Source organism: Aeromonas sp. L_1B5_3 (assembly GCF_963866575.1).
GTDB lineage: Bacteria > Pseudomonadota > Gammaproteobacteria > Enterobacterales > Aeromonadaceae > Aeromonas > Aeromonas jandaei.
This window is the reverse complement of sequence record NZ_CAWMDN010000024.1, coordinates 57,672-114,775: the sequence shown is the minus strand read 5'-3', so window position 1 is coordinate 114,775 and position 57,104 is coordinate 57,672. Positions and strand designations below refer to the sequence as shown.

At 60.4% G+C, this 57,104-nt stretch carries 54 protein-coding genes (2 of these 54 cut by a window edge); 29 read left to right on the top strand and 25 right to left on the bottom strand.

Annotation, left to right across the window (positions count from 1 at the left end; translation table 11 throughout):
• The 5 genes from truD to putP all read right to left on the bottom strand — a co-directional run.
• On the bottom strand, nt 1-800 hold the 5' portion of the coding sequence (gene truD / locus AACR93_RS02720) for a tRNA pseudouridine(13) synthase TruD (protein ID WP_043849956.1). It extends 259 nt beyond the left edge of the window; 800 of the gene's 1,059 nt are visible here — the first part of the coding sequence; it begins with the start codon at nt 798-800; the stop codon falls past the left edge of the window.
• Nucleotides 800-1,276, bottom strand: coding sequence for a 2-C-methyl-D-erythritol 2,4-cyclodiphosphate synthase (gene ispF, locus AACR93_RS02715; RefSeq protein WP_033113773.1), 477 nt, complete (start codon nt 1,274-1,276; stop codon nt 800-802). The genes truD and ispF overlap by 1 nt, the downstream gene beginning before the upstream one ends.
• Nucleotides 1,277-1,330: 54 nt before the next feature.
• On the bottom strand, nt 1,331-2,023 hold the full coding sequence (gene ispD, locus AACR93_RS02710; RefSeq protein WP_043849955.1) for a 2-C-methyl-D-erythritol 4-phosphate cytidylyltransferase: 693 nt from the start codon (nt 2,021-2,023) through the stop codon (nt 1,331-1,333).
• Nucleotides 2,016-2,333, bottom strand: coding sequence for a cell division protein FtsB (ftsB, locus tag AACR93_RS02705; RefSeq protein WP_041210187.1), 318 nt, complete (start codon nt 2,331-2,333; stop codon nt 2,016-2,018). Before ftsB ends, ispD begins: the two co-directional genes overlap by 8 nt.
• Before the next feature lie 207 nt (nt 2,334-2,540).
• Nucleotides 2,541-4,058, bottom strand: coding sequence for a sodium/proline symporter PutP (gene putP, locus AACR93_RS02700; RefSeq protein WP_041210188.1), 1,518 nt, complete (start codon nt 4,056-4,058; stop codon nt 2,541-2,543).
• A 323-nt stretch (nt 4,059-4,381) separates the two neighbouring features.
• Here putP and AACR93_RS02695 point away from each other — a divergent pair, with 323 nt between their 5' ends.
• Nucleotides 4,382-5,275, top strand: a complete 894-nt coding sequence (locus AACR93_RS02695; protein WP_043849954.1) for a VirK/YbjX family protein — start codon at nt 4,382-4,384, stop codon at nt 5,273-5,275.
• Nucleotides 5,276-5,353: 78 nt separating this feature from the next.
• Here AACR93_RS02695 and AACR93_RS02690 read toward each other — a convergent pair whose 3' ends face one another.
• The 8 genes from AACR93_RS02690 to AACR93_RS02655 form a co-directional block, all read right to left on the bottom strand.
• Nucleotides 5,354-6,280, bottom strand: a complete 927-nt coding sequence (locus AACR93_RS02690) for a L,D-transpeptidase family protein (protein WP_033113768.1) — start codon at nt 6,278-6,280, stop codon at nt 5,354-5,356.
• 186 nt (nt 6,281-6,466) lie between these two features.
• The gene (locus tag AACR93_RS02685) at nt 6,467-7,708 is read right to left on the bottom strand and encodes a mechanosensitive ion channel family protein (RefSeq protein WP_041210190.1); all 1,242 of its coding nucleotides are present in this window, start codon (nt 7,706-7,708) and stop codon (nt 6,467-6,469) included.
• Between the two features lie 132 nt (nt 7,709-7,840).
• The gene (locus tag AACR93_RS02680; protein WP_033113766.1) at nt 7,841-9,040 is read right to left on the bottom strand and encodes an acetate kinase; all 1,200 of its coding nucleotides are present in this window, start codon (nt 9,038-9,040) and stop codon (nt 7,841-7,843) included.
• 221 nt (nt 9,041-9,261) lie between these two features.
• The gene (locus tag AACR93_RS02675) at nt 9,262-9,732 is read right to left on the bottom strand and encodes a YhcH/YjgK/YiaL family protein (protein WP_043849953.1); all 471 of its coding nucleotides are present in this window, start codon (nt 9,730-9,732) and stop codon (nt 9,262-9,264) included.
• Between the two features lie 306 nt (nt 9,733-10,038).
• Nucleotides 10,039-11,145, bottom strand: a complete 1,107-nt coding sequence (locus AACR93_RS02670; protein ID WP_033113764.1) for a 1-acyl-sn-glycerol-3-phosphate acyltransferase — start codon at nt 11,143-11,145, stop codon at nt 10,039-10,041.
• A 130-nt stretch (nt 11,146-11,275) separates the two neighbouring features.
• Nucleotides 11,276-11,980: an aspartate/glutamate racemase family protein gene (locus AACR93_RS02665; protein WP_043849952.1), complete on the bottom strand. Its 705-nt coding sequence runs from the start codon at nt 11,978-11,980 to the stop codon at nt 11,276-11,278.
• A gap of 126 nt (nt 11,981-12,106) precedes the next feature.
• Entirely contained in the window at nt 12,107-12,697 is a 591-nt protein-coding gene (locus AACR93_RS02660; RefSeq protein WP_042030532.1) for a LysE family translocator, read from the bottom strand.
• Between the two features lie 118 nt (nt 12,698-12,815).
• Complete coding sequence (locus AACR93_RS02655) at nt 12,816-13,412, bottom strand: LysE family translocator (RefSeq protein WP_043849951.1); 597 nt, start codon at nt 13,410-13,412, stop codon at nt 12,816-12,818.
• A gap of 119 nt (nt 13,413-13,531) precedes the next feature.
• On the opposite strand from AACR93_RS02655, the gene AACR93_RS02650 reads away from it, so the two are divergent.
• The 3 genes from AACR93_RS02650 (at nt 13,532) to AACR93_RS02640 (ending at nt 17,200) form a co-directional block, all read left to right on the top strand.
• Nucleotides 13,532-14,908: an aminotransferase-like domain-containing protein gene (locus AACR93_RS02650; RefSeq protein ID WP_043849950.1), complete on the top strand. Its 1,377-nt coding sequence runs from the start codon at nt 13,532-13,534 to the stop codon at nt 14,906-14,908.
• A 39-nt stretch (nt 14,909-14,947) separates the two neighbouring features.
• Complete coding sequence (locus tag AACR93_RS02645; protein WP_043849949.1) at nt 14,948-15,409, top strand: hypothetical protein; 462 nt, start codon at nt 14,948-14,950, stop codon at nt 15,407-15,409.
• Between the two features lie 129 nt (nt 15,410-15,538).
• Entirely contained in the window at nt 15,539-17,200 is a 1,662-nt protein-coding gene (locus AACR93_RS02640; RefSeq protein WP_043849948.1) for a hypothetical protein, read from the top strand.
• A 101-nt stretch (nt 17,201-17,301) separates the two neighbouring features.
• Here the strand turns inward: AACR93_RS02640 and AACR93_RS02635 are convergent, their stop codons facing one another.
• Entirely contained in the window at nt 17,302-17,712 is a 411-nt protein-coding gene (locus AACR93_RS02635; RefSeq protein WP_033113757.1) for a CBS domain-containing protein, read from the bottom strand.
• Between the two features lie 154 nt (nt 17,713-17,866).
• Between AACR93_RS02635 and AACR93_RS02630 the strand changes: the two genes are divergently transcribed.
• From AACR93_RS02630 to AACR93_RS02595, 8 genes are all read left to right on the top strand, one after another.
• Complete coding sequence (locus tag AACR93_RS02630) at nt 17,867-19,777, top strand: ABC transporter ATP-binding protein (protein WP_043849947.1); 1,911 nt, start codon at nt 17,867-17,869, stop codon at nt 19,775-19,777.
• Nucleotides 19,770-20,231 (top strand): DUF2390 domain-containing protein, encoded by a 462-nt coding sequence (locus tag AACR93_RS02625; protein WP_043849946.1) that lies wholly within the window; start codon nt 19,770-19,772, stop codon nt 20,229-20,231. Before AACR93_RS02630 ends, AACR93_RS02625 begins: the two co-directional genes overlap by 8 nt.
• Nucleotides 20,225-21,079, top strand: a complete 855-nt coding sequence (locus AACR93_RS02620; protein ID WP_043849945.1) for a 23S rRNA (adenine(2030)-N(6))-methyltransferase RlmJ — start codon at nt 20,225-20,227, stop codon at nt 21,077-21,079. Before AACR93_RS02625 ends, AACR93_RS02620 begins: the two co-directional genes overlap by 7 nt.
• Nucleotides 21,080-21,802: 723 nt before the next feature.
• Complete coding sequence (locus AACR93_RS02615; protein ID WP_043849944.1) at nt 21,803-22,522, top strand: hypothetical protein; 720 nt, start codon at nt 21,803-21,805, stop codon at nt 22,520-22,522.
• Between the two features lie 406 nt (nt 22,523-22,928).
• Nucleotides 22,929-23,198, top strand: coding sequence for a hypothetical protein (locus AACR93_RS02610; protein WP_043849943.1), 270 nt, complete (start codon nt 22,929-22,931; stop codon nt 23,196-23,198).
• A gap of 70 nt (nt 23,199-23,268) precedes the next feature.
• Nucleotides 23,269-23,637, top strand: coding sequence for an SMI1/KNR4 family protein (locus AACR93_RS02605; RefSeq protein WP_082044055.1), 369 nt, complete (start codon nt 23,269-23,271; stop codon nt 23,635-23,637).
• Between the two features lie 352 nt (nt 23,638-23,989).
• A complete protein-coding gene (locus AACR93_RS02600; RefSeq protein WP_043849942.1) occupies nt 23,990-24,820 on the top strand; it encodes an alpha/beta fold hydrolase in 831 nt (276 codons plus the stop codon).
• A 174-nt stretch (nt 24,821-24,994) separates the two neighbouring features.
• Entirely contained in the window at nt 24,995-26,959 is a 1,965-nt protein-coding gene (locus AACR93_RS02595) for an LTA synthase family protein (RefSeq protein ID WP_043849941.1), read from the top strand.
• Between the two features lie 167 nt (nt 26,960-27,126).
• Here the strand turns inward: AACR93_RS02595 and AACR93_RS02590 are convergent, their stop codons facing one another.
• The 6 genes from AACR93_RS02590 to rlmD all read right to left on the bottom strand — a co-directional run bounded on the left by AACR93_RS02590 (nt 27,127) and on the right by rlmD (nt 36,204).
• The gene (locus tag AACR93_RS02590; RefSeq protein WP_043849940.1) at nt 27,127-28,269 is read right to left on the bottom strand and encodes a DUF3298 domain-containing protein; all 1,143 of its coding nucleotides are present in this window, start codon (nt 28,267-28,269) and stop codon (nt 27,127-27,129) included.
• 135 nt (nt 28,270-28,404) lie between these two features.
• Complete coding sequence (gene eno, locus AACR93_RS02585; RefSeq protein ID WP_005335583.1) at nt 28,405-29,706, bottom strand: phosphopyruvate hydratase; 1,302 nt, start codon at nt 29,704-29,706, stop codon at nt 28,405-28,407.
• Between the two features lie 89 nt (nt 29,707-29,795).
• Nucleotides 29,796-31,433, bottom strand: a complete 1,638-nt coding sequence (pyrG, locus tag AACR93_RS02580) for a glutamine hydrolyzing CTP synthase (protein ID WP_043849939.1) — start codon at nt 31,431-31,433, stop codon at nt 29,796-29,798.
• A 141-nt stretch (nt 31,434-31,574) separates the two neighbouring features.
• Nucleotides 31,575-32,372 (bottom strand): nucleoside triphosphate pyrophosphohydrolase, encoded by a 798-nt coding sequence (mazG, locus tag AACR93_RS02575; protein ID WP_040068330.1) that lies wholly within the window; start codon nt 32,370-32,372, stop codon nt 31,575-31,577.
• Nucleotides 32,373-32,456: 84 nt separating this feature from the next.
• Nucleotides 32,457-34,670: a GTP diphosphokinase gene (gene relA / locus AACR93_RS02570; RefSeq protein ID WP_040068329.1), complete on the bottom strand. Its 2,214-nt coding sequence runs from the start codon at nt 34,668-34,670 to the stop codon at nt 32,457-32,459.
• A 211-nt stretch (nt 34,671-34,881) separates the two neighbouring features.
• Nucleotides 34,882-36,204 (bottom strand): 23S rRNA (uracil(1939)-C(5))-methyltransferase RlmD, encoded by a 1,323-nt coding sequence (gene rlmD / locus AACR93_RS02565; RefSeq protein ID WP_043849938.1) that lies wholly within the window; start codon nt 36,202-36,204, stop codon nt 34,882-34,884.
• A 76-nt stretch (nt 36,205-36,280) separates the two neighbouring features.
• Here rlmD and barA point away from each other — a divergent pair, with 76 nt between their 5' ends.
• The 7 genes from barA (at nt 36,281) to galE (ending at nt 45,176) form a co-directional block, all read left to right on the top strand.
• Nucleotides 36,281-38,992, top strand: coding sequence for a two-component sensor histidine kinase BarA (gene barA / locus AACR93_RS02560; protein WP_043849937.1), 2,712 nt, complete (start codon nt 36,281-36,283; stop codon nt 38,990-38,992).
• Between the two features lie 96 nt (nt 38,993-39,088).
• Nucleotides 39,089-39,568: a YehS family protein gene (locus AACR93_RS02555; RefSeq protein WP_043849936.1), complete on the top strand. Its 480-nt coding sequence runs from the start codon at nt 39,089-39,091 to the stop codon at nt 39,566-39,568.
• A 30-nt stretch (nt 39,569-39,598) separates the two neighbouring features.
• On the top strand, nt 39,599-40,480 hold the full coding sequence (locus AACR93_RS02550) for an N-acetylmuramoyl-L-alanine amidase (RefSeq protein ID WP_082044054.1): 882 nt from the start codon (nt 39,599-39,601) through the stop codon (nt 40,478-40,480).
• A 153-nt stretch (nt 40,481-40,633) separates the two neighbouring features.
• On the top strand, nt 40,634-41,101 hold the full coding sequence (locus tag AACR93_RS02545; RefSeq protein WP_043849935.1) for a Dps family protein: 468 nt from the start codon (nt 40,634-40,636) through the stop codon (nt 41,099-41,101).
• 204 nt (nt 41,102-41,305) lie between these two features.
• Nucleotides 41,306-42,955: a hydroxylamine reductase gene (hcp, locus tag AACR93_RS02540; RefSeq protein ID WP_043849934.1), complete on the top strand. Its 1,650-nt coding sequence runs from the start codon at nt 41,306-41,308 to the stop codon at nt 42,953-42,955.
• Between the two features lie 111 nt (nt 42,956-43,066).
• Nucleotides 43,067-44,074, top strand: coding sequence for a hybrid-cluster NAD(P)-dependent oxidoreductase (locus AACR93_RS02535; protein ID WP_043849933.1), 1,008 nt, complete (start codon nt 43,067-43,069; stop codon nt 44,072-44,074).
• Between the two features lie 85 nt (nt 44,075-44,159).
• On the top strand, nt 44,160-45,176 hold the full coding sequence (gene galE / locus AACR93_RS02530; protein WP_043849932.1) for a UDP-glucose 4-epimerase GalE: 1,017 nt from the start codon (nt 44,160-44,162) through the stop codon (nt 45,174-45,176).
• A gap of 63 nt (nt 45,177-45,239) precedes the next feature.
• Here the strand turns inward: galE and AACR93_RS02525 are convergent, their stop codons facing one another.
• Nucleotides 45,240-45,941: a phosphatase PAP2 family protein gene (locus AACR93_RS02525; protein ID WP_043849931.1), complete on the bottom strand. Its 702-nt coding sequence runs from the start codon at nt 45,939-45,941 to the stop codon at nt 45,240-45,242.
• A gap of 259 nt (nt 45,942-46,200) precedes the next feature.
• On the opposite strand from AACR93_RS02525, the gene mpl reads away from it, so the two are divergent.
• Both mpl and AACR93_RS02515 read left to right on the top strand, forming a co-directional pair.
• The gene (gene mpl / locus AACR93_RS02520) at nt 46,201-47,571 is read left to right on the top strand and encodes a UDP-N-acetylmuramate:L-alanyl-gamma-D-glutamyl-meso-diaminopimelate ligase (RefSeq protein WP_043849930.1); all 1,371 of its coding nucleotides are present in this window, start codon (nt 46,201-46,203) and stop codon (nt 47,569-47,571) included.
• Nucleotides 47,568-48,179, top strand: a complete 612-nt coding sequence (locus tag AACR93_RS02515) for a flavin prenyltransferase UbiX (RefSeq protein ID WP_043849929.1) — start codon at nt 47,568-47,570, stop codon at nt 48,177-48,179. The genes mpl and AACR93_RS02515 overlap by 4 nt, the downstream gene beginning before the upstream one ends.
• 68 nt (nt 48,180-48,247) lie before the next feature.
• Here the strand turns inward: AACR93_RS02515 and AACR93_RS02510 are convergent, their stop codons facing one another.
• Nucleotides 48,248-48,862: a TetR/AcrR family transcriptional regulator gene (locus AACR93_RS02510; RefSeq protein ID WP_043849928.1), complete on the bottom strand. Its 615-nt coding sequence runs from the start codon at nt 48,860-48,862 to the stop codon at nt 48,248-48,250.
• A gap of 201 nt (nt 48,863-49,063) precedes the next feature.
• On the opposite strand from AACR93_RS02510, the gene hpt reads away from it, so the two are divergent.
• From hpt to AACR93_RS02470, 8 genes are all read left to right on the top strand, one after another.
• Complete coding sequence (hpt, locus tag AACR93_RS02505) at nt 49,064-49,594, top strand: hypoxanthine phosphoribosyltransferase (RefSeq protein ID WP_005343302.1); 531 nt, start codon at nt 49,064-49,066, stop codon at nt 49,592-49,594.
• Nucleotides 49,595-49,702: 108 nt separating this feature from the next.
• The gene (locus tag AACR93_RS02500; RefSeq protein WP_043849927.1) at nt 49,703-50,620 is read left to right on the top strand and encodes an ABC transporter ATP-binding protein; all 918 of its coding nucleotides are present in this window, start codon (nt 49,703-49,705) and stop codon (nt 50,618-50,620) included.
• Complete coding sequence (locus AACR93_RS02495) at nt 50,617-51,390, top strand: ABC transporter permease (protein ID WP_033113075.1); 774 nt, start codon at nt 50,617-50,619, stop codon at nt 51,388-51,390. Before AACR93_RS02500 ends, AACR93_RS02495 begins: the two co-directional genes overlap by 4 nt.
• 226 nt (nt 51,391-51,616) lie before the next feature.
• Nucleotides 51,617-52,768 (top strand): double-cubane-cluster-containing anaerobic reductase, encoded by a 1,152-nt coding sequence (locus AACR93_RS02490; protein ID WP_043849926.1) that lies wholly within the window; start codon nt 51,617-51,619, stop codon nt 52,766-52,768.
• Nucleotides 52,769-52,777: 9 nt separating this feature from the next.
• Nucleotides 52,778-53,560, top strand: a complete 783-nt coding sequence (locus AACR93_RS02485) for an acyl-CoA dehydratase activase (RefSeq protein WP_043849925.1) — start codon at nt 52,778-52,780, stop codon at nt 53,558-53,560.
• Entirely contained in the window at nt 53,557-53,865 is a 309-nt protein-coding gene (locus AACR93_RS02480; RefSeq protein ID WP_043849924.1) for a DUF3343 domain-containing protein, read from the top strand. The genes AACR93_RS02485 and AACR93_RS02480 overlap by 4 nt, the downstream gene beginning before the upstream one ends.
• A 14-nt stretch (nt 53,866-53,879) precedes the next feature.
• Complete coding sequence (locus AACR93_RS02475; protein ID WP_043849923.1) at nt 53,880-54,299, top strand: MauE/DoxX family redox-associated membrane protein; 420 nt, start codon at nt 53,880-53,882, stop codon at nt 54,297-54,299.
• Between the two features lie 4 nt (nt 54,300-54,303).
• Nucleotides 54,304-54,831 carry a rhodanese-like domain-containing protein gene (locus AACR93_RS02470; protein ID WP_043849922.1) on the top strand — a complete coding sequence of 176 codons (528 nt, stop codon included), beginning with the start codon at nt 54,304-54,306 and terminating at the stop codon, nt 54,829-54,831.
• Between the two features lie 64 nt (nt 54,832-54,895).
• On the opposite strand, the gene AACR93_RS02465 is transcribed toward AACR93_RS02470, so the two are convergent.
• The 3 genes from AACR93_RS02465 to panC form a co-directional block, all read right to left on the bottom strand.
• Complete coding sequence (locus tag AACR93_RS02465; RefSeq protein WP_043849921.1) at nt 54,896-56,263, bottom strand: cation:dicarboxylate symporter family transporter; 1,368 nt, start codon at nt 56,261-56,263, stop codon at nt 54,896-54,898.
• A gap of 152 nt (nt 56,264-56,415) precedes the next feature.
• On the bottom strand, nt 56,416-56,766 hold the full coding sequence (locus tag AACR93_RS02460) for a putative quinol monooxygenase (protein ID WP_041210222.1): 351 nt from the start codon (nt 56,764-56,766) through the stop codon (nt 56,416-56,418).
• A 24-nt stretch (nt 56,767-56,790) separates the two neighbouring features.
• Nucleotides 56,791-57,104, bottom strand: the 3' portion of a protein-coding gene (gene panC, locus AACR93_RS02455; protein ID WP_043849920.1) for a pantoate--beta-alanine ligase. The gene runs 544 nt beyond the window's last position; only the last 314 of its 858 coding nucleotides appear in the window; its start codon lies off the right edge, out of view; its stop codon occupies nt 56,791-56,793.

Below are 57,104 nucleotides of genomic sequence, written 5' to 3'. Positions count from 1 at the left end.
GCGGCCCCCTGGCTGGCCAGCCGGCCACGGCCCCACTGGGGCGCGGTGAGCTGCACGTCGCCGGAGGCGAGACGCGCTTCCAGCTCGGGGGTCACGCTCTCTTCACTGAAGATGGAGTGGCTGCCCTTGAGCATCACGCAATCCCCGGCCAGCAGCTGATGGGCCAGCCCCTGCTCGATACGGGCGCTGACGATGGCATTGAACAGCATGCTGCGCGCGGCGGAGAGGTAGAGAGAGCGCTTGTTGCGATCCTTGATCCGCTTGCCGGCAAACATCGCCTTGGCCGCTTCCAGGTTGTTGCCTTCACGGCCGAAACGCTGCTCGCCGTAGTAGTTGGGCACGCCTTGGGTAGCGATAGCCTGCAGGCGGGACTCCAGCCCGTCGGCCTGCTCCAGACCGGTGAGGCGCAGAGTGAAGTGGTTGCCCTTGAGATAGCCAACCCGCAGCTTCTTGTTGTGGCGCTTCACCTCCAGGATCCGGATGCTGTCGCTCTCGATGACGGAGAGGTCCGGCTCGGCCTTGCCCGGCAGGTGAATGCCGAACCACTGCTCGGTCACTGCGTGGCGATCTTTCAGGCCCGCCCAGGTCACCGCATTGCGGTTGACCCCGGCCGCATCGGCCAGCAGGCCAGCCACCCAGGCGGTGTTCTCGCCGGTTTTACGCACCCGGACGAAGATGTGCTCACCCTCGCCACAGGGCACAAACCCGAGATCTTCGTTAACCACGAAGTCGGCGGCCTCGGCCTTGAGGATACCGCGGGCGGTGGGCGCACCGTGCAGGTAGGCAAGTTGTTCCAGCATTATTGTTTCACCAGTAAGACGACGGCTTCGGTGGCGATCCCTTCCTTGCGCCCCGTAAAGCCAAGCTGTTCGGTGGTGGTCGCCTTGACGTTCACCCGGTTCAAATCACATTGCAGATCGGCAGCCAGCACGGCGCACATGGCGTCGATGTGAGGCGCCATCTTGGGTGCCTGAGCGATGATGGTCACATCCAGATTGCCGATGGCATAACCTGCGCGCTGCACGCGGGCAAAGACATCCCGCAGCAGGATGCGGCTGTCGATGCCCTTGAATTCGGCAGCGGTATCGGGGAAATGGCGACCGATGTCACCGGCACCGATGGCGCCCAGCAGGGCATCGCTCACCGCGTGCAGCACCACGTCGCCATCGGAGTGGGCGATCAGTCCCTGCTCGTAGGGAACCGGCACCCCGCCCAGCATGCAGGGGCCAACCCCACCAAATTTGTGTACGTCAAAACCATGTCCAATCCGGATCATGCTCGCTCCTTGTTCGGCCTGTCTGTTCAGACCTCTTTGTTCTGATAGGTGGGCTTATGCCTGCTGGCTTAAAAACAGTCCCGCCAAAGAGAGATCCTCCGGCCGGGTCACCTTGATGTTGTCGGCACGCCCCTCCACCATCCGCACCACAAACCCGGCGCGCTCCATGGCGGAGGCCTCGTCGGTAATGGTGGCACCGAGCGCCAACCCCTCTTCCAGTGCCCGTCTGAGGGGGCCGGTGGGGAACATCTGCGGCGTCAGGGCATGCCAGAGCTGCTCGCGCTCGACGGTGGCAATGATATTGCCAGCCGCATCGGAGCGCTTCATGGTATCGCGCACCCGGCTGCCGAGGATGGCGCCACCGCTCGTCATGGCGGTGGCAATCAGGGCGTCGAGATCGCCGTGGGTCAGACAGGGGCGGGCCGCATCGTGCACCAGCACCCACTCCCCTTGCGCCACATGGAGGGCATTGAGGACGGAAAAGGCGCGCTCGGCGCCCCCCTCGACCCGCAGGATCCGCTCATCCTGCGCCACCGGGAGGGTGTCAAACCAGCGGTCATGGGGAGCCAGCGCCACGATCACCTGCCCGATGGCGGGGTGTGTAAGCAGCCGCTCCAGGGTGTGCTCGAGAATAGTCTTGCCCGCCAGTTGCAGATACTGCTTGGGGCACTCGGCCCCCATCCGGCTGCCAATGCCGGCGGCCGGCACGATCGCCGTCAGGGCTGGAATGCGGCTCGCATCAGTCATCGTAAGGGGCATCCGCTGGCACATTCTCTTTTTCTTTCTCTTTGGGGATGATCCGGTAGAAGGTCTCGCCCTGCTTGATGTAGCCCAGATCGTTGCGCGAAAGCTCCTCGATGGCCTCAAGGCCAGAGGTGAGATCATCGATCTCGCGATAAATCAGGTCGTTGCGATCCTTGAGGCTCTGGTTGTCCCGCTGCTGCTGCGAGATGGCCTCCGACAGACTCTGGTAGTCGGACAGCCCGTTCTTCCCCAGCCAGAAGTCATATTGCAGACCTCCCAGCAGGAGGATCAGGATCAGGGTGAATAGGCGCATGCTCTAGGTCTCCTTCAAGCGGCCTAGTGTCCCATATTCGGTGCAAAGACAAAAGAAAGCCAATACCCCGAAGGGGCCGGGCAAGCAGAAAAAAATGCCCAAAGGTGAGTCAGATAGCGCAAAACCCCGCCAAACCGGCGCAAGGATTGACCAGTGTGGTCAAGATGCGCCGGGGCGGGGTTGATTGTCAGAACAGAGGTGCGGCTATCAGTTGACGGCGACCGGTTCCCCTTCCAGCTCAGCCGGGGTGTTGTACTCCTCCTCAGCCTCGCGGAAACGCTCCAGCATGGTTTTTGAAGGCGCTTCTCCCAGCAGGCTGCCCGCTACAATCGCGATACAGGCAAACAGGAAGCCTGGGATGATTTCATACAACCCCAGCCAGCCGAACTGTTTCCAGACGATGACGGTGATGGCACCCACCAGCATGCCGGCCAGCGCGCCGTTGCGGGTCATTCGCGGCCAGAGCACGGAGAGCAGCACTACCGGGCCAAACGCGGCACCAAAACCGGCCCAGGCGTAACTCACCAGCCCGAGCACCCGGTTCTCCGGATTCATGGCAACGCTGATGGCGATCAGGGCGATGGCCAGCACCATCAGGCGCCCTACCCATACCAGCTCGCGCTGGGAGGCGTTCTTGCGCAGGAACGGCTTGTAGAGATCCTCGGTGATGGCGCTGGAGCAGACCAGCAGCTGGCAACTCAGGGTACTCATCACCGCCGCTAGAATGGCCGAGAGCAGCACGCCGGCAATCCAGGGGTTGAACAGGATCTTGGAGAGCTCGATAAAGACCCGCTCCGGGTTGCCGGTGACGCCGCCCGCCACTTCCGGGAAGCGGGCGAAGTAGGCTAGACCGAAGAAGCCGATGGCCACCGCGCCGCCCAGGCAGAAGATCATCCAGGTCATGCTGATGCGACGGGCATTGGCCATGGAGTGGTGGGAATCCGCCGCCATGAAGCGGGCCAGAATATGCGGCTGACCGAAGTAGCCGAGCCCCCACGCCATCAGGGAGATGATGGCGATTACATCCAGATTCTTGAACATGTCGAGGTTGCTGGCGCTCTTGGCGGCCACCTCGATCATGGCGCTGTCCACCCCGCCCACGGCGATGATGACAAAGACCGGGGTGAGGATCAGGGCGAAGATCATCAGGGTCGCCTGCACCGTATCGGTCCAGCTCACCGCGAGGAAACCGCCGAAAAAGGTGTAGGTGATGGTAGCGGCGGCACCGACCCAGAGGGCGGTGTTGTAATCCATGCCGAAGGTGCTCTCGAACAGGCGGGCACCGGCCACCACGCCGGAGGCGCAGTAGATGGTGAAGAAGAGCAGGATCACCAGTGCCGAAAGGATGCGCAGCACCTTGCTGTGATCTTCAAAGCGGTAGGTGAAGTAGTCCGGCAGGGTCAGGGCGTTGCGGTTCTTCTCGGTATGAACCCGCAGGCGGCCCGCCACCCAGCGCCAGTTGAGGTAGGCACCGATGACCAGACCGATGGCGATCCAGCTCTCGGAGATGCCGCTGATGAAGATGGCGCCGGGCAAGCCCATCAGCAACCATCCACTCATGTCGGAGGCGCCGGCGGAGAGGGCGGTGACCCAGCTCCCCATCCGGCGGCCGCCAAGGATGTAGTCGTCAAAGTTGCGGGTGGCGCGATAGGCAACAAAGCCGATCAGTACCATCCCGAGGATGTAAACCAGAAAGGTGATTAACATGGGTGTGCTGGCTGTCATGCAAAACTCCGTTTTATTTCATCTTTTACCCGCTCTGATGACGGGCTCGTCCCTAAAAACCGGCCTAGCTTAATCACCCATCCCTATCGGCTCAACCCCTTTATTAACAAACAGGAAACGCAATAAAAACCTTTGTGCAGCAAATCATCTCTACATCAAGGAGATAGAACCGAATTTCCTTTTCCGTCCGGACGAGAGATCAGAGCACTTGCCCCTGCTATTGAGCGTTTTATCTTCACATTTTGTTACTATCGAGCTTTTTACATCCTCCTCGCCCCCTCCTACACTCGCCGCCCTGAATCCAACGAACCGGGGCCACGCCTATGTCCTCTCATCTGTCGCAACTGCGCACCCTCGCCCGCCGTCTCCATCCGGTAGAGGAGTCGGGCCATCTCATCAGACGGGCCAAATTCGTTGGCCGCCTCTGGCTGCATCCGGGTGCCCGTGCCCTCTATCGCCAACAGGAGACGCTGCCGCTGCTGGCGCAGGCGATCACCCGCTTCCCCGATATTCTGGAAAAGCCGATTCACCCTTATCGCCACAAGGGGCTGCGCAAGGGGCTCCGCGCCGAGCTCATCACAGCCCACTACCGGCAGCTGGCACTGGCCCTGCCCGAAGCGCAGCAGCAGGCGATCTACAGCCAGAGCGGCTTGCAGCTTGCCAGCTGGCAAAGCGACAAGCTTACCGCGCCGCTCACCCTGCAGCTCGATTACCAGACCCACATGGCCAAAGAGGGGGAGATGAGCCTGACCCTCAAGCTCGGCGAGTCGGCGCTCTACTTCATGGCGCTCAACCTGCGCTGCGAGCCGCAGCCCACGCTGGAGATCTGCTCGCTGCAAGGGGGCAAGGGGCTGAGCGAAGAGATCAAGCTGGTCACCAAGGCGTGCGGCGGCCTGCGTCCCATGTCGTTGCTGGTCTACATGGCGGCCGAGCTGGCTCGCGGTCTGGGGTGTGAAACCCTGCTCGGGATCCGCACTCAAAGCCACGTCTACCAGTGCAGCAAGCGCACCGCCAACCGGGTCAAGTTCGATCTGGATGGGCTGTGGGAAGAGCATCAGGGCAACGTCATGGATGAACTCTGGATGAGCTTGCCGCTGCAGATACCGCGCAAGACGCTGGAGGAGATCCCCTCCCGCAAACGGGCCAGCTACAAGGCACGCTACCAGATGCTCGATCAGCTCGCCGGAGAGCTCGCCGACAATCTGCGCCGTAGCTAATCCGGCCCCGTACAAGGCCAGAAAAGAGAAAGGGCGAACAGCACGCTGTTCGCCCTTTCTTGTGGCCGATTACCGGGATTAGCCGTTGATGGCGACCGGCATGCCGCTGCGCTGCTCCAGCGCCTGTTTGACCAGCTGGGAGTCGCTGTCGGCGTGGGCAATGAAGCGGGTGATGGCCGGGGTCATCGGCAGCGGTGCCGGCAGGCTGGAGTTGAACTCCTCCTCGCTGCGCGACAGCGGCTGATGTACTTCCAGATAGCGGCGGCCATCCGGCTCGACAGAGGCCTTGAGCGGCTGGTTGATGAACTGGACGCGAGTGCCTACCGGTACCTTCTTGAACAGGTACTCGATGTCATCGTTGCGCAGACGCACACAGCCGTGGCTCACCCGCAGGCCGATGCCGAACTGGGCGTTGGTACCATGGATGGCGTACATCTTGCCGATGTAGAGCGCAAACAGCCCCATGGGGTTGTCAGGGCCAGCCGGCCATACCGCAGGCAGGCTCTCGCCACGGGCGGCGTACTCGGCGTGCATCTTGGCAGTCGGTGTCCAGGTCGGGCCCGCTTTCTTGCGCTGCACGCTGGTCACCCAGTTCTCCGGGGTGTCGGTGCCCAGCTGGCCGATGCCGATGGGCAGCACTTCCACCACCTTCTTGCCTTTCGGGTAGTAGTAGAGGCGCATCTCGGCCACGTTCAGCACGATGCCTTCACGGGGCGCATCCGGCAGGATCAGCTGATGGGGGATCACCAGCTTCTCGCCGGTCTGCACCAGCAGGGGGTCAGCCTTGGGGTTGGCTTCGATCATGTTGGTCAGCCCCAGCTGGAATTTTGCGGCAATGGCCTCCAGCGGCTGGCCGTTCTCTTCGGCCGGGACCACGTATTCCAGATTTTCCCCCACCAGACGGCTGTTGGCCGCAGGCAGAGCATATTCAACAGCGAAAACCGGCGCAGCGGTCAGCAGCAGGCTGTAGCAGAGTGTTGCCACACTATTGCGAAGGAGCTTCATAACTTTCCCATGATAATGACTGAGTTGACATCTCTGGGCTGACAGCTGATCAGACGAGGATCAGGGGCGCGAAGAGAAGGCCGCCATTTTTCTCTTCTGCAAAGCAAATTTCAACTGACAAGTAGCGGCGGGTCGACGATTAATATCGCTTTTTTTATCCGCCGCCAGCCCCTGTCGGTCGCCCGCTTATCCCTTCTGCCAGGAGCGCATATCGTATCCAGTGGGAGATTGGTGCAACCGCAGATGAAATTGCTCGATGATGGCGAAAATGTGGTCGAAAATATCGGCCTGGATCCCTTCGTACTCGGCCCAGGCAGTGGTCGCGGTAAAGCAGTAGATCTCCAGCGGCAAGCCGTCAGAGGTCGGCGCCAGCTGACGCACCATCAGGGTCATATCCTTGCGAATGCCGGGATGGGCGCGCAGATAGGCATCCAGATAGGCGCGCAGGGTGCCGAGGTTGGTGAGGTGACGGCCATTGATGGGGCAGCTCAAGGCATCGCTCAACTGCTGGTTGTAACTGCTCAGCTCCTGCTCCTTGCGGGTGAGATAGGGCGCCAGCAACTGGGCCTGCTTGAGCTGCAACTGCTCGTCGGCCGTCATGAAGCGCACGCTGGTCATGTCGATATTGATGCTGCGCTTGATGCGCCGCCCGCCCGATTCGGTCATCCCCTGCCAGTTCTTGAAGGAGTCGGAGATGAGGGCATAGGTGGGAATAGTGGTGACCGTCTTGTCCCAGTTCGACACCTTGACCGTCGTAAGGCCGATATCGGTCACCTCACCATCGGCGCCATATTTGTCCATCTGCAGCCAGTCGCCAACGTTCAGCATCCGGTTGGCAGAGAGCTGGATCCCCGCCACCAGCCCGAGGATGGGGTCCTTGAATACCAGCATCAGCACCGCGGTCATGGCGCCCAGACCGCTGAACAGGAACAGCGGCGACTTGCCAAGCAGCAGGGCGATCATCAGGATGCCGACCAGAATGCTGCCCACCAGCTTGGCCCCCTGGAAGATGCCGCGCAAAGGCAGATCCCGCCACAGCCGGATGTTGCGGCTCACCGCCAGCACGCAGTCGAGCAGGGTAAAGAAGGAGAGCAGCAGGAAGAAGAGGATCCAGAGCTGGGCCGACATCTCGATAAGCTTCAGGCTATCGGAACTGCGCGGCAGCCAGATCTCGGCCTGACCGAGCAGCACGGCCCCCTGAAAGACGAAAGCAAGCCGGTAGAAGAGGCGCTGTTGCAACTGGGGTGGCAACCACACCTGCTTGGCCCTGCCGAGGATGCCCACCAGCCGCACCAGCAGAAAGCGGTGCAACATCATGTGCAATAGCAGCGAGGTGACGAGGATGAAAGCGAGCGCAATCACCAGCCCCATCATGCCGGTCACCTCAACCCCAAGCTCCGACAGCCAGTTAAAAAACGTCTCTTTCATTCCTCTCCCCCTATGCTGCAATGCCAAAACGTGGCCGTCAGGGTAACGCCCCGAGCCTCCAAGTCAAATAACGGGTCGCCACAAACGACAACGCCCGGCAAAAGCCGGGCGTTGTGATGAGACCGATTGGCGTTAGCCGACCAGACCCAGGGCATCGCGGGCGATGACCAGCTCTTCGTTGGTCGGGATCACCATGGCGCAACGGCTGTCGGCGGTAGTGATGCGGCCTTCGCCACCCAGTACGGCAGCGTTGTTCGCCTCTTTGTCCACCTTGAAGCCGAACAGGGCCAGACGCGCCAGCACCATCTCGCGCACCATGGCGGCGTTCTCACCGATACCACCGGTGAATACCACGGCGTCCAGACGACCGTCCATCGCAGCGGCGTAGGCGCCGACATACTTGGCCACGCGGTAGGTGAAGACATCCAGCGCACGCTTGGCACCAGCGTCGGTAGCGTAGTTGGTGGTGACATAGCGGCAGTCGCTGCTCGCTTCAGTCATCCCCAGCAGACCGGACTCACGGGTCAGGGTGTGGTTGATCTGCTCCACGCTGTAACCAAGCTGGTCGTGCATGAAGAAGACCACGGCCGGATCGATGTCGCCACAACGGGTGCCCATCGCCAGACCTTCCAGCGGAGTCAGACCCATGGAGGTGTCAACAGATTCGCCGTTCTTGATGGCGCAAACGGAAGCACCGTTGCCCAGGTGGCAGTTGATGATGTTCAGTTCGTTCAGCGGCTTGCCCAGCTCTTTGGCCGCCTCTTCCGCGATGTAGCGGTGGGAGGTGCCGTGCGCGCCGTAACGACGGATGCCGTGCTCGCTGTAGAGCTTGTAAGGCAGCGCGTAGAGGTAGGCCTCCTGCGGCAGGGTCTGGTGGAACGCGGTGTCGAACACGGCCACGTTCTTGTCAGCCAGTTGCGGGAACACCTTGAGCGCAGCACGGATACCGATGAGGTGAGCCGGGTTGTGCAGCGGGGCGAACGGGATAGCGGCTTCGATGCCGGCGATCACGCTGTCATCGATGCGAACGGAACGGGAGAACTGCTCGCCACCGTGTACGATGCGATGGCCGATGGCCACCAGCTGACCGGCCAGAGACGGATCCTGCGGCAGGATGTGGCCCACGATGTGGTCGAGCGCTTCCTGGTGAGCGGCACCCGCTCCCAGCATGGCTTCGCCCTTGACCCCGTGGAGTTTCCATTTGATACGTGCATCATCCAGATTGAAGCATTCGGCCAGGCCGGACAGCATGTCCTCACCTGTTTCGGCGTCCATTACGGCAAATTTCAGGGAAGAGCTACCGCAGTTAAGGATCAGTACCAACTTGCTCATTTTCTACATCTTCCTGTGCTTCGGCTTTATGCCGACAGTGTCGTGTCATCCAAAAGAGGATGGGATTCCCCTGCCGGGGGCTTATGGTCGCAGGAGGGTGCGTCCAATTTTTCAATTCTTGCTCTTGAAAGAGTCATCGCAACTTGTGGTGCGTATCACTCGTCTCAATGCTTGCGAGTCTCGACGCATCAGCTGCGCAGGGCTCGCTTCAATGGGGATGCTCAGGCAATGGCCAGCAGATCCCGATGTACCTTGACCACCAGCTTCTTCACTTTGGCGGCCTGGTTGCGCGTACAGAGCGGGCGATGCAGTTCGCCCGGCCAGAAGATGGCGAAATCGCCCGGTTGCAGCGCCAGATAGGTAGTCTGCTCGTCATCGACAAACCAGAGGTCGGGATGGGGATGGTCAGCCCCTTCGTCTGCATACTCATGAGGCCCGACACCGATCCACTCTTCGCCTGCCAGCAGCAGCTGGATATCGAGATAGTCGCGGTGGAACTCGCCACGGCGATCCGCAGCCGGCTCGGTCATCTCCTCGCTCACCAGACAGAACAGCTTGAGGCCATCAATCTCGCTCTTGCCAAGGGGCGCCTCGCGCCACTGGGCAACGCTTTTGACTACCTCGACCATGATGCGATCCAGCGGGGCAGGCAGCGGCGTCCGCTGCAACGTGTTCAGGCTACCGGTGATCATGGTGCGAGCATCTTCCTGTTAGGTATATCTGCGCGGCATCTTTGCCGCCCAATGAAAAAGGACCTGTTACAGGTCCTTCGATAATGCCCCCGGCGATCCGTGCAGAGGGATTAGAGCTAATGCTCATATTCAGCATATTGGGGCACTGTTACACACTCATCCGGTGGTTGCCAAGAGCGTGAACCCCATTTTTCGGGTGATCGTACCAGCTGAAACCATATTATTCACCACCCTTTTGCCGGCGACTTTGACCAGACGCAAAAACGGGAGCATCTGCTCCCGTTTTTTTCACGCAACCGGTTTCATTCAAGCCTTGCCGGCGTTTTCCACTGGTTTGGCGTACATGGCTCGCCAAATCGCCTTGTGTTCTTCCGGCACCTCGGACTGACGGGTCAGAAAAGCCGCCTGCTCGATGGTGTTGGCCTTGCCGGAGACATCTGCCGCCAGATAGTTGCTCGGGAAGAGGCGGTAGCTGCTCCAGATCGCCTTGTCGATCAGAGCCGCCAGCTCGTCCGGATCGCTAAAGCCCTCGGTAATCGGCGCGCCAAAGGCAACGTGAACCCGCCCCTTCATGCCGACGATGCCGGCAACGATGCTCTCGATATCCTCGAACTCGCCCTTCTCGTAACTGCCGTTGACCGACTTCTCGTAGAGCTCGCGTGCCTTCGCCTTGTCGGTGGGATCCAACTCGTAGCTGATGCTGACCGGCACGATATTGAGGCTGCGCATGTAGTCGACGAAGTCGATCTTCTGCTTCTTGCCGTCGACGTAGAACATCTTGAGGATGGCCGGATCCGTCTTGTCATCGCCATTCTTGGCGCGCCCTTCCTTCTGGGCGATCCAGATGGAGTGGCCTTCATGCACCGACTGGCCGATGTAGGCGGAGAGCTCGCCGAGCGCCTTCATCATCTCCCGCGGTCCCTTGGCGGAGCGCTTGACGATAAAGCTCTTGTTGAGCTTCATCAGCTCGGTGGCGCAGGGTTTGCGCAGCAGGTTGTCGCCGATGGCGATGCGGACCGTGTCAAAACCGTGGGTATAGAGACCCCAGTTGACGAAGGCCGGATCCATGGCGATGTCCCTGTGGTTGGAGACGAACAGGTAGCCCTGCTCCTTCTTCAGATGCTCGATCCCGGAGAAGGTCACCCCCTTGGTGGAGGTGGCGATCATCCGGGACATATAGTTGGTCACCCCGACCTGCACCTGATGCACTGTGGTCACTTTTGACCACTTGTAGCGCAGCACCTGGCGGATCAGCGGGCGAATCGCCCAGCCCAGCCAGCTCATCAGGGAGCCAAAACGGTATTTGGCGATGGCACCGATAAATTCATCATCCTGGATCAGCCGTTCGATGGCCGCCGGCACTTCTTCATCGCGGTAAGGGCGAATGTCCGCGAATCTGTCAACTTCAGTCACAATGTCAGCCTTGCATGCTAGGAAACCGCAGCCAACCCGCGTTGGCCGGGGAAAATTCAGGGCGCAATTTTACACGCTTTTATGGCAAGGGGTATGAGACAAGCATGAATAGTGAGATCTGACCAGTTAATTAATCGGATGTCAGGGCCAGGGTGACGGCCGCCTCGGCATGAATGGCGGTGGTGTCGTAGAGCGGCACGGCCGCCTGCGCCTGCGCCTCCCCCACCAGCAGGGCAATCTCGGTGCAACCGAGGATCACCGCCTCGGCGCCGGCAGCAGCCAGCCCGGCGATAATTGCCAGATACTCGGCGCGCGATGCGTCACGGATCTCGCCCAGACAGAGCTCGTCATAGATGATGCGATGGATCCGCTCCCGCTCAGCCTCGGCAGGCACCAGCACCTCCAGCCCGAAGTGCGTCTGCAGCCGTCCCTTGTAGAAATCCTGCTCCATGGTAAAGCGGGTGCCGAGCAGGCCGACCCGTTTTATCCCGTCCGCTTGCAGGCGGCGCGCGGTGGCATCGGCGATATGGAGCAGCGGGATATCGATGGCGGCCTCAATCTCGGGCGCCACCTTGTGCATGGTGTTGGTGCCGATCAGCAAGAAATTGGCGCCGCCATCCTGCAGTTTGCGTGCTTCGGCCGCCAGCAGGCGGGCAGTGGCGGGCCAGTCACCGACATGCTGCAGCCGCTCTATCTCGGCAAAGTCGACGCTATTGATCAGCACCTGCGCCGAGTGCAGGCCACCGAGCTTGGCTCGCACCCCGCGGTTGAGCGCCTGATAGTAGCTGACAGTAGACTCCCAGCTCATGCCACCCAGTAGACCGATACATTTCATAACAGCTCCTTTCATCCCAAGGTAAGGCAGTGCCACGTCACCTTGCAGGCAAGGTCACGCGAGCGAGATAAAAAAGGCCCCGCAGGGCCAACAAGACAGCCGGTAAAGGCCTGGGTCAACCCCGGGCTAAATCCAGATCATCAGCACGCAGGCCGCCGTAGCGATCCCCATGCCGAGGTTAAAACGGCGCCAGCCCCGGGCGGTGCGGATAAGACGGCGCACCTGAGCGCCGAACAGTACCCAGAAAGCACCGGTATAGAGGCCGGTCACAAAGAAGATGGCGAGCACCCAGATGGCCGATGGCCAGTAGGCTTCTCCCGCCAAGGTGAAACCGCTGATGGCGGAGAGCGCCATCATCCACGCCTTGGGATTGAGCAGTTGCAGCATGGCCCCCTGATGGGCGGGAATGAGCGGCCGATTGCCTTCTGCCGGGCCGCTGGCGGTCGCCACCTTCCACGCCAGCCAGAGCAGGTAGGCCGAGCCGATCAGCTTGAGACCGTCGTGCAGCAGCGGCACCTTGTCAAAAATCACCCCGAGCCCCAGCGCCATGGCGAGGATCATCAGGTTGATCCCCCCGACCACCCCCACCAGCAGGGGCAGCGTGCGGCGAAATCCCTGCGCCGCCCCGGCGCTGGTGAGCAGCATATTGTTTGGCCCCGGCGTACCGCAGGTGACCAGTGCAAACCCCGCGAGGGGCAGTACCCAGTTCAGATCCATCTCAACCTCGTTCAGACCACATATCGGACTGCCTGCCAGACAATCCGTCAGATAAAGCAGCCCACCAATATGCAGAAGCGGCAGCCCGACCACAAGGAGAAAGCGGGTGGGAAAAGCCTCAATACCAGAGCATCACCACGCAGAGGGCAGTCAGCAGGCCGAGGGAGCCGTTGAGTCGACGCCAGCCCCGATCCGTGCTGATCCAGTTGCTCAGCTGATGGCCAAAGAGCACCCAGACAAAGCAGGTGGGCAGCGCCACCAGCGCAAACATGATCATCACTGCCAGCTGGCTGGGCCAGTAACCGGCACCGGTCAGACTGAACAGACTGATGGCGGAGATCCCCATCATCCATGCCTTGGGGTTGAGAAACTGGAAGCCCAACCCCTCCAGGAGGGTCAACGGCCGGGCGCGCCGCGCCGGATCGCTCGGGGCTCCTGCCACCGCGATGCGCCAGGCCAGCCAGAGCAGATAGAGGCTGCCGAAGATCTGCAAGCCGAGGCGCAGCAGAGGCCAGCGCTCGAACAGGGGATAGAGCCCCAGCGCCAGCACCAGTTGCAGCACAGGTTGCCCCAACGCTACGCCAAACAGGTGTGTCAGGGTGCGCCGCACGCCGAAGTTGGCACCGGAGGCCGTCAGCATCAAGTTATTGGGGCCGGGCGTGCCGCAGGTGAGCACGGCGAAGCCAAACAGGGTGGCATACCATTCGAACGTCATGAGCGACTCCTCTCTTGATGGGTTGATTGTATCGACACAATTAACCCTCAATGGTTGTTATTAGGTTGAAATTCACGCTATATTGCCCTCAAGTTTCGATCAATGGATTTATTGTCACCATGACAATCTGGACACCGGATCTCTCCGCCTTCGATGGCCCCCTCTACCTCAGACTGGCCAGCGCCATCGAGCAAGCCATTGTGGATGGCTCGCTGCCCGCCCAAACCCGTCTGCCCACCCACAGGGCGCTGGCGGACAAGCTGGGGGTCACGGTGGGTACAGTCACCCGCGCCTACAGCGAGGCGGAGCGGCGCGGGCTGGTCGCCGCCCGGGTCGGCCACGGCACCTGGGTTAAAGGAGCGAACACGGATCCCGCCAATCAGTGGGTGATCCGCACCGAGGAGGGGCCGCGCATCGAGTTGTGGCAAAACCTGCCGGTGCAGCTCGATCGGGCCGCCTTAATCCGCCCGCTGCTGGAAAACCTGAGTCAGGGGGATCTCAACCAGCTGCTTGGCTATGGCAAGGAGGCGGGCCAGCCGGATCAGCGCCAGCGCTTTATCGAGTGGCTGACAAGGCAGGGTATTGCGGCGCAAGAGGAGCGGCTGCTGTTCAGCCACGGCGCCCAGCACGGCATCATGCTGGCCATGCTGGCAACCGGCTGTGTCGGCGAGAGTCTGATGTGCGAGGGGCTCAGCTATCCGGGCATGCTGGGCAATGCCCGCCAGTTGAAGAATCAGGTCATCGGTCTTGCCATGGATGAGGAGGGGCTACTGCCCGATGCGCTGGATGCGGCCTGCCGCAGCCGGCGTGCCAGAGTGCTCTACCTCACCCCTACCCTGCAAAACCCCACCACCGCCATCATGTCGCTGGAACGGCGCGAGGCCATCGTCGCCGTTGCCCGCCGGCACGACCTGCTGATCATCGAGGATGACGTCAACGGTCTGCTGCCGGAGCCCCATCAGGTGCCGCTGGTCAATCTGGCGCCGGAGCGGGTCATCTACCTCGGCAGTCTGGCCAAGATCGCCTGCGGCGGCATGCGGGTCGGCTTCGTGCTGGCGCCTGACCACCTCAAGCAGGGCTTCGCCCAGGCGATGCGCCTCTCCAGCTGGATGGTGAGCCCCCTGCTGGTCGAGCTGGCCTGCCAGCTGGTGAGCCAGCCGGGGATCGACCAGTTGATCCGCGAGCAGCGGCAAACTCTGGCACGTCGTGGCGAGCTGCTGCACCACCTGCTTCCCGGCGCCCGCTGGCAGCCGGGCAGCATGCACGCCTGGTTGCCGCTGCCCGAGCCGTGGCGCAGTCAGGAGTTCGCCGCCGCAGCCGATGCCCTTGACGTCGGGGTGGCGAGCGGGGAACACTTCGCCGCCGGCCAGTTTGCCGCCCCGCAGGGGGTACGCCTGAGCCTGAGCCAGCCCGCCACCGATGCCCGCGTAGCCGAAGGGCTGGAGCGGCTGGCCCAGCTGCTGCGGGGCACGCCCCCCAGCAATCCCCTGCTATAGTCTGCCCTGCCAACCACAATGACCCGTCAAGGAGATGCCATGCCCCGCTTCAGAGCCACCCTGCTCGCCTCAACCCTGCTGCTGGGCGGGTGCGCCTCGCCAGCCCATCAACAGCTGGGGGTGGTCATCACGGGTCTGGAGGGGGAGCTGCAACGGCTGGAGGAGGAGTTGGCGGCCATGAACGGCCTCAACTATCAGAAGGCGATCGACGCGCCGCTCAGCTTGCGCCGCTATCTGAAAGCGCCATCCCCCACGCCGGAGGGACTGGTGCCGCTTCGCAGCCAGCTGCAGGATGGGCCGCAGCTCAGCTATGACTACCGGTTGCCAGCGGGGATGAGCACCCTGCCGCTGGATAATCCCTGTCAGCGCTACGAATTCGAGCTGCGCCACCTTGGCCACCTCGGGCAGCTCGAACTAAGCTGGCAAGGTGCCGGGGGAGAGGGGGAACGCATGATCAGGCAGACCGAGTGCAGCTTCCCGGCCAAGACCAGCGAGATGTGATAACTGCTCATCATGCCCCATCCCGCCCTCTGCTGACTACTGTCAACTTTTCATCCGCCCAAAACTGGGCCTATCTATCCCTTGGCTCTACCATGATCCATTCAAGGATTGGTAAAAAGGGAGTGTTGTATGGCGATATTGCTGCTTGATGAGGATCCTCTGCTGCGCAGCGCCATCATCCGGCAACTGACCGAACAGGGTGTGCTGGCCGAACATATTCACTACCACAACCACCCGGAACATGGGCACAACGGCCTGCTTGCCCTGCTCCAGCAACAACCTTTTGATGCCATCATCTGCCAGCAGGACAAGCAGCAGGGGCTTGAAGGGGCCCGCCTGCTCCACGAGGCGCACTACCTCGGCCTGCTGCAACCCGGTTGCGTCCTGCTGCTGCTCGATGCCGACGCCAGCGAGCAGGAGTTTCTCCCCTCGGATCTCTACTTCTCCCTCTATCTGCCGCTCCCCTTTATGACTGGTCAGCTCGACGAGGTGCTGCGCCAGCTGGTGCACCTGAGCTCACTCACCCCCTCCCTCAGCGCCCCCATCGCCCTGCGGGAGTGGCAGATCGCTACCGCCACCTGTGAAGACCTGCTGTTCCAGCCGGAACATCGGGAGCTCAACCCCTGGCTGGATCGACTCAAGGGGTATCTGCTGCTGCAATCCGACGATCAGATGGCAGCCGCCCAGCACTACGCCCTCTGCGCCAACGAATACCGCACCAACTGGCCCCGAGCCGGCCTCTTTTACGGCCTGCTCGGGCTGGGAAAACTGCAGAGCGCTCTCACCGATCTGCAGCGCCATCAGGATACCTTGCTGCTGGCCACCAAGCGGGAGCTGACGCTGGCCAGCCAGCTCCATCAACATCAGTGGCAAACCGCCTGGGGCACGCTGCAGGAGCTGCAAAAAATCCGCCCCCACCAGCCACGCTGGCACCAGCTGGCAATGCTGCTGGGATTGATCTTGCAGGATGAGGATAAGGTGCTGGAGCAGGTCCACAGCCTCAATCTGCGCTATTTCGGTGAGCTGCATCCCCGCCAGTCGCTGGAGAGCTTCATGCTGAGCGCGGCGCTGGCGGTACTGTGGCAGAGCCCGTCAGCCAACCGGATCCGCTCCCTGCTGCAGGAGTGGGTTCACCTCAAGCGCACCGTGACTCTGCAGGCGCACGAGTACGAGCTGCTGCAGGCGCTGAAACTGGGGCTGGAGTACCGCTTCGACGAGGCGTTGATCCTCATCTCGCACCATCAGCCGGATCAGGCAAGCACCAGTCATGTCACCCTGTTGCTCGGTTTTGCCGTCAGCCAGTTCTGCGGGCTGCCGCACCATGCGAGCCGCTACCTCACCCAGCTATCCGAATATCGCATCCGGGTCGCCCCCCATCCCCTCACCCGCCAGCTCTTTCACCATCTGGTGAGCGAGCTGGGAGTGCGCCTGACGGCCCGTGAACAGCGTCTCACCGAGCTGCGCCAGACCCGCCACCGGGCGATGCACCTTGGCGACCACCAGCTGGCACTGCAGGCGGGATTGCAACTGCAGGAGGAGTTTCCCGCCCTGCCCGGCGATGCCTGGCAACTGCTGGAGCTGCTGCAGCACAGCTGGCCCGCTGGCATGGCGGCGCCCAAGGTGGCGCTGGTGGTAGACCGGCTGGAGCGGCGCCTGCGCCATAGCCCCGCCTTTCTGGAGCAGCACGGGGAGCAGTATCGCCAGACTCTGAGCGAGATCCGCAGCCACCTGCAACCCAAGCTCTCCGGCAGCATGCCTGCGAGCAATGCCGGCAAGCCGCCGGCGTCATAAAGCCCAAGCGACCAGTGAGCCTCAACGAGAGAGGGGAGCCATGGCTCCCCTCTCTTATTCCGGTTATCACTTCCCGTTCGGCCCCGGGCGGGCGGGGCGATTCAGAGCCCGTCCGGCGTCAGCGCAACCCGCAGAAAATCCTTCCAGCTGATGATGCCGACCAGAGCCCCGTTTTCCAGCACCGGCAGGCAGGAGACATTCTTCTCCAGCATCAGCTGCACGCCCTCGCGCACGGTGAGTTGGGGGGCGATGGTGACGGGGTGGCGGCTCATGATCTGATGCGCACGTTTGGTGAGAGTTTCGGTATCGCGGGTCATCTCGGCCTCGGAGTCGAGATAGGGGCTGATGGCGCGAAACAGGTCGCGGTCGGAGATGACCCCCACCAGCTCCCCCTCCTCCAGCACCAGCAGATGGCGAAAGTGGGCCTGCTCGAAGATATCCTTGATGACGCTGAGCCGATCATCCATCGACACGGTGGCGACCCGGGTCGTCATAATATCCCTGATAAGCATGCTAACCTCCCGTAACCAAACTGGTTTCTCTGTTATGGCATGTTTTTGTCATACCAGCCATAGCGAGCCGCGCGCCAAAGTGCAAATCTGCGCCTTTTCACGTAAGATCCGCGCCAGTTTTTCTCCTCCATTTTTGAGCAAGCAGATCCCACCCATGATAGTTGCCAGTCAAATCGAACTGATCCGCGGCGGCCGCAAGCTGCTGGACAACGCCTCCGCCACCATTCACCCGGGCCACAAGGTGGGTCTGGTGGGCAAAAACGGCTGTGGCAAGTCCACCTTTTTTGCACTGGTACGGGGGGAGCTGGCCATCGACAGCGGCAGCTTCAGCCTGCCCGCCGGCTGGCAGATTGCGGGCGTGGCGCAGGAGACCCCGGCGCTCGACTGCTCCGCTCTCGACTACGTGATCGACGGCGACAAGGAGTTCCGCGCGCTGGAGGCCGAGCTCGCCCAAGCCGAGCAGGATGACAACGGCCTGCTGGTGGCCGAGCTGCACAGCAAGCTCGACACCATCGGCGCCTACAGCATCCGCGCCCGCGCCGCCGAGCTGCTGCACGGCCTCGGCTTTGCCGACGAGCAGCTCAGCTCGCCGGTACGCAGCTTCTCCGGTGGCTGGCGCATGCGCCTCAACCTCGCCCAGGCGCTGCTCTGCCGCTCTGATCTGCTGCTGCTCGATGAACCGACCAACCACCTGGATCTCGACGCCGTCATCTGGCTGGAGAAGTGGCTCAAGGGCTATCAGGGCACGCTGGTGCTGATCTCTCACGACCGCGATTTCCTCGATTCGGTCATCAGCCGCATCATTCATATCGAGAACGGCAAGCTCAACGAATACACCGGCGGCTACTCCGACTTCGAACTGCAACGCGCCGAACATCTGGCCCAGCAGCAGTCGATGTACGAGAAGCAGCAGCGCGAGATGGCCCACATGCAATCCTATGTGGACCGCTTCCGCTACAAGGCCTCCAAGGCCCGTCAGGCCCAGAGCCGCCTGAAAGCCATGGAGCGGATGGAGAAGATCCTGCCCGCCCACGCCGACTCCGAGTTCAGCTTCGAGTTTCGCGAGCCCTCGGCCCTGCCGACCCCGCTCATCGCCATGGAGAACCTCTCTGCCGGTTACGGCGACAAGGTGATCCTGGAGAAGATCAAACTCAATCTGGTACCGGGTTCGCGCATCGGTCTGCTCGGTCGCAACGGCGCCGGTAAATCGACCTTTATCAAGATGCTGGCGGGCTCCAACCCGCCGCTCTCCGGCAAGCTGGAAGTGAGCGCCGGGGTGAGCATCGGTTACTTTGCCCAGCATCAGCTGGAGACCCTGCGTCTCGACGACACCCCGCTCGATCATCTGGTGCGCCTCGCGCCGGACAAGACCGAGCAGGAGCTGCGCAACTATCTGGGCAGCTTTGGCTTTCACGGTGACAAGGCGCTGGACAAGGTGGCCCCCTTCTCCGGCGGTGAAAAGGCGCGGCTGGTGCTGGCGCTGATCACCTGGCAAAAGCCGAACCTCTTGCTGCTCGATGAACCGACCAACCACCTGGATCTGGAGATGCGCCACGCCCTGACCATGGCGCTGCAAGGCTTCGAAGGGGCCATGGTGGTGGTATCACACGATCGCCACCTGCTGCGCACCACCACCGACGACTTCTATCTGGTACACGGTGGCCGGGTCGAGCCGTTCGACGGCGATCTCGACGACTACCACAAGTGGCTTGGCGAGCAGGAGAAAGAGGCCAACGCCAAACCGGCCGATGGCCCCGTCTCCGCCAACTCGGCGGTAGCGCGCAAGGATCAGAAGCGGCGCGAGGCGGAGTTCCGCCAGCAGACCCGTCCGCTGCGCCAGAAGCTCGAAAAGCTCGAAGCGAGCATGGAGAAGCTGCAGGGCAAGCTGGCCGACATCGAGAGCCAGCTGGCCGATCCGGCCATCTACGAGGAGAGCGCCAAGCAGAAGCTCTCCGAGCTGCTCAAGTCCCAGGGCCCCATCAAGGAGGAGCTGGAGAACGTCGAGATGGAGTGGATGAGCCTCTCCGAAGAGCTGGAAACCATGGAGCAGGAATTCCTTGCGTGACGAAATGCTGATGGCCCCGGAGCGGGTCGCTGCCGATGAACTCCCCTCCCCGCGCGGCTTCTGGCAGTGGAGCGGCGAGGTGTACGGCGCCCGCAGTCATGACTGGCTCACCGTGCAGGAGCTGGGGGGCAACGTCAATCTGGCCCTGCTGCTGCATCGCCTCGATCAGCTCGGGATCCCGGTCGACCTGCTCGATCTGCAGCCCGCCCTGCTGCAAACCGAAGCCGTGCTGACCCCCTGGCGCGCCCTGCGCAAAAACGCCAAGGGGCGGCTCGGTGAATCCGAATATCAGGCCATGCTGGCCCACGAGCTGGAGCTGGAACGGCTCCAGCAGGGGGTGCTGCTGCAAACCCTGCGCAGCCTCACCCTGGTGCGCGGCAAGAGCCAGAATCTGTTGAACTATCTATCGCTACTGGGGGCCACGCAGGGCCCCCTCAGAGACCTAATATGCTGAGTTATCGCCACGCCTTTCACGCCGGCAACCACGCCGACGTGCTGAAACACACCGTTCAGGCCCTGATCATCGAATCCCTCAAGAAGAAGGAGAAACCCTTCATCGTGCTGGACACCCATGCCGGCGGCGGTCTCTACGACCTGCGCGGCGAGTGGTCGCAGAAGAAGGCGGAGTATGCCGACGGCATCGGCCGGCTGTGGGACGAGCACGGCCAGTGGCCCGCCATGGCCCCCTATTTCGCCGTTATCGACGAGATGAATAGCGATGGCCAGCTCCACTACTACCCCGGCTCACCGGAGCTGTCGCGCCGCCTCACCCGCGAGCAGGACAAGCTGGCGCTGATGGAGCTGCACAACAACGAAGTGGAAGATCTGCGCGCCAATATGGGTTACGACCCGCGCGTTGCCGTCCACCATAGGGACGGCTTCGAGGGACTGGTCGCCCTGCTGCCCCCCACCCCGCGCCGCGGGCTGGTGCTGATCGACCCGCCCTATGAGCTCAAAGAAGATTATTTCGCCGTGGTCGATACCCTTAAAAAAGCGCAGAAGCGCTGGGCCACCGGCATCTACGCCCTCTGGTACCCCATTCTGGGGGAAGAGGCGGACAAATCCCGCGACATGCTGCGTGCCATCAAGCGTGAAAACTTCGGCAACGTGCTGGTGGCCGAGCTGGAAGTGGCCGGTCAGACCAAGGATTGGGGCATGAACGGCTCAGGCATGCTGATCATCAGCCCGCCCTGGATGCTGGACGAGCAGATTGAAGCTTTCCTCAAACCGCTGTGTGCCAAGCTGGCGCAGGGCGCCGGCGCCCAGTACAAGGTCGAGTGGCTCAACAAGGTCGAAGAGTAAGCCCGCACCAACCCGCTCCGGTGCCCAGTCAAGGCGCCAGCGAGACGATCAGCCAAGCCGCTCACCGTGGCGGCATGGCCTACAAAGAGAAGCCCCGTTCAGGGGCTTCTTGTTTTTTACCCGCCAGCGCTTTTCCCCACCGACACGGCTACCCGCCAACACTTTTTATCCAGCAACACAGTGGCAGCACTTTCCACTCGCTGCGCCAACCGGTCGCGATTTATTAATTGCTTGATCTGGCTCAGAAAATCCCCGCATCGCCCTTTCCCTTGGCCAAGGGGCCGGTACTATAGCCAATTGGCAACACGAGCCTCGTCGGAGTCACCCCAAGAGCCATGCCAGCCACACCACGTTGGTTAAAAGCAGCAGACTGGAGGCTGTAATTCAGGGGCGGTAGCCATGCCGGATGGAATGGATAAGCGAACGTTGCCCACGACTGCCCAGTCAACATGGTGACAGCCTTATGCTGATTTCTGACCCGCTCACGCAGGCGTGCTTTGGCGGCGCTTGCCAAGAGTGCGCTGAGCACTGATTTTTCACACAGTAGTAACGGTGGCGCAAAAAGAGGAAGTCAAGCGAATACGCTCAGCATAAGAAGCAAACGGGTAACATTATGATTTAATGATTTTTTTACTTGGCGGCAGTGAAAATGTTACGGAGTTATATGGAATGCTCTGCTAACGGATTAATGCCGCCTTCCATCTAATCACAGTAAGGTCTAGCATGCATTACTGGAACAAGGCCAACTTCAAGGGCCTGAAAGAAATAGCCGAAGCATTGTGTCACAAGAGTGGCTATGAGGGCTACGCGCGCTACTGCCTCTTAAGAGAAAAAGGACTCAAGAAGGAGGCGCTTGTTGAATTGCGGTCGTTTATAGATCAGTCACGCATTCTTCCTGTTGATGAGCAGCGGGCTATGGCTAGCGAATTGGCTGAAATGCATTTCTATAACCGAGATATACATCAGTTCTTTCCGCAGCCAGCCGCAGCCTATGTCGGTGATGTACTTCAGAAGTGGTGTGATGAGAGCCCGAGATCCCCGGAGCCATATCGGTGGAGTGGTGTAGTTTGCGGCAACTCGGAGCTATTTGAGCGTGCTCTACGGGAAGATCCTGAGGATGAAATCTCGTTAAGCCGTCTTGTCCTGCAGGAATTGCAGAGCGTGGACTTTGCAACTCATCACCTTTCTGAGTCGGTATTTCTTGGCCCAGAGTCGGAAGCGGATGAGGCTTTGGCTAAGGCTGTGGCATACGCCATTCGGCTGCCGGTAAATGAGTTAAAGACCAGGCACATGGAAGAGATAGCGTATTACCGCAGCTTGCTGAGTGCTTGGCGTGAGTATCGGGGCGGCAGCAGGCAAAAGCCTTTCCCAGAATGGAGTGCCGAGCATGGGCATAAGTTTTCTTTCGGGTCTGTCGTCTACTACGGTGGGGGCCAGACCTAACAAGTCAATGCAGCCGACGCCGTGCCGGCGCGGCTGATTTCCAACGTTATAAAAATTGAAACATCGGAGCCCGTAGGTTCGAATAGCGCAGCGTATTCGGACAATCGCGAATATCCCCGCCAATACATCACCAAGGTTCGGAAGATCCCCTTTCGGGGCTTGTATCAGTCACCCTGATGCAACCCAAGGCTCGTCGGTGCCACTATAAGCTGGATTTATGGGTTTTCCGATAATGCCCCAACTTTTGCTTATAGTGGCTGTGGCCAGCCTGAAAGAGGTTACTTACCGGCCGCAGCCCGTAGACTCGAAAAGTCGCGAATAAAGCAATCACAATAGATATTCTGATAGCCCCCTGACTTACCCTCCACCAACGACAAAAGGGCTAATAATAGGCCATAAAGCACCTATGACAATTGAATCTATCGAAACTGAACTACTCAATGAACTGAGGGCAATAGATGATTACCTCAACAAAGACAGAGTAATATATAACGAAGTGCGCGGAGCCATAAATATAATAAAAAACAAAAACAAGTTTCATTACCATAAAATAAAACACAAGCTATTTATGGACTTCAGAATGATTGATGACCACCAAATAGATGACCCGCAACTTGATTTTCATCTGGATAGAGCTTATAAGCTTGCAGCATTCTTAGAAGATGTAATCATTTAATCCAACTTATCTTTCCAAAACTTATACGATACAACAGTCACCCCGACAATTAATGCTTTGGAATAGTTTCATGCAAAATAACCCATTTAGAATCCCGACAGATGATGAAATAGCTATTGCAGAGAGAAAACTAGGCATCACATTTCACAATGACTATCGATGCTTTTTAAAATCTGGTAGTGATGTCGCAAACGCAATTTTTGAAGCAGCAGTTATTCTGCCCGGCGCAGGCCGCCTTGATATTTTTGAAATGGCTAGAATAGCTTGGGAAATCATAGGTGTACCGAGGGATTTATTGCCTTTCATTGAAGATAATGGTGACTATTTCTGCATATCAAAAACAGGAGAAGTCATCTATTGGTCTCATAATGGAAGCTCTAATGAAAAATGGCCGAACATGTCTGCATGGCACAATCAAGTTTGTATAAATCTTGAGTGACCAAAAATGCTCGCAACCACCATCTCGATAGCAGAATTTACTGACACGGAGGCGGTTCTGTCATTCACTGATTAAGCCCGTAGGTTCGAATAGCAAAGCGTATTCGGACAATCGCGAATACCCCGCATCACATAAGCAGGGATCGGAAGATCCCCTTACGGGGTTGATATCGACCACCTTGGGGCAAACCAAGGCGCACCGATACCACTATAAGCTGGATTTATGGGTTTTCCGATAATGACCCAACTTTTGCTTATAGTGGCTAGCGCCAACCTGAAAGCGCCTACTTACCGGCCGCTGGGCGCTTGTCATATACTCTTCCGCTCCTACGACACGCCGGGGAGGCGTTGATATGCAGTCACAGACTCACACTTTTATCGTCAATGGCAGCGCGCAGCCCTGCCTGCAGGCGGGCAGCGGCGAACCGCTGCTGCTGATCCATGGCGCGCTGGCCAACCACACCCTCTGGCTCGAACATATCGAGCAGCTCTCGCAGCACTACACCGTCTATGCCCCCACCCTGCGCCACTTTGGCGAGGCGGGTAGAGAGGGGCCGTTTGGCCTTGAGACCCATGCCGGTGATCTGCTTGCCCTGCTGGAACAGTTGCCGTGCGGGCCAGTGCATCTGGCGGGCTGGTCATACGGGGCGGATGTCGCCCTGACCGCCGCCCTGATGGCGCCCGAGCGGTTTCGCTCCCTCTGTCTGGTGGAGCCGGGTTGCCCCGGCGCCCTCGATGAGCAGGGTCTTGCCGCCTTTATGGCCGATGCCGGCGCCATGTTCGGCCCGCTGTTTGCACAGGTGCAGGAGGGCAAGTTGCCACAGGCGGTCGCCAGTTTGATCGATGGCTCGGGTGGCCGCGGCGGCTATTTTGCCAGCCAGCCCGTCAAGTGGCAGCAGGCGCAGCTGGCCGAGGCCGCCAGCCTGCCCAAGCAGTTGAGCCAGAGCGAGCGCCCCGACTGGTCGCCAGCACGTCTTGCCACCCTGACCCTGCCCGCCTGCGTGATGCTGGGAGCGGCGACCCGCCCGCTGTTCGCGCTGGTCGGCGAGGCCCTTGCCGCGCAGCTGCCGCACTGCCAGCTCAAGCGGATCGAGGGGGCCAACCACCTCTACCCCATCGAGCAACCCGCCGCCTTTGCCAATACCTTGCAGGAGTGGCTGACCAGCCAATCCGCCGCCCGCTAGGTCGCCACCGGGAGGGGATGCGAGCGCACTTGGCTCTCGTATCTCCCCGGCAAAGGCGAACCTCTTCACACTTGTCACATCTGGTTACCATTGCGTGACAGTAATGCTTGTAAGCCGACAACTACATCCGTTATCAATAGCCGCTCGATGACTTCCTGAAACTCCGGATTGGCTATGTTCGCTCGCTTTCTGCTGTCGGGTCTGGCGCTGCTCGCGCTCCTGGCACTGCTGCTCAAATCCCTGCTGCTGTTCTGGTCGCCCGCCAGCTTTGCGGTGCTGACCACCACTCAACAACTTGAGGCGCTGTTGTGGGGCTTTCGCTTCGATCTGGCGGCGGCGGCCCTGCTGTGGGCGCCGGTTGCCCTGCTCTGCTGGCTGGCGGTGCGGCTCGGGCTGCGTCGCCTCTCCTGGCTCTGGTGGTGGGTTCCGGCCATGGTGCTGGCTGGGTTGCAGGTGGCCGACCTGATGTATTTCGCCAATTCGGGGCGCCATATTGGCTATGAGCTGGGGGAGGTGACCCGCGAGGCGGGCAGTCTGCTCACCACCGCCCTCAAGCAGTACCCGTTGCTGATGGTCGCAACCCTGGCCGGTGCGATGGCCAGCGCCCTGCTGTGCCGCCGCCAGCTGCGCCTGCCGGCGCGCATGACGCTGGCGAAGACCGAACTGCCACTGCTGCTCACCTTTGCCATCGCGGTGCTCTGCGTGCGCGGCTCCCTGACCGATCTGCCGATGAAGCCGGATCGCGCCTACGCCATCGGCAATCCCCAGCAGGCGCTGCTCGCCCTCAACCCCGTCTACGCCATGCTGGTCAGCAGCAGCTCCGCCGACGAGACCGGCGGCGGCACGCCGCTCTATCAGCAGCTGCCGCCACCCGCGGCGCAGCAGCTGGCGACGCTGGCCCAGCTCGATGGCCACGCCCCCTACCAACCGCCGCAGCGCAAGATGAACGTCATTCTGATGCTGTTGGAGAGCTGGCCTGCCGAGCTGATGCAGAGTTACAACCCGGCTGCGCCCAATGTCACTCCCCATCTGGATGCGCTGCACCGCGAGGGGCTGCGCACCGATGGTCTGATCGCCGGCGGCCGTCGCACGGTGGAGGGGGTCTTTACCGCGCTCTGCTCCTATCAAAATCCGCTGGAGGCGGGCATCCCCAATACGCCGCTGCAGGATCAGCACTACGAGTGCCTGCCCAAACTGTTGAGCGACGCCGGCTGGAGCACGGCGGTCTTTCAGGGGATGCACAAGGGGGAGACCGGGCAGCTGGCCCAGCTGCTGGGGACGCAGGCCTCTTACGGCAAGCTGGAGATGCCCGCCGCCGAGGTGGAGCAGAACAGCTGGGGCTATCAGGACCCGGATCTCTACCGCTTTATCCTGAGCAAGGCGCGCGCGGAGTCGCGCCCCTTCTTCTACATGGTGAACAACACTACCACTCACGATGACCAGCTGCCGCCGGGCGAGCCCTGGCTGTTTGGCGACCAGAGCAGCAACGAGCGGCAGATGAGCGTGCTGCACTATGCCGACAAGGCGCTCGGCCGCTTTATCGAGGAGTACCAGCAGGCCGACCTTGGCCCCACCCTGTTCGTCATCACCGCCGATCACACTGCCGGCGAGCGCAGCGGCCATATGGGGCGGTACTGGATCCCCTTCCTGATGTTTGCCACCGATGGCTCCATCGCCCCGCGCCATCAGCCGGGCATCGGCGCCCAGCAGGATATCGCCCCCACCATTCTCGACCTGCTGGGGGGCAAGGCGCCCTGGTTTACCGGCCACTCCCTGCTAAGCGAAGCGCCGCGCGGGGGCATCTATGCCGCCAGCGGCACCATAGGGCGGGTCTACGGCGAGCGGATCGTCGAGTACCCGATGCGCGAGCCGGACAAGCTCACCTGCTTTAACTGGAAGGTGGATCTGCAACTGCACCAGCCGCAGCCTTGCGACGACACGGCGGCCCGCGAGCGGGACTTCAGCTGGGCCACCACCTGGTATCAGCAGAACCTGCTGTTTGACGGCAAGTCGCGCGCCTATGGCCAGCTCGCGCCAACCAGCCTGCTTGCACCCCAGCTGGCCGAGCAGAGCGCTCCAGCTACCGCAACGACTGCGGGAGTTGAACCCCGCAGCAAGGCTGACCACGCCAAGAGCTGAGCACATCCCAAGCAAAAAGCCCGCTTCATGCGGGCTTCTTTGTATCTGTTGCCAGTCTGGCCGTTATTGACCCTGGCTAGCTGCGCTGCCAACTTCTGCCACGCTGGCAACGCCGACGAAAAACAGCCATAAAAAAATCCGGAGCCACAAGGGCTCCGGTCTCTTGCTCAAGGCAGTAGTTGCGGTACTCGCCCCGGATGCTGTTTGATAACCGACCAGGGCAGAAGGCTCCACTCGGTCAGTTCACAGTTACGCTCGACACGAGGAAATGAAGGGTCCAGCACTATCCCCTTCTCAGTCATATACCAAGAGGCATACTCCCAGACCGACGGATCTGCATAATTGCACCCTTCCGGATCTGGAACCATCTCGTTGGGATAAAGACGCTGGAACTCTTTTACAATCCAAGGCGCCAGAGACTTTGCCTTGTAATCAGATTCTGCTGGGTCGTATGACTTCTTATCGAACTTAACCGGAGCGCCGCTACCCACCCAGAGCAGGTCTTCGAGTGTCAGCACCTCTCCTGTGGCAACATTAATGTTCAATGGCGAATCACCAAAATCAGGGTGTGCACCGCCGCAAAAATAACCGGTAAAAATACTGGCGCTGAGCAAGTTCGGACTGATCAGATGGGGTGTAACCGTCTGGTCAAATTCCCCACCCATCGGGGAACTCATACACTGGAAATAACTGGCGACCTCGCTCCATTGACTATCTGCCAGCATATGATTGAGCTTCCCAAGCTGCTCCGCCGGTAGCCCTGATGTAATGCGAAAAAGCGTAATGTTGCTTTGCGGCTCTTGTAGCCATTGCAAGCCATAGCCCTGAAATAGCTCGCTCTTGTTCGTCTTGAGTGAGAGTCCATCAAGGCGCAAGAGTTCATAAGGATCGCGCTGACGCCAGCCGGCAAGTGCCGGATCCGGTATTTCAATGGCGCGGCCATCGACTACCGTCAATACGATGGAGAGCGGTTTTTTGCCGACCCATTCGCCACGCAGCCCATTACCGGACCGCTCGAGGCGCATGGCAACCTTTTCGGGTTCTGAGTTATCCCATCCTTCAGAGAGCAACAGACTCTTGCCCTCCCACTTGCCCGATAGGGGAATATCCCTTCGATACTTGCGGTAGAAATATCGCCCGCTGACCGTGCCATCTGACGATGCATCCAGGGTCATCACTACCGGCATCCGCCCTACTTTGCCCTGATACACCTCGCCAGCCTGCGCAGCCATGGCCAGCAGCAGACAACCCAACCCCAACAAAAACCTCGTTATCACGCTTATCTCCCCTATTGTGGCGACGACGTCCATCCTCACTCAGCCCATTCATCAGAACGACCCATTAAGTTCTCGCTCACCGAGAGGGCAAACTGTAGATGAAAAAAAACCGGAACCATACGGTTCCGGTTTTCATCATGCCAACGCAAGCGCTAGCAAAACAAGCAATTAAGCCTGGTTCTTAACTTCTTTCAGACCACGGAAAGGAGCTTTGGCACCCAGAGCTTCTTCGATACGGATCAGCTGGTTGTACTTGGCAACACGGTCAGAACGGCTCATGGAACCGGTCTTGATCTGGCCAGCAGCGGTACCAACAGCCAGGTCGGCGATGGTAGCGTCTTCGGTCTCACCGGAGCGGTGGGAGATGACGGCAGTGTAGCCAGCGTCTTTGGCCATCTTGATGGCAGCCAGAGTTTCGGTCAGGGAACCGATCTGGTTGAACTTGATCAGGATGGAGTTGGCGATGCCGTTGTCGATACCGCGCTTCAGGATCTTGGTGTTGGTTACGAACAGGTCGTCACCAACGATCTGGATTTTCTTGCCCAGTTCAGCAGTCTGGTAGGCGAAACCTTCCCAGTCAGATTCGTCCAGGCCATCTTCGATGGAGACGATCGGGAACTTGGTGGTCAGGTCAGCCAGGAAGTCGGAGAAACCGTTGGAGGTGAAGACACGACCTTCGCCTTTCAGGTTGTACTCTTTCTTCTCTGCGTCGTAGAACTCGGAAGCAGCGCAGTCCATAGCCAGGGTGATGTCGGTGCCCAGTTTGTAACCGGCAGCGGCAACGGCTTCAGCGATAACTTCCAGCGCTTCGGCGTTGGATTTCAGGTTCGGAGCGAAACCACCTTCGTCACCAACTGCAGTGTTGTAGCCCTTGGACTTCAGCACTTTGGCCAGGTTGTGGAACACTTCTGCGCCCATGCGAACGGCTTCTTTCAGGGTCTTGGCGCCAACCGGCTGGATCATGAACTCCTGGATGTCGACGTTGTTGTCGGCGTGCTCACCACCGTTGATGATGTTCATCATCGGCAGCGGCATGGAGTAAACACCCGGGGTGCCGTTCAGCTCGGCGATGTGGGCGTACAGCGGCATGCCTTTGGCAGCAGCGGCAGCTTTGGCGTTAGCCAGGGAAACAGCCAGGATGGCGTTGGCGCCGAACTTGGATTTGTTCTCGGTACCGTCGAGGTCGATCATGATCTGGTCAACGGTGGCCTGGTCCTTGGCATCTTTACCCAGCAGAGCTTGAGCGATCGGGCCGTTTACGGCTTCGATGGCTTTCAGCACGCCTTTACCCAGGAAACGGCTCTTGTCGCCGTCACGCAGTTCCAGCGCTTCGCGGGAACCGGTGGACGCGCCAGACGGAGCGGCTGCCATACCAACAAAACCACCTTCCAGGTGAACTTCGGCCTCAACGGTCGGGTTACCACGGGAGTCGATGATTTCACGACCGATCACTTTAACGATCTTGGACATGTGTATTTCCTCAGGTTTCGTAAAAAAACAACAAAAATATGCCAAAAAAAGCGGCTGTGGCACAGTGCCCCAACCGCATTTATTTTCAATTACTTCAAATTACGCTTCTGATACTCGCCTGCCGCCTTCACAAAACCGGCGAACAGGGCGTGGCCATCACGAGGAGTTGAGGTGAACTCCGGGTGGAACTGCGCGGCCACGAACCAGGGGTGATCCGGGATCTCGATGATTTCCACCAACTTCTTGTCAGCGGAGAGACCGGTCACTCTCAGGCCGGCTGCCTCGATCTGCGGCAGCAGCTTGTTGTTGACTTCGTAACGGTGACGGTGACGCTCGTAAATGGTCGGGCTGCCGTACATCTGACGCACCTTGGAATCTTCGACCAGGTGGCAGAGCTGGGAACCTAGACGCATGGTACCGCCCAGATCGGACTTCTCGGTACGGGTCTCGATGTTGCCCTCTTCATCCACCCACTCGGTGATGAGGCCGACAACCGGGTACGCGCAATCTTTCTTGAATTCGGAGGAGTGAGCCCCTTCCATGCCCGCGACGTTGCGAGCGAATTCGATCATGGCAACCTGCATGCCGAGGCAGATACCCAGGTAGGGGATCTTGTTCTCGCGGGCATACTGGGCAGCCAGAATTTTGCCTTCCACACCGCGCTCACCGAAGCCACCCGGCACCAGGATCGCGTCCAGACCTTCCAGCAGCTCGGAGCCACGGGTCTCGATATCCTGAGAGTCGATGTACTTGATGTTGACGGAGTGACGGGTCTTGAGACCACCGTGCTTGAGCGCCTCGTTGACGGACTTGTAGGCGTCCGGCAGGGAGACGTACTTGCCGACCATACCGATGGTCACTTCACCAGTCGGGTTGGCCTCTTCGTAGATAACCTGTTCCCACTCGGAGAGATCGGCTTCCTTGCACTCCAGACCGAAACGCTCGGTGAAGTAGGAGTCCAGGTTCTGGGATTTCAGCAGTGCCGGGATCTTGTAGATGGAGTCGACGTCTTTCATGGAGATGACGGCGCGCTCGGGCACGTTGCAGAACAGGGCAATCTTGGCGCGCTCGTTGGCCGGAATGGCACGGTCGGAGCGGCAGATCAACACATCCGGCTGGATACCGATGGAGAGCAGCTCTTTGACGGAGTGCTGGGTCGGCTTGGTCTTCACTTCACCGGCAGCGGCCAGGTAAGGAACCAGAGTCAGGTGCATGAACATGGCATTGTTGCGGCCCACTTCGGCAGCCAGCTGACGAATGGCTTCGAGGAACGGCAGGGACTCGATGTCACCTACGGTACCGCCCACTTCGACGATGGCAACCTGATGGCCTTCGGCACCGGCAATCACCCGCTCTTTGATGGCGTTGGTGATGTGCGGGATAACCTGAATGGTGGCGCCCAGATAGTCACCACGACGCTCTTTACGCAGTACGTCGGCGTAGATACGGCCGGTGGTAAAGTTGTTGCGACGGGTCATCTTGGTGCGGATGAAACGCTCGTAGTGACCCAAATCCAGATCGGTTTCGGCCCCGTCCTCGGTTACGAACACTTCACCATGCTGGGTCGGGCTCATGGTGCCCGGATCCACGTTGATGTAGGGGTCCAGTTTCATGATGGTCACATCCAGACCACGGGCTTCCAGAATGGCTGCCAGAGAAGCTGCGGCAATGCCTTTGCCGAGGGATGAAACAACGCCACCAGTAACAAAAATATATTTGGTCGTCATGCTGAACCTGAAAGAAGTTTAGGGAATTTTAAGGGGTGCTTCGGGGATGAAGCAGGACGGGGAAACAGTATACCAAAAACCCCTCTCCCAAACAATGAGCAAAAATCTATCAGGCTCCTTGCCGCCCCATCTTGCGCCAAATCAACTTTGCTCGGTTTCCTTTGCCTTGTCCCAGGCAGCATCAAGCTTTTCGAGGGTGCAATCGCTCATTTTCAGCCCTTCTGCGGCGATTATCTGCTCAACCTGACGAAAGCGACGCTCGAACTTGGCGTTGGCGCCCCGCAGCACCTGCTCGGGATCCTTGCCCAGATGGCGCACCAGATTGACGGTAGCAAACAGCAGGTCGCCGAGCTCGTCGCTCACCCGCGCCTCATCCACATCGACCATCAGCACCTCTTCCATCACCTCGTCGATCTCCTCGTGGATCTTGTCCACCACCGGCCCCAGGGTCTTCCAGTCAAAACCGACGGTGGCACAGCGTTTCTGGATCTTGGCGGCGCGGGTCAGGGCCGGCAGCGAGAGCGGGATATCGTCCAGCACGCTCTCTTTGTCGAGGGCCGCCCGCTCCTTTGCCTTTTCCGCCTCCCAGTTCGCTTTTACCGCCTGCTCGTTGGCAAGGTCGGCATCCGAGAAAACATGGGGGTGGCGGCGAATGAGTTTCTCGCTCACCGTATCGACGATATCGGCGAAGTCGAACAGCCCCTGCTCCTTGCCAAGCTGGGCGTAAAACACCACCTGAAACAGCAGGTCACCCAGCTCCCCTTTCAACCCCTGCCAATCTTCGGTCTCGATGGCATCGGCCACTTCGTAGGCCTCTTCCAGGGTGTGCGGCACTATGGTCTGGAAGTTCTGTTTCAGATCCCAGGGGCAGCCGTTTTGCGGATCGCGCAGGCGAGCCATGATGTCGAGCAGTTGGGGCAGATCGTAACGTTGGGACATGGGATATTCGCTTGTTGATTCGTACCGCAGGGGCAAAACAGTGACCGACCTGGCGGTCGGTCACAAGTTGGTTCTTGATGACAATCAGAGGCGCTTGGCGCTGATCACGTCATTGAGCTGACTGAGCTTGGCCAACGCCCTGTTGAAGGCGTTGATGTTGTAGATCTCCAGCTCCATGTCGATCTCGGCGGTCTGCTCGCGCACGTTGGAGCGTGAGCGTACCCCCATCACATTGATCTTCTCGTTGGCCAGCACGGTAGTGATATCGCGCAGCAGGCCGGAGCGATCATTGGAGATGATCCGGATGGTGAGGCTGTAGCCGCCGGAGTAGTTCTCGCCCCACACCGCATCGATCAGTCGTTCCGGGTTGCGCCGGGAGAGCTCTTTCAACTGCTCGCAATCTTCCCGGTGGATGGAGACGCCGCGCCCCATGGTGATGAAGCCCTGAATGGCATCGCCCGGGATCGGCTGACAGCAGCGGGCGATATGGGTCATCAGGTTGCCGACCCCTTCCACGACGATGTGATCCTTGGGCTTGTGGCGCATCGGCGCATTGGCCTTCTGCTCCAGCCTCTCCAGCAGGCGACGATCTTCCTCTTCCGCCGTCGGCTTGTTGTAGCAGGTGTCGAGATAGTTGAGCACCTGGTTGATGCGGATATCGCCGCTGCCGATACCGGCCAGCAGATCGTCGGTGCTCTCCAGATTGAAGCGGCGCAGCATGTTGCCCTTGTCGATCTTGGACATGCTAAGGTTGTGGCGATCCAGCTCCTTCTCGAACAGCTCGCGACCGGCAACGATATTCTTGTCCCGATCCAGCTTTCTGAACCAGGTCGCCACCTTGGCCCGCGCCCGGCTGGAGCGCAGGAAGCCGGCGTTGGGGTTCATCCAGTCGCGGCTCGGGTTCGGCTCCTTCTGGGTGATCACCTCCACCTGATCGCCGGTCTGAAGGGCGTAGGTGAACGGCACAATGCGGCCGTCAATCTTGGCACCGATGCAGCGGTGGCCGATCATGCTGTGCACGTGATAGGCGAAGTCGAGCGGGGTGGCGCCCGCCGGCAAGTCGATGACATCCCCTTTCGGGGTGAAGACATAGACCCTGTCCTCGAACACCTGACTGCGCAGGTCTTCCAGCAGGGAGCCGCTCTCGGAGAGATCCTCCTGCCAGGCGAGCAGCTTGCGCAGCCACTCGATCTTGTCTTCGAAGGTGTTGGCCTTGCCGCCAGCCTGCGGACCCTCCTTGTAGCGCCAGTGGGCAGCGACGCCGAGCTCGGCATCCTGATGCATCTGGTCGGTACGGATCTGGATCTCGACCGTCTTGCCCTCCGGCCCCACCACTACGGTGTGGATGGACTGGTAGCCGTTGGGTTTTGGGTTGGCGACGTAGTCGTCAAACTCGCGGGGAATGTGGTGGAAGTGAGTGTGAACGATGCCGAGCGCCGCATAGCAATCCTGCAGCCGCTTGGTTACCACCCGCACCGCACGCACGTCGAACAGCTCGTTGAATTCGAGGTGCTTCTTCTGCATCTTGCGCCAGATGCTGTAGATGTGTTTCGGCCGGCCGTAGACCTCGGCCTCGACCCCCGCCTCTTTCAGCGCATCGCGCAGGGAGCGCACAAACTCCTGAATGTAGCGCTCCCGATCGAGCCGCTTCTCATCCAGCTGTTTGGCGATCTGCTTGTAGGTTTCCGGGTGCAGGTAGCGGAAGGCGAGATCTTCAAGCTCCCACTTGAGCTGACCGATACCGAGCCGGTTGGCCAGCGGCGCATAGATGTTGGTGATCTCCTGGGCCATCAGCACCCGGGTCTCTTCATCCGCCTTTTTCGCTTCCCGCAGGCAGGCGATCCGCTCGGCCAGCTTGATGACCACGGCACGCACATCCTCGACCATGGCGAGCAACATGCGACGCACGTTGTCGACCTGCTCCGGCGAGGTTTCGCTACGATGGAGGGTCTGCAGGGAGCGGATGGCCTCCATCTCCAGTACCCCTTCCACCAGCTTGGCGATCTTGGGCCCAAAGTCCTCGTCCATCCGCTCCTGGCTGATGAGACCGGCTTCGACAAAGGGGTAGATGATGGCGGCCTTGAGGGTACCGAGATCCATGCTGAGCATCAGCAGGATGCCCACCATCTCGATGCCGCGCACCAGCAGCTTGCTGGTGAGGGCCTCGTCGCCCAACGTCAGGCAATACTGGTAGACGGTTCGCAACTGCTCCTTGTCACTGTCACTCAGGGTGAGCGAGCTGACCCACTCCTCCAAAGTGAAGTTGTCTTTCAAATGAATATCGCGAACCGCAACCATGGTATCAATCCTTTAAAGTGTTTGGCCGAAAGTAGTCACTTTCACCCCTTGTGAGATCGCCTCAAATGGGGATTTCCGGAGAGGGTTTCAAGGCATATTGTCAAAAAAGACAATAGGTCTCTCCGGCAGGCCCAGCCGAATTACGAGGGGCTAGGTTACCCCAATCACGTCTGCTCAAACAGCTTCAGTTCAGGTTGCTGATGAGCACTCGCTAGCCCCGCTCGAAGAGGGCCATGGACTCCAGATGACCGGTGTGGGGGAACATGTCGAGCATGCCCAACCGCACCAGTCGATAACCGCCCTTCACCAGCACCTGGCTATCGCGCGCCAGCGTCACCGGATTACAGGAGACGTAGACCACCCGCTTGGGTGAAAGTTTCACGACGTGCTCCATCACCTCCAGCGCACCTGGACGAGCCGGATCCAGCAGTACCAGATCGAACCCTTCCCGCGCCCAGGACATGCCGACGATATCGCCGCTCAAGTCCGCCTTGTAGAAACGGACGTTGCTGATGCCATTGCGACGGGCGTTCTCTTCGGCGCGCGCCACCATGGCCAGCTCACCTTCCACCCCCACCACTTCGCGGGCCTGACGGGCCAGCGGCAGGGTAAAGTTGCCGATGCCGCAGAAGAGATCGAGTACCTTGTCATCCTTGCCCGCCCCAAGCCATGAAAGCGCCTGATCGACCATCTGCTGGTTTACGGGGCCGTTGACCTGAATGAAGTCACCCGGAGCAAATGCAAGAGACAGGCCATCCAGCGAGTAAGAGGGTTCGAACTGCTGATGCAGCGGCACTATCTTGTCGTCGGCCGCCTGCAGATAGAGGTCGATACCCTGCCCGGTTGCAAACTCTACCAGCTGCGCCCGATCCGTCTCGTTGGGACGACCGGTATGACGCAGCAGCATCATGATCCCCTGCTCCGCCTGGATCAGTTCGGCATGACCCAGCTCGCGCTGGCTCTTCAAGCGATTGAGGCACTCGCGCAGCGGCGCAATCAGTGCAGAGAGCGGTTCGGCCAGCACCGGGCACCATTCGATCTCCACCAGATCGTTGCTGTTGCGGCGACGAAAACCGACCCGGGTGCAGCGACCGTTCTTGTCGAATTTGATGGCCAGCCGGCAGACCCGGCGATAGGCACGCTCCTCGCCAGTCAGCACCGGCTCCAGTGCAGGTGCACTGATATTGCCGAGACGCTCGAACAGATTGACCAGCCCGGCCGCCTTGGCTGCCTGCTGATCCGCCACCGACATATGCTGGGCGCTGCAACCACCGCACTCGCGGTAGTGGCTGCAGAAGGGGGCGATACGATTGGCGGCTGGTGTCACCACCTGTTGCAGAGCGGCATGGCCATACTGCTTTTTGTCGTCAATGATACGGGCCTTGATGGTCTCGCCGGGCAGCGCCCCTTCAACGAAGATCGCCTTGCCTTGATGACGACCGATCCCGACACAGTGGTGATCGAGGGTGTCTACCGTAAATTCAATGCGTTGGGGTTGGGTGGATTTCTTTTGGGGCTTGAAAAACTGGGCCATAAAACTTGGTGCCTATAGGTGGCTATGTCATGATTGTGGAATCTGCAGCAGGCTATTGTCCCACAAGAATAATAGTATGACCAAATACGGCCTTCGGGCGCGGGTGCTGGCATTTACCATATTACCCACCTTGATCATCGGTGGCCTGATGGCCGGCTACTTCACCTTCCATCGCTACCAGCAGCTGGAAAACAACCTGATCGATCAAGGGATCAACATCATAGAGCCACTGGCCATCGCCAGTGAATATGGTATGACCCAGCACAGCCGCGAATCCCTCAAGCGGCTGATTGGTCTGACCCATCGCAAGAACTCGCCGCTCATCAAGTCCATCGCCGTCTTCACTCAGGACAACCAACTGTTCGTGACGTCCAACTATCACAGGGACTTCACCCGGTTGCAGCTGCCCGATGGCGAGCCGATTCCGGAGCTGACCAGCATCACCCTCTACGGTGACGACATCATATTGCGCACCCCGATCCAGGCCGAAACTACCATGGATGGCTTCCCGCTGCCCAGCGATGTGGAGCCGCCGATGATCGGTTACATCTCGATGCAGATGACCACGGATCGCGCCATGCTGCTCCACTACCGCGATACCTTCTTCGCCATCATCATGGTGCTGCTCGGAGTCGCCGTCAGTACCCTGTTTGGTTTCCGGCTGGTCAAGAGCGTGACCCAGCCCATCACCAACATGGTGCAGGCGGTGCACAAGATCCGGGAAGGGCGGCTCGATACCCGGGTCAGCGGCGAGCTGACCGGCGAGCTGGACATGCTGAAAAACGGTATCAACGCCATGGCCAAGGCGCTCTCCGAATATCACGAGGAGATGCAGCAGAATATCGATCAGGCCACCTCGGATTTGCGCGAGACGCTGGAGCAGATCGAGATCCAGAACGTCGAACTCGACATGGCCAAGAAGCGGGCGCAGGAGGCGGCAAGGGTCAAGTCGGAGTTCCTCGCCAACATGTCTCACGAGCTGCGCACCCCGCTCAACGGCGTCATCGGTTTTACCCGCCAGCTGCTCAAGACCAGCCTCACGCCGAGCCAGACCGACTACATGCAGACCATCGAGAAGTCGGCGCGCAACCTGCTTGGCATCATCAACGACATCCTCGACTTCTCCAAACTGGAGGCGGGCAAGCTGCAGCTGGAGCATATCCCCTTCAGCCTGCGCGACACCCTCAACGAGACCATGCACCTGCTCGGCCCCAGCGCCCACGACAAGCAGCTGGAGCTCTCTTTGCGGGTCGATGCGGATGTCCCCGATACCCTCACCGGCGACCCCATGCGTCTGCAGCAGGTGCTGACCAACCTCACCGGCAACGCCATCAAGTTCACCGAGCGCGGCAACGTGGATGTTCATATCGAGCAGCTCGGCAGCAGCAACCACAAGGTGAAACTCAACGTGCGGATCCGGGATACCGGCATCGGCATCTCGGAAGAGCAGCAGCGCCAGCTGTTCCAGGCTTTCAATCAGGCCGACTCCTCCATCTCGCGCCGTTATGGCGGCACCGGACTGGGTCTGGTCATCACCCAGAAGCTGGTGCAGCAGATGGGCGGCCAGATCCGCTTCGAGTCGGAGCTGGACAAGGGCTCAATCTTCTCTTTCAGCCTGGATCTGGAGGTCTCTCCCCTGCCGCAGACCGATCAGCTGCCGCTGGATCGCATCCGCAACAAACGGCTCTGGCTGCTGGAGCCGGACCCCTTTGCTCGCGCCGCCCTGCTGGCGCTGCTGGCCGAGTGGCAGCTCGATGTGCAGTTACTGACAAACGATGCCCCCTGGCCAGAGATGAGTGAGCAGGACATTGTGCTCATTGGCAGCAGCACCCTGCATACTCCGCAACAGGTGATCAGCCGACTCGACAGCCTGAATGGCCAGCAGCAGAACACCATAGTGCTGCTCAGCAGTCATGAGCCGGCGCTCTACGAGGCGATGCTGGCTCACGGAGCCCAGCACTGTCTCTCCAAGCCGCTCAACCATCGCAAGCTGCTGCACGCACTGCTCACCCCGGAGGCAAGCCGCCAGCTGCTGCCGGCCCAGCCATCTGCTCGCCAGCTGCAACCGATCAAGGTGCTGGCGGTGGATGACAACGCCGCCAACCTCAAGCTCATCGCCGCCATGCTCCGGGAGATGGTGACTCAGGTCGTGCTCTGCAAGAACGGCAAGGAGGCGGTCAAACAGGCCCAGAGCCAGCCGTTCGACATTATCTTCATGGATATCCAGATGCCGATCATGGATGGCATCAGCGCCACCCAGGCGATCCGCAGCCAGTCCCTCAATACCGAAACCCCGATCGTCGCGGTGACAGCTCACGCCATTCCCGGCGAGCGGGAGCGCCTGATCCGCCAGGGGATGGATGACTATCTGGCCAAGCCCATCGACGAGAGCATGCTGGCCAGACTCATCACCGACTTTGCCGATCGCCGTCACCAGATTGTCGGCGATCAGCAGATCGACTGGGCGCTGGCGGTGCGTCAGGCGGCAGGCAAGGAGGAGCTGGCCAGAGAGATGCTGACCATGCTGCTGGCCAGTTTCGACGAGGTGGAGCCTGTGCTGGATGCCGCCCTTGCGGGTGCCATCGACGACAGCGAAGTGCTGGCCCAGCTCCATCGTCTCAACGGCGGCTGCGCCTACTCGGGCGTGCCCGGTCTGCAGCGGCTGCTGTCACAACTGGAGCAACAGCTGCGCGACGGCGTGCCGGTCTGCGAGCTGGAGCCCGAGCTGCTGGAGCTGCAGGATGCCCTTGAGCTGGTGCGCCAGGAGGCGCCACGCTACCTTAATTGAGTCAAACTGGTACGCGCCCGGAGATATCGTTTCCCCGCTTTTTCTGACGCGGGGGCCGACAGATGGTAAAGTTGCGCCGTTTAAACAGGAGTCAGCATGACCAACAACGATATTCTGCGCCGCCTGCGCTACGCCCTAACCATCAGCAACGACGAGATGGTCGAGATGTTTGCCAAGGGCAATCTGGCCATCGACCATGCCCAACTGCACGGCTGGCTGATGAAAGAGGCCGAAGAGGGAGAAGTGCAGGAAGCGGGCTATGCCGCCTGCCCCGACTCCGCCCTGAGCCAGTTCCTCGATGGTCTCATCGTCACCCGTCGCGGTGTGCGGGAAGATGCGCCGCCCCAGGTGGTGCCAAACCGGATCAACAACAACCTGATCCTGCGCAAGCTGCGCATCGCCCTCAACTTCAAGGAAGAGGATATGCTCGGCACGCTCAAGCTCGCCAACTTCAACCTCTCCAAATCCGAGCTGAGCGCCCTGTTCCGCGCCAAGGATCACAAGCACTATCAGGATTGCGGGGATCAGATCCTGCGCAACTTCCTGCTCGGCCTCACCGCCAAATACCGCAGCTAACTGCACCGCTCAACCGGCAGGCCAGCAGCCATGACGAAGCGCCTCTCCATCACACTGCCCAAACGTCGAGCAGTCAGGGGATGGCGCATCGCCGCATCGCTGCTTCTCGGCACGCTGCTTGGCTCTTTGCTGCAAGGCTGCAACCAGCAGAGCTACCAGCTCTCCACTCGCTATCAGAGCGCCAACCAGAACGAGCGGATCGCCTTTCTTATCCTGCACTACACCGACGAAGATGACGCCCACTCCCTGCGCCTGCTGACCGAGCAGGATCACAAGGTGAGCGCCCACTACCTGATCCCCCGCGACAGCCGCGAGACACCGCTCCCCGTCTATCAGCTGGTGCCGGATAGCCAGCGCGCCTGGCATGCAGGGCGCAGCCGCTGGCACCAATATGCCGGGCTCAATGCCAGCTCCCTTGGCATCGAGATCGTCAATCTCGGCTATCCGCCGGAAGATGAGCAGCTGGCCCCCGATGCCCGCCGCTGGCAACCCTATACCCCGCAGCAGATTGCCGCCGTCGGCGCCCTCAGCCGCAAGCTGGTCGCCCGCTACCACATTCCACCGACCCAGGTGCTGGCTCACAGCGACGTCGCCCCCGAGCGCAAGCAGGATCCCGGCCCCCACTTCCCCTGGCGTCAGCTCTATCTTGAGTACGGCGTCGGCGCCTGGCCAGATGAAAGCCGGGTGGCAGAGCTGCTTGCCAACCCTCTGCCCGAATGGAGTGCCACCATGTGGCAGCAGCAGTTGGCTCGCTACGGCTACGGCCTCCCCCAGAGCGGCCAGTGGGACGAGCAGAGTCGCGCCGTCATGCGTGCCTTCCAGCTCCACTTTCGCGCTGGCAACGTCGATAGCGAGCCGGATAGCGAGTGTCAGGCCATCCTGATGGCCCTGCTCGAGAAGTACCCAAACTAGCCCACCCTTTCACCACTTCACTCCCCCGCTTTGATAGCCACTCGCTATCAAACTGTTAGGTACGAGCGATTATCCCTTCAAATAACAAGGGGTTAATCTGAGTTCGTTCCAAGACAGATTGTCAAACCCGATTTCCTTATCTGGAGGTGAATGATGAAAAGCCCGATTGGTCTTGATACCGCTCAATCACAAGCTCTGGCTGCCGAGCTGAACAAGTTGCTGGCCAGCTACCAGATCCTCTACATGAACGTCCGCGGCTTCCACTGGAATATCCGTGGCAACCAGTTCTTCGAGCTGCACCTGAAGTTCGAGGAGATCTACAACGACCTGCTGCTGAAAGTCGATGCCCTGGCAGAACGCATCCTGACCCTGGATAGCGTGCCGCTGCACAGCTTCAGCGACTACATCAAGGTCTCCGCTATTCCCGAACAGAAAGGGCTGCACGACGGTCGTGCCTGTGTCGAATCCCTGCTGGTGAGCTTCCGTGAACTGCTGGTGGCTCAGCGCCGCATTCTGGCTCAGGCCGCCGATGCCGGTGATGAAGGGACAGCGTCCATCCTCTCCGACTACGTGCAACAGCAGGAGAAACTGGTCTGGATGCTGCGCGCCTACCTGGCCTGACCCATTGTTGAAGTGAGCTTTGTTGCAAACCCGAGTTGTCTCTCCTTTATCCACCCGCTTGCCGCCCTGTTTGGGCGGCTTTTTTGTTTTTGATCTGCATCAAGGGAACCTTAATTGGCAAAATGAATACCTATTAAGTTTTTCGCGAGAGGAATAGAATCGCCACAAAACAGACAACTGAAATGTCCAATTAGGAGAGGCATGATGTTTTGTGTGCAATGTGAACAGACTATTCGTACCCCGGCTGGCAACGGCTGTGCCTACGCACAAGGTATGTGCGGCAAGACGGCGGAAACCTCGGATCTGCAGGATGTACTGATCTATACCCTGCAGGGGCTCAGCGCCTGGGCACTGGCTGCCCGCGAACAGGGCATCATCGACCGCGAGATCGACGCCTTCGTGCCCAAGGCCTTCTTCGCCACCCTCACCAACGTCAACTTCGACTCCGCCCGCATCGTGGCGTATGTCAACCAGGCGCTGACCTATCGCCAGCAGCTGGCCGATCGTCTGACCGCCATGGCGGTGCAGGTCAACGATTTGCCATCATCCGCCCACTTCGAGCCCGGTGCCAAGCTGCTGGAACAGCTCGCCCATGCCGCGCCAGCCGCCCCCAATCGGGGCAAGAGCGAGGTGAACGAGGACATCATGGGGCTGCGCCTGCTCTGCCTTTACGGCCTCAAGGGTGCTGCCGCCTACATGGAGCACGCCCGGGTGCTGGATCAGCAGAGTGACGAGGTGGCCGCCGAATTCCACCGTATCATGAGCTGGCTCAGCACAGATCCGAGCGAAATGGGTCGTCTGTTCAACTGCGCCATGGAGATCGGCCAGCTCAACTTCAAAATCATGGAGATGCTGGATCTGGGTGAAACCAGGGCCTTCGGCCACCCGGAACCGACCCAGGTCAGGGTCACGCCAATTCCCGGCAAGTGCATTCTGGTCTCCGGCCACGACATGATGGATCTCAAGCTCATTCTGGAGCAGACCAAGGGGGCCGGCATTCATGTCTACACCCACGGCGAGATGCTGCCCGCACTGGCCTACCCCTTCTTCAAGCAGTACCCCCATCTGGTGGGTAACTATGGCTCCGCCTGGCAAAACCAGCAGAAGGAGTTTGCCAACTTCCCGGGCGCCGTGGTGATGACCTCCAACTGCATCATCGACCCGAACGTGGGCAACTACTCGGATCGCATCTTCACCCGCTCCATCGTCGGCTGGCCGGGCGTAACCCATCTGGAGGGGGATGATTTCTCCGCCGTGATCGCCAAGGCGCAAGCGCTGGAAGGCTTCAAGCACATCGAACTCGAGCACTTCATCACCATCGGCTTTGCCCGCAACGCCTTGATGCAGGCCGCTCCCGCGGTGATCGAGAAGGTCAAGGCTGGGGAGATCAGCCACTTCTTCCTGGTGGGTGGCTGTGACGGTGACAAGGCCGAGCGCGCCTACTTTACCGAGTTTGCCAAAGCGGCGCCGCGCGATAGCCTGCTGCTCACGCTGGGTTGCGGCAAGTACAAGTTCAACAAGCTCGACTTTGGCGACATCGGCGGCATTCCCCGTCTGCTGGACGTGGGTCAGTGCAACGATGCCTACTCCGCCATCCAGCTCGCGCTGGCGCTCTCCGAGGCGTTCGAGTGCGGCGTCAACGATCTGCCGCTGACGCTGGTGCTCTCCTGGTTCGAGCAGAAGGCCATTGTCATCCTGCTCACCCTGCTGGCGCTGGGTGTGAAGGACATTCGTACCGGCCCGACCGCCCCCGCCTTCCTCACCCCAGCCCTGCTCAAGGTACTGGAGGAGCAGTTTGGCCTGAAAGGGACCACTACGGCCGAGGCTGACTTGGCCGAGATCCTGGCGGCCTGATCGGCACCTCATGTTGTAAGCGTTTGGCGAGCCGCCCAGCTCGCCTTTTTTCTGGTTCCGGCTTTTTCACCAGACGTTTTTCAAACCGTTTCAAACTTAAGGAGCCTTGTGATGACCTCCACCTCTTTGACCCTGCGCTGCATCAGTCGCCGGGCAGATACCCACGACGTGGCGAGTTGGCGACTTTCCCCAGTGGCGGGAACCTTGCCAGCCGTGCTGGCTGGCCAGTGCATCACCCTGCATACCGAGATCGATGGCAAGCCTCACTGCCGCGCCTATACCCTCTCCTCCAGCCCGCAGGATGCCTGCTGGCAGGTCACCATCAAGGATGTGGGGCTGGTCTCCCACCACCTGCACCAGACTCTGCAAGTGGGGGACGAGATCCGGGTGGATGGCCCCTTCGGCGATTTCAACCTAACTGCCTTGCCCTGCGAGCGGCCGCTGATGCTCAGTGCCGGTTCCGGCATCACCCCCATGTGGGCCATGCTGCGCGACGAGCTGGCCAAACGGCCGGACGCCGACATTCGCTTTATTCACAGCGCCCGCTCGCCGGAGGATGTGATCTTCGCAGACGACTTGGCAGCGCTGGCCGCGGCCCATGCCGGTGTACGGCACGCCCTGATTCTGGAAGAAGCCCCTTCTGATCACCCCTGGGTTGGCCGGCTCACAGCGGACATGTTGCGGGAATTGGTACCAGATCTTTTGAGCCGCCACGTCTATCTGTGCGGGCCTGCGCCTTACATGACAGCAGTCAGCACCATGCTGGCGGAGCTGGGGCTACCGGCAGCGCAGTTGCACCAGGAGTCGTTCGGTCTGCCTGCGGTTACATCGAGTACGGCGCCAGTTGCAACCAGCAGCGACCACTTCTGGCTAACCCTGAAAAAGAGCGGCAAGAAGGTGAAGCTCCTGCCGGGCCAGACCCTGCTGGCGGCGCTGGAAGGGGCGGGCGAGACCATGATGGCCGCCTGCCGCGCCGGGGTATGCGGCGCCTGCCGCTGCACCACGGAAGGCGATATCGAGCGCCAGAGCGTGATGACCCTGAGTGCGCAGGATCTCGAGAGTGGAGTAGCACTGGCCTGTTCCTGCACCGCCAGCGGAGATGTCAGCGTCGACTATTGAAGCTCGTTCCTGGCATCTCGCGCTTTTCCCTAGTGGGCCGGGCAGGTAGACTCAGCTCCAGTTTCAGTCGAAGACGGGATAAAAAATGACAATTCTGGTTACAGGGGGCGCCGGCTATATCGGCTCCCATACCCTGGTTGAACTCTTGAACGCCGGGCAGCAGGTCGTGGTACTCGACAACCTCTCCAACTCCTCCCCCGAGTCACTCAAGCGGGTCGAACAGATCACCGGCAAGCCGGTCATCTTCGTCGAAGGGGATGTGCTGGACAGAGCCTGCCTGCAGCAGCTGTTTGCAGCCCACCAGATCGAGTCGGTGATCCATTTTGCCGGGCTCAAGGCAGTCGGGGAGTCCAGCCAGATCCCGCTCACCTACTACCAGAACAACATCAGCGGCACCCTGGTGCTGTGCGAAGAGATGGCCAGGGCCGGCGTGTTCCGGCTGGTATTCAGCTCCTCGGCTACCGTCTATGGCGATCCGGCCTCAGTACCGCTGCGGGAAGATTTCCCCACCAGCGCCACCAACCCTTATGGCCGCTCCAAGCTGATGGTGGAGGAGATCCTGCGCGACCTCGCCAAATCCGATCCCCGCTGGGCCATCGTGCTGCTGCGCTACTTCAACCCGGTCGGTGCCCACGAGAGCGGCCTCATCGGTGAAGATCCCAACGGCATCCCCAACAACCTGCTGCCCTATATCAGTCAGGTCGGCGTGGGCAAGCTCAAGGAGCTGGGGGTGTTTGGCAACGACTACCCGACGCCGGACGGTACCGGGGTGCGAGACTACATCCACGTGGTGGATCTGGCCATCGGTCACCTGAAAGCGCTGGCTCGCATCGAATCGGATACCGGCGTCTTTACCTATAACCTGGGCACCGGTCAGGGCTATTCGGTGCTGGAGATGATCAAGGCGTTTGAAGCGGCCAGCGGCCGCCCCATTCCCTACCAGATCAAACCCCGTCGTCCCGGCGACATCGCCGAGTGCTGGGCAGAGCCGCACAAGGCCCGCGCCGAGCTGGGCTGGCAGGCCGAGCGTGGTCTGGAGCAGATGATGATCGATACCTGGCGCTGGCAAAGCCAGAATCCCAACGGCTACCAGGCCGACTGACCCATGGCCAGATAGCAAAACGCCCCGGCATGCCGGGGCGTTGTTGTTTTTGCCACAGGGAATTCAGTTACTCTGACTGCGCAACAGCGGCAAAGGGGCCAGATAGGGTTCGATTCGCGCAATCAGGCGATCCGATAGCGGCGTCAGCACTACCCAAGGCAGACAGAGGGTCGCCAGCCCCAGCGCGCCGACATAGACATCGGTAAACCAGTGCGCGCCGGAGAAAATCCGGGGGGCGGAGAAAAGCGGTACCATCAGCAGCGCAGTGATCCCAGCCCAGCGCGGCAGGTAGCGCAGAGCAAAGCCGGCGAAGATCATCAGGAACAGGGCGTGATCCCCGGGGAAGCTGTCACCGGAAGAGTCCTTGGTCGGAATACCGCTGATCTGGGTCACCCGCAGCGCATCGGCCACCATCAGGGTCGGGCTGGGTCGCTCCACCGGCAATCTGTGACCAAGCTGGTTGATCACCAGTGCACTTAGCAGCATCACTATGCCCATCGCCACCAGTTGGCGACGACCAGCAATATCACGGGCAAAGAAACAGCGAGCCAGGATCAATCCCATGCAGCCAAGCACCACCAGATCGAACAGCCGGTTGTTGGTGATGGCCACCAGATCGGCCCACAAAGGTGACAGCCCGAGCCAGCCGTTAACGGTGTGAAAAATCGCGAGATCCCACTGATCCCAGGGACCATGGGCGGGCAGCGCGGCCCAACTGATGGCCACCAGACCACCGACCAGATAGCAAAGCAGGAACTTGCCCATGAGGACTCTCCTTTGGAAAAGGGCGATATCGTAAAACTGTTGAGTGCGTCACAAAAACGAAGAATTGTAAGAAAGTGCGACACAAAATCAAGCCTCAAATAAAACCGAATGGTTTGCCCTCCTCTTTCATTGCTGTTCGGGCTACTGAGTTTTACTCCCAGCCCCCCGGTCTGTGGGCCTCTCACCATGAGTGCGGCTTGTGCCACCACGGCAACACACCCTAGAATGCGCACTTCCCTTTACTGCGAAAGGAAGCGGTATGCATATTCACATTCTCGGGATCTGCGGCACCTTTATGGGTGGTCTGGCGGTGTTGGCAAAACAGCTTGGTTACCGGGTGACCGGCTCAGACGCCAACGTCTATCCCCCCATGAGCACCCAGCTCGAGCAACAGGGCATCGAACTGACCGAAGGCTATGACCCTTCCCAGCTTGATCCGGCGCCGGATCTGGTGGTGATTGGCAACGCCATGAGCCGCGGCAACCCCTGTGTTGAATATGTGCTGGACCGCAATCTGCCCTACATCTCCGGCCCCCAGTGGCTGCTGGAGCATGTGCTGCAGGATCGCTGGGTGCTGGCCGTTGCCGGTACCCACGGCAAAACCACCACCGCCAGCATGCTGGCCTGGGTGCTGGAGTACGCCAAGCTGGAGCCCGGTTTCCTTATTGGCGGCGTGCCGGGCAACTTCCCGGTCTCGGCCCGCCTCGGCTCTGCCCCCTTCTTCGTCATCGAAGCAGACGAGTATGACTGCGCCTTCTTCGACAAGCGCTCCAAGTTCGTCCACTACCATCCGCGCACCCTGGTGATGAACAACCTGGAGTTCGACCATGCGGACATCTTCCCGGATCTCGCCGCTATCCAACGTCAGTTCCACCACCTGATGCGCACCGTGCCAAGCAACGGCCGGGTGCTGTTCCCGCAGGCGGATGACAACCTCACCGCCGTGCGCAAGATGGGCTGCTGGAGCGAAGTGGAGCTGGTCGGTCAGGACGATGCCAAGTGGAAAGCGGTCAAGCTGGCCGATGACGGCTCCGCCTTCGAGGTGTGGCTGGATGGCGAGAAACAGGGCGAAGTGCACTGGGAGTGCATCGGCGAACACAACGTCAACAATGGCCTGATGGCCATCGCTGCCGCCCGTCATGCCGGTGTCATGGTGGAGCACGGTATTGCGGCGCTCTGCCAGTTCAAATCACCCAAGCGGCGGATGGAGCTCAAAGGCGAGGTAGCCGGCATCAGCGTTTATGACGACTTTGCCCACCACCCCACAGCCATCGAAACCACCCTTGGCGGTCTGCGCGCCAAGGTGGGTGAAGCCCGCATTCTGGCAGTGCTGGAGCCCCGTTCCAACACCATGAAGTTGGGGGTGCACAAGGAGGAGCTGGCCAGCTGCTTCGATGGCGCCGACGAGGTGTTCTTCTTCCAGCCCCCCAACATTGGCTGGGATCTCGGCGAGGTAACGGCCCATATGACCCGACCCGCCAAGGTGTTCAACGATCTGGAGACCCTGATCAACCGGTTGGTGGCCGAGAGCCGCGATGGCGACCATATTCTGATCATGAGCAACGGCGGCTTCGGCGGCATTCATGACAAGCTGATCGCCCGCCTCAAGGATTACCACGGCGAACTATGAACAAAGCGATCACCCTGGCGCTGACCGGTGCCTCCGGCGCCCCCTACGCCCTGCGCCTGCTGGAGTGTCTGGTGCAGGCGGACTATCGGGTCTACCTGCTCGCCTCCTCGGCGGCACGAGTGGTACTCAAGACCGAGCAGCAGCAGGAGTGGCCGGGCTCACCGAAGGAGCTATCGGCTTATCTCTGTCGCCAATATGGCGCCAAAGAGGGTCAGATAGTCGCCTGCGGCAAGGAGGAGTGGTTCTCACCAGTCGCCTCCGGCTCAGCGGCGCCCAAGCAGATGGTGGTCTGCCCCTGCTCCATGGGCACCGTCTCGGCCATTGCCAACGGCACCTCCGACAACCTGCTGGAGCGGGCGGCGGATGTAGTGATCAAGGAGCGCGGCCGGCTGATCCTGGTGCCCCGCGAGAGCCCCTTCTCGGCGATCCATCTGGAGAACATGCTGAAACTGGCGCGGCTCGGGGTGACCATCATGCCCGCCGCGCCGGGCTTCTACCATGAGCCAAAGAGCATTGCGGATCTGGTGGACTTTATGGTCGCCCGCATCCTCGATCATCTGGGTGTCGAGCATGAGCTGACCAGCCGCTGGGGCTATGGCCATGGCTGAGCTGACCAGACAAACCGGATAAAAAAAGGCGCCCCTCGATGAGGGGCGCCTTTTTTCGTTAAGCCGTATCAGCAAGCCTGAATAGGTGCCGTCACGTACTTGAACAGGAAATCAGTCACCTCTTCGCGCGCCGGGCGCTGAGGTTGATTGATCATCTGCATCATCACATAGCCAAAACCGGTCAGAGAGCGGGCCAGATCCTGTGCCGACAGCACGCTGGTGATCTCCCCTGCATCCATGGCGGTTTGCAGCTCGCTGGCGATCAGCTCAAGGCACTGATCGAGCAGCCGGGTATAGCGAGGCCATACCTCTTCCCGAACCGAGGAACTCCACTCCAGCCAGATACCTGCGTAATCGGGCTGGTCGTAGGCCGCATCGACAGACAAGCTCACATGGCGCTTGATCTTGTCGAAGATTGAACCATTGCCGCTGTATGCCTGCGACAACGTCAGGTTCACGAAGCGTTCGATCTCGGCCAATACCTCATCTACCAACTCCTCGCGGGTGTTGAAATAGTTGAAGACGGAGGCAACAGAGACCTTGGCCTGCTCGGCAATTTCGGCGTGACCGGCACGACCGATACCGCGGCGGGAGAACACTTCGATGGCACATTCCATCAGTTGATTGCGACGAGCCTCCGGCGACAGCCGGGTACGACGTCTTATTTCTGCGCGTGGTTCCATAGTTTTTATCATCTAATAGTTATTGATTATGGTGTTTATAGTATTGTAACTAATCATGCCTGAGTGCCTGCTAACTCTATCAATTAAAATAAGCCGATAAAAGCACCACGTATATATGGCGCCTCTCGACACGGGTGGTAGAATCATCGGTTTTGATGTTCATGAACGGCCAGTTTCCCTTTGGCCATATGGGAGTAAGTGATGAAACACACTGTCGAGGTGATGATCTCCGAGGCTGAAGTAGCCGCCCGGATCGCCAAATTGGGTGAAGAGATCACCGCCCGCTACCAGGGTTCCGACGAAGTCGTAATGATCGGTCTGCTGCGCGGCTCCTGCGTCTTCCTGGCTGACCTCTGCCGTCAGTGCCAGCTGCCCATCACCCTGGATTTTATGACCGCCTCCAGCTATGGCTCCGGCATGCACAGCACCCGTGACGTGCGTATCCTCAAAGACCTGGATGACGACATCAAGGGCAAGGATGTGGTGATCGTCGAAGACATCATCGACACCGGCTACACCCTCAACAAGGTGCGCGAGATCCTCTCCCTGCGCGAGCCGAAATCCCTCGCCATCTGCACCCTGCTGGACAAACCCTCCCGTCGCGAAGTGCAGGTGCCGGTTGACTGGGTCGGCTTTGCCATTCCGGATGAATTCGTGGTCGGCTGCGGCATCGACTACGCGCAGAAGTACCGCAACCTGCCCTTCATCGGCAAAGTGGTACCGCAAGAGTAACAAGGTTAAAAAACATACCGAACAAGGTGGCGCTGCGCCATTTTCTGTCTCAGGCGGCCTCGGCCGCCTTTTCTGTATCAAGACGGGTTCAGCCAGTTAGAGGTTGCAATGAACGCACTGGAAATCAGCGGCCTGAAAAAGACCTATCAGGGGGGCGTCGAAGCCCTGAAAGGCATCGATCTCACCGTCAAGCAGGGGGATTTCTTCGCCCTGCTCGGCCCCAACGGGGCGGGCAAGTCCACCACCATCGGCGTCATCAGCTCGCTGGTGAACAAGAGTGACGGCAAGGTGAAGGTATTCGGTTATGACATCGATACCCATCTGGAAGAGGCCAAGGCCCAGCTCGGGCTGGTGCCGCAGGAGTTCAACTTCAGCCAGTTCGAGAAGGTGATCCAGATTGTCACCCATCAGGCCGGCTTCTACGGCGTGCCCAAGGCAGAAGCCAAAATTCGCGCCGAGAAGTACCTGCGCCAGCTCGATTTGTGGGAGAAGCGCGACATGCCGGCCCGCACCCTCTCCGGCGGCATGAAGCGCCGCCTGATGATCGCCCGCGCCCTGATGCACGAACCCAAGCTGCTGATCCTCGATGAACCGACCGCCGGGGTCGATATCGAGATCCGCCGTTCCATGTGGAGTTTCCTCAAGGATCTCAACGAGCAGGGCGTCACCATCATCCTCACTACTCACTATCTGGAAGAGGCGGAGATGCTCTGCCGCAACATCGGCATCATCGACAAGGGCCGCCTGATCGAGAACACCAGCATGAAAAACCTGCTGGGCAAGCTGGGCCGCGAGACCTTCCTGCTCGATCTGGCGCCAGGTTCTGCCGTACCAAACGTGCCCGAATTCAACGGCCGTATGCAAGATGAGCGCACCCTGGAAGTGGATCTCGACAAGAGCCAGTCCCTCAACAGCCTGTTCGAGCAGCTGTCACACCAGCAGGTGCAGGTACTGAGCATGCGCAACAAGGCCAACCGGCTGGAAGAGCTGTTTGTCACCCTGGTCGAAGAGGGGAGAAAAGCATGAACCTGACCACTTACTACATCGCCTTCAAGAGCATTCTGGCCAAAGAGGTGAGCCGCTTTACCCGGATCTGGATCCAGACCCTGGTGCCGCCCGCCATCACCATGAGCCTCTACTTCGTCATCTTCGGCAACCTGATCGGTTCGCGCATCGGTGACATGGGCGGCTTCACCTACATGGAGTTCATCGTGCCCGGCCTCATCATGATGTCGGTGATCACCAACTCCTACTCCAACGTCGCCTCCTCCTTCTTCAGCGCCAAGTTCCAGCGCAACGTGGAGGAGCTGCTGGTGGCGCCGGTGCCCAACTACGTCATCATCGCCGGTTACGTGGGCGGTGGCGTGGCCCGCGGCCTCTGCGTCGGCCTCATCGTCACCCTGGTGTCGCTCTTCTTCGTGCCGCTGCAGATCCACCATCTGTTCAGCGTCTGCGTGACCGTGCTGCTGACCGCCATCCTCTTCTCGCTGGGTGGCCTCATCAACGCGGTGTTTGCCAAGACTTTCGACGACATCAGCATCATCCCCACCTTCGTGCTGACGCCGCTTACCTATCTGGGCGGCGTGTTCTACTCCATCAGCCTGCTGCCCCCCTTCTGGCAGGGGGTCTCCCAGGTGAACCCCATCATCTACATGGTGAACGCGTTCCGTTACGGCTTCCTCGGTATCTCCGACGTGCCGCTCGGCACCGCCTACCTCATCATCATCGGCTTCATCGTAGCTCTCTACGGTCTGGCCTGGTGGCTTATCTCGCGCGGCACCGGTCTGCGCCACTGATGACCAGAACGGGCACCTCGCGGTGCCCGTTTTTTATTCCCCCTTTAGCCCCTTCAACCTGCCAGCCCTCTTCGCAATAACCTGCCTGTTATTAAGGCTTTACCTGACACCTTGTGATCCACCGCAATTTTCGAATTACCCCCAAAGGTATAATTCTCGCGGTTGGATGTGCCGTCATTGATGGAGCATCTGTCTCTTCATTTCTCTCATCAGGGCAGGATCGCCTATGTCACTTATCACCGAGTTGCCAGCCATTTTCGATAGTTTTTCAGATGCCCGTCGTCAGGGCTTTCTGGCTGTGATGGCACTCAAGGAGCGACAGATCCCCCTGGTCGGCACCTACTGCACCTTTATGCCGCAGGAGGTGGCGATGGCCGCCGGCGCGGTGGTGGTATCGCTCTGCTCCACCAGCGACGAGACCATCGAGGAGGCCGAGAAAGACCTGCCCCGCAACCTCTGCCCGCTGATCAAGAGCAGCTACGGTTTCGGCAAGACCGACAAGTGCCCCTACTTCTACTTCTCCGATCTGGTGGTGGGGGAAACCACCTGCGACGGCAAGAAGAAGATGTACGAGTACATGGCCGAGTTCAAACCGGTACATGTGATGCAATTGCCCAACCGCGCCGATGACGAGGCCTCCCGCACCCTGTGGCGCAGCGAAATCGTCCGCTTCAAGGAGCTGCTGGAGCAGCAGTTTGGCCAACCCATCAGCGAGCAGGCGCTGCGAGAGGCCATCGTGCTGAAGAACCGCGAGCGCCGCGCACTGGCCGACTTCTACCGGCTGGGCCAGCTCAATCCGCCGGCGCTGAGCGGCACCGACCTGCTCAAGGTGGTCTATGGCGCCACCTTCCGCTTCGACAAGGAGCAGCTCATCAGCGAGCTGCAGGAGATGACCCGCCGCATCAAGGCCGAGTATGCCGAGGGCAAGCGGCTCGATGCCCGCCCGCGCATCCTCATCACCGGCTGCCCCATCGGCGGCGCGGCCGACAAGGTGGTGCGCCTCATCGAGGAGCACGGCGGCTGGGTAGTAGGTTACGAGAACTGCACGGGCGCCAAGGCGACCGAGCAGTGCGTCAGCGAGGAGGGCGACCTGTTCGATGCGTTGACCGACAAGTATCTGGCCATCGGCTGCTCCTGCATCTCCCCCAACCACCAGCGCATGAATCTGCTGAGCCAGATGGTGGAGGAGTATCAGGCAGACGGGGTGATCGATGTGATCCTGCAGGCCTGCCACACCTATGCGGTGGAGTCGCTCGCCATCAAGCGCCATGTGCGCGAACGCCACGGCATCCCCTACATGGCGGTGGAGACTGACTACTCCAGCGCCGACAAGGGACAACTGGCCACCCGGCTGGCGGCCTTTATCGAAATGCTGTGAGGAGGCGCAGTGTCACTCTCCATCGGGATTGACTCGGGCTCCACCGCGACCAAGGGGATCCTGTTCGACCACAAGGATGGCGGGCGTATCGTCCGCCGTTTTCTGGTGCCGACCCCCTTTCGTCCGCTGGCTGCCATCGAGCAAGGCTGGGCCGAACTCTCGGCCGATTTGCCAGAGCGCCCCCACCTGACCCTGACCGGCTATGGCCGCGATCTCGCGTCGTTCGCCGATCGCCGGGTTACCGAGATCTCCTGCCACGGGCTGGGGGCTCGCCTGCTCTGCCCATCGGTACACACCGTCATCGACATCGGCGGCCAGGACAGCAAGGTGATCCTGCTCGATGGCGACGGCAACCTCACCGACTTTCTGATGAACGACAAGTGCGCCGCCGGCACCGGTCGCTTTCTCGAGGTGATCACCCGCACTCTGGGGGCTCGGGTCGAGCAGCTCGACGAACTGTTGGAGGGCGCAGAGCCCCACGACATCAGCAGCATGTGTACCGTGTTTGCCGAGTCGGAGGCGATCAGCCTGCGCTCGGCGGGCATTCCGGCCGAGTCGATCCTGGCCGGCATCGTCCGCTCCATGGCCCGGCGCAGTGCCAACTTTATCGGCCGCCTCGGCGCCAGACCGAGCGTGCTTTTTACCGGCGGCGTCAGCCACTGCGCCACCTTCCGCCACTATCTGGCCGAAGGGTTGGGCTGCGAGGTCGCCACCCACCCGGACGCCCAGTTTGCCGGTGCGTTGGGGGCCGCCCTGCTCGGTGCCCGCGCCAGCACGGGAGGCAAATCATGAATCAGGAGTTTCTCTACCTGTTCCACTCCACCCTCGGCACGGTCAGACTGCGCAAGCGGCTGGAGCAGCACGGCCAGTCGTTTCGGGTCTGCGATGTGCCGCGCCTGCTCAGCGCTGGCTGTGGCCTCGCCATTCGCCTCCACTGCCCGCCCGAGGAGTGGCAACAGTGGTGCCAGAGTGGCGAAACCGCCGCCGTTTTTCGCTGCGAAGCGGACGGCGACTATCAGGAGTTGGCCCGCTATCCGGCCGATAGTCAGGACATGGCGAAGCAAACGCCTGTGGCTGGCAGTCGGAGTCATGGATGATAAAGAGCTATCCCATGGCCGTTTATCTGCGCATGCTGGCCAATCTGGTGCTAGGAGGATTCTTCCTCGCCTCTGCCGGGTTCAAGCTGGCCTCCCCCGCCCTGTTCATCGAGCAGATCGGCGCCTTTGGCCTGATCTGGCCGCCGCTGCTTCCGCTCGCGGCCTGGGGGCTGATCGCCCTTGAGCTCTCCGCAGGGCTGGCGGTCATCGCCAACCGGCGCTGGGGATTGTGGCTGGTGATCGGGCTGCTCGCCCTGTTTATTCCGGTGTTGGGCTATGGCGTTGCCATCGGGCTCGACATCTCTTGCGGCTGTCTTGGCAGGGCTGATCTCAGCTCGTTGCCGGAGGCCATTGTGCGGGATCTGCTGCTACTGACGCTTGCGGGCGCCCTGCTGCGAACTTCCCGCCCCGTTTTTCCCGTTCCAAAGGAGTAGTGACATGATGACATTGCGATCCCGCACTCTGGTGGCCTCGCTGATCGCCGCCAGCTTTGCCCTCGCGGGCTGTGGCGACAACCAGTTCGAGCAGGAGGTGAAGCTGGAACAAGCGGCTGTACAGCTGGCACAGGAGGCGCAGCAGGGGGGCTATCAGCTGCTGACCGTGACCGAGCTGAAAACCCGGATGGACAAGGGCGAGGAGCTGGTGATCATCGACACCATGCCCTATGAGGACTCCTACAAGAAGGAGCACATCCCGGGCGCCAAGAACTTTGCCTTCGTGAAAGAGGCCAAGGCTGGCGACAACTGGAGCGAGATCGTCGAGGGAAGCGGTACACCGGAGCAGTTCCAGGCGCTGCTGGGTGAAGACAAAGCCCGCCCTGTGGTGATCTACTGCGGCTTCGTCAAGTGCGGCCGCAGCCACAACGCTGCCGCCTGGGCGGTCAATCAGGGCTATCAACAGGTCTATCGGGTGCCGGGCGGCATCTTCGCCTGGAAAGGCGCTGGCTACCCCGTCACGGCCGAGTAACCCGACCTTTCGCCCCAAAAAAGAAGCCCGCAACTGCGGGCTTCTCTCATTTCGATACTGGCTGTCAGCTGGCGACCTGGGACGCTTCACCTTCCGCAACATCGCTCTGCACCTGTTTGCCAAGCAGGCGCTTGGTGATCATGGCCGCCATGATAGATCCGTTGACGTTGAGAGCGGTACGGCCCATGTCCACCAGCGGCTCGATGGCGATCATCACCCCCACCAGCGCGATAGGGAAGTTGAGGGTGGAGAGCACGATCAGCGCGGCGAAGGTGCCGCCACCGCCGACGCCAGCCACCCCGATGGAGCCCAGCGCAATCACCGGCAGCAAAGTCAGCAGGAACAGGGGATCAAACGGGTTGATGCCAAGCATGGGGGCAATCATCGCCACCATCATGGCCGGATAGATGCCGGCGCAGCCGTTCTGGCCGAGGTTGGCACCGAACGAGGCGGCAAAGTTGGCGATGCTGGAGGGCACCCCAAGACGCTGCTGGGTCTCGATGCTGAGCGGGATGGAGGCGGCGCTGCTGCGGGAGATAAAGGCGAAGGTGAGCACGCCCCACACTTCCCGCAGATAGTGCAGCGGGTTCTGGCCGATCAGCAGCAGGATCACCATGTGTACTGCAAACATCGCCAGAATGGCGACGTAGCAGACCAGAATAAAGCCGAGCAGGCTGAGGATCTCGCTCAGGGGATAGTGAGCCACCACCCGGGCGATCAGCGCCATCACGCCATAGGGGGTGAGCGCAATCACCACCCGCACCATCTTCATCACCCACAGTTGCAAGGTGTCGATGGCCACGGCGGCGCGAGCACCAGCCTCTGGATGCTCCGCCTTCAACTGCAGCAGGGCAACCCCGGCCAGCACGGTGAAGATCACCACGCCGATCACCGAGAGACCGCGGCTACCCGCCATATCGGCGGCAAAGTTGGTGGGCACCAGCGAGAGCAGCAGGGCCGGCAGGGTCTGGGCACTGTCGATGGTACTCATGCTCTGTTGCAGCGCAGCCGTGTCGCTGCCGTGGCTCAGCAGCCCCTCGGCAGTGAGACCACTCAGATGGGTCACCGTCATCCCCACCACACCGGCGATCATCACCAGGGTCAGCATGGAGCCGATCAGCACGGCGCTGATCTTGCCGAGGGACTGGGCCTGCTCCAGCTTGTTGATGGCAGAGAGGATGGAGGTGAACACCAGCGGCATCATCACCACCTTGAGCAGGCTGACATAGCCGCCGCCGATGATATTGACCCACTCCAAGGTCTGCTGGACGCCGGCATCATCGGCGCCCCACCCCAGTTGCAGCGCCAGCCCGAACAGGGCACCGAGCAGCAGACCCGCAAGCACCTTGCGCGAGAGCGGCAACCCTGTGGGCAACCGGGTGAGAGCAAAACAGAGCAGACAGAAAACAAGCGATGCAATCAGGACAAACATCATGAATACCTGTAGCGGCCATCAGGCCGAAAGTGGATTGATACGAAGGGGGATGCGGGCAGGGCCGCAGAATAAAACGCCGGAATGCAGGAGTGTGCAGGCGTGAAAAAACAGCGGACGCCCGGGAAGGCGTCCGCTGGCAATCGGGGGAATTACTTCTTTACGGGGGCGTCGTACTGTTCGGGTTCGTCGCTATAGACGCAGACGTTCCACTTGGCAGCCAGGCCATCGTCGGCCAGACAGTAACGTTCGAAGAAAGCCTTGATCTCGGCGCGCTGGCAGTGCGCTTCGAAAGAGGCCATGTCTTGCCAAATCTCGTTGAACACGATGGGGAAGCTCTCCCCCTCGGCAAACGGGCTGGCGATGTGGCGGGTTACCCGATATTGCAGGCAGCCATCCTCACGCAGGGTGTTGGGCTCCAGTGCCTGCAACACCTGAAACAGGGCCTGCTCCTGACCAGCTTTCGGCAGGAATTGGGCGATGCAATAAACCTTCTTGGACATGAGATCCTCCTGTGGGCGACTCGCTCAGGCTTGCTGTAGCGTGACCACCCGGTTGTCGATAAGACGGGCCTTGCCGAGATACGCAGCCATCAGGATCACCAGCTGCTCGCTCTCGTCGGTAGCCGCTTCGAGGTTGGCGGCATCGACGATGTCGATGGCATCGGTGCGAAAACCGGCGTTGTCGAGGCGCTGGCTGGCCTGCGCCACCAAGGAGGGCAGGTGGTGATCACCTGCTTCGATCTGCTCGGCGATCCAGTTCATGGTGCGCGCCAGCTCGGGGGCGATGGCCCGCTCGGCAGCGGTCAGGTAGCCGTTACGCGAAGAGAGCGCCAGCCCGT

Coding starts and splice junctions, on each gene's coding strand:
- AACR93_RS02495 (WP_033113075.1), top strand. CDS start 50,617: ATGAACCTGACCACTTACTACATCGCCTTCAAGAGCATTCTGGCCAAA.
- AACR93_RS02630 (WP_043849947.1), top strand. CDS start 17,867: ATGATAGTTGCCAGTCAAATCGAACTGATCCGCGGCGGCCGCAAGCTG.
- AACR93_RS02500 (WP_043849927.1), top strand. CDS start 49,703: ATGAACGCACTGGAAATCAGCGGCCTGAAAAAGACCTATCAGGGGGGC.
- mpl (WP_043849930.1), top strand. CDS start 46,201: ATGCATATTCACATTCTCGGGATCTGCGGCACCTTTATGGGTGGTCTG.
- AACR93_RS02640 (WP_043849948.1), top strand. CDS start 15,539: ATGGCGATATTGCTGCTTGATGAGGATCCTCTGCTGCGCAGCGCCATC.
- AACR93_RS02555 (WP_043849936.1), top strand. CDS start 39,089: ATGACCAACAACGATATTCTGCGCCGCCTGCGCTACGCCCTAACCATC.
- AACR93_RS02595 (WP_043849941.1), top strand. CDS start 24,995: ATGTTCGCTCGCTTTCTGCTGTCGGGTCTGGCGCTGCTCGCGCTCCTG.
- barA (WP_043849937.1), top strand. CDS start 36,281: ATGACCAAATACGGCCTTCGGGCGCGGGTGCTGGCATTTACCATATTA.
- putP (WP_041210188.1), bottom strand. CDS start 4,058: ATGACAGCCAGCACACCCATGTTAATCACCTTTCTGGTTTACATCCTC.
- ispF (WP_033113773.1), bottom strand. CDS start 1,276: ATGATCCGGATTGGACATGGTTTTGACGTACACAAATTTGGTGGGGTT.
- AACR93_RS02545 (WP_043849935.1), top strand. CDS start 40,634: ATGAAAAGCCCGATTGGTCTTGATACCGCTCAATCACAAGCTCTGGCT.
- AACR93_RS02680 (WP_033113766.1), bottom strand. CDS start 9,040: ATGAGCAAGTTGGTACTGATCCTTAACTGCGGTAGCTCTTCCCTGAAA.
- rlmD (WP_043849938.1), bottom strand. CDS start 36,204: ATGGCCCAGTTTTTCAAGCCCCAAAAGAAATCCACCCAACCCCAACGC.
- AACR93_RS02690 (WP_033113768.1), bottom strand. CDS start 6,280: ATGAAGCTCCTTCGCAATAGTGTGGCAACACTCTGCTACAGCCTGCTG.
- AACR93_RS02525 (WP_043849931.1), bottom strand. CDS start 45,941: ATGGGCAAGTTCCTGCTTTGCTATCTGGTCGGTGGTCTGGTGGCCATC.
- pyrG (WP_043849939.1), bottom strand. CDS start 31,433: ATGACGACCAAATATATTTTTGTTACTGGTGGCGTTGTTTCATCCCTC.
- AACR93_RS02665 (WP_043849952.1), bottom strand. CDS start 11,980: ATGAAATGTATCGGTCTACTGGGTGGCATGAGCTGGGAGTCTACTGTC.
- AACR93_RS02475 (WP_043849923.1), top strand. CDS start 53,880: ATGGCCGTTTATCTGCGCATGCTGGCCAATCTGGTGCTAGGAGGATTC.
- AACR93_RS02615 (WP_043849944.1), top strand. CDS start 21,803: ATGCATTACTGGAACAAGGCCAACTTCAAGGGCCTGAAAGAAATAGCC.
- AACR93_RS02590 (WP_043849940.1), bottom strand. CDS start 28,269: ATGGACGTCGTCGCCACAATAGGGGAGATAAGCGTGATAACGAGGTTT.
- AACR93_RS02645 (WP_043849949.1), top strand. CDS start 14,948: ATGCCCCGCTTCAGAGCCACCCTGCTCGCCTCAACCCTGCTGCTGGGC.
- AACR93_RS02635 (WP_033113757.1), bottom strand. CDS start 17,712: ATGCTTATCAGGGATATTATGACGACCCGGGTCGCCACCGTGTCGATG.
- AACR93_RS02655 (WP_043849951.1), bottom strand. CDS start 13,412: ATGACGTTCGAATGGTATGCCACCCTGTTTGGCTTCGCCGTGCTCACC.
- ispD (WP_043849955.1), bottom strand. CDS start 2,023: ATGACTGATGCGAGCCGCATTCCAGCCCTGACGGCGATCGTGCCGGCC.
- galE (WP_043849932.1), top strand. CDS start 44,160: ATGACAATTCTGGTTACAGGGGGCGCCGGCTATATCGGCTCCCATACC.
- hpt (WP_005343302.1), top strand. CDS start 49,064: ATGAAACACACTGTCGAGGTGATGATCTCCGAGGCTGAAGTAGCCGCC.
- eno (WP_005335583.1), bottom strand. CDS start 29,706: ATGTCCAAGATCGTTAAAGTGATCGGTCGTGAAATCATCGACTCCCGT.
- AACR93_RS02695 (WP_043849954.1), top strand. CDS start 4,382: ATGTCCTCTCATCTGTCGCAACTGCGCACCCTCGCCCGCCGTCTCCAT.
- relA (WP_040068329.1), bottom strand. CDS start 34,670: ATGGTTGCGGTTCGCGATATTCATTTGAAAGACAACTTCACTTTGGAG.
- AACR93_RS02515 (WP_043849929.1), top strand. CDS start 47,568: ATGAACAAAGCGATCACCCTGGCGCTGACCGGTGCCTCCGGCGCCCCC.
- AACR93_RS02675 (WP_043849953.1), bottom strand. CDS start 9,732: ATGATCACCGGTAGCCTGAACACGTTGCAGCGGACGCCGCTGCCTGCC.
- AACR93_RS02620 (WP_043849945.1), top strand. CDS start 20,225: ATGCTGAGTTATCGCCACGCCTTTCACGCCGGCAACCACGCCGACGTG.
- AACR93_RS02465 (WP_043849921.1), bottom strand. CDS start 56,263: ATGTTTGTCCTGATTGCATCGCTTGTTTTCTGTCTGCTCTGTTTTGCT.
- mazG (WP_040068330.1), bottom strand. CDS start 32,372: ATGTCCCAACGTTACGATCTGCCCCAACTGCTCGACATCATGGCTCGC.
- AACR93_RS02550 (WP_082044054.1), top strand. CDS start 39,599: ATGACGAAGCGCCTCTCCATCACACTGCCCAAACGTCGAGCAGTCAGG.
- AACR93_RS02510 (WP_043849928.1), bottom strand. CDS start 48,862: ATGGAACCACGCGCAGAAATAAGACGTCGTACCCGGCTGTCGCCGGAG.
- AACR93_RS02605 (WP_082044055.1), top strand. CDS start 23,269: ATGCAAAATAACCCATTTAGAATCCCGACAGATGATGAAATAGCTATT.
- hcp (WP_043849934.1), top strand. CDS start 41,306: ATGTTTTGTGTGCAATGTGAACAGACTATTCGTACCCCGGCTGGCAAC.
- AACR93_RS02480 (WP_043849924.1), top strand. CDS start 53,557: ATGAATCAGGAGTTTCTCTACCTGTTCCACTCCACCCTCGGCACGGTC.
- AACR93_RS02490 (WP_043849926.1), top strand. CDS start 51,617: ATGTCACTTATCACCGAGTTGCCAGCCATTTTCGATAGTTTTTCAGAT.
- AACR93_RS02460 (WP_041210222.1), bottom strand. CDS start 56,766: ATGTCCAAGAAGGTTTATTGCATCGCCCAATTCCTGCCGAAAGCTGGT.
- AACR93_RS02600 (WP_043849942.1), top strand. CDS start 23,990: ATGCAGTCACAGACTCACACTTTTATCGTCAATGGCAGCGCGCAGCCC.
- ftsB (WP_041210187.1), bottom strand. CDS start 2,333: ATGCGCCTATTCACCCTGATCCTGATCCTCCTGCTGGGAGGTCTGCAA.
- AACR93_RS02535 (WP_043849933.1), top strand. CDS start 43,067: ATGACCTCCACCTCTTTGACCCTGCGCTGCATCAGTCGCCGGGCAGAT.
- AACR93_RS02470 (WP_043849922.1), top strand. CDS start 54,304: ATGATGACATTGCGATCCCGCACTCTGGTGGCCTCGCTGATCGCCGCC.
- AACR93_RS02610 (WP_043849943.1), top strand. CDS start 22,929: ATGACAATTGAATCTATCGAAACTGAACTACTCAATGAACTGAGGGCA.
- AACR93_RS02660 (WP_042030532.1), bottom strand. CDS start 12,697: ATGGATCTGAACTGGGTACTGCCCCTCGCGGGGTTTGCACTGGTCACC.
- AACR93_RS02685 (WP_041210190.1), bottom strand. CDS start 7,708: ATGAAAGAGACGTTTTTTAACTGGCTGTCGGAGCTTGGGGTTGAGGTG.
- AACR93_RS02650 (WP_043849950.1), top strand. CDS start 13,532: ATGACAATCTGGACACCGGATCTCTCCGCCTTCGATGGCCCCCTCTAC.